Consider the following 57671-nt stretch of genomic DNA (forward strand, 5'->3'; position numbering starts at 1 on the left):
CGGCCTTCTCGACCGCCGCAAGGGTCTGGCCGAGCGCATCCGCATCGACGTCGACCAGCACCATGTCTGTGCCGTCCTGGGCCAGGCGCAGCGCCACGGCCTCACCGATCCCCTTGCCCGCGCCGGTAACAATCACACCCACAAGAACTGCCCTTTCGTTCGTACTACCATGGTAGTCATTCTATTCAGCAAAGCAAACATAGTTGGCCTCGTGAGTCAATCGGCCAGACGGCAATCAACGGATTCGTGTTCAGCGATTAGTCAGTTGTTTTTGCTGGTTATTTTCATTCACCCGGCGGCAATTGCCGCCGGGTGAACCGCAGATTTCAGTGGAGCGGGAACCGCACCAGGACCGTGCGGATTTCGAGCGGCTCGAGAGGCACGCTGAGATGATTGCCCTGCAAGGCAATCTCCTGATCGATATGCTCGATCGGGTCCGCCGCGCGTGCTGAACGCGGCGCTTCCTGGAACCGGACGCCTCCCCGGACAGCTTCGCGAGAGAGGTTCTGGAACCGCATGGCGATCCAGCGATCGTCCTCGCCCGGCTTGGTGGTCACCATCACCGGCTGCTCGTCATCGACCACGAAGAAGCTGTCGCTGCGGGCGCCCGTTGCCTTGATGTCGCGCATGGCGATCGGAGACGTCACCGCTTCTGCCGCGAAGCGAGCGGCACTGGTCGGATCCACAGCACCCTCATGGGTGGTCAGGCGATAACGCAGCGGGATGACGCCCGATTGGCTGGCCCGGAAATTGACGAGCCAGTGATTGTTGAGCGCCCAGGACATGATGTTCGGCCCTTCCGGCTCGAGCGTGCGGGCCCAGCGGCCGGTGGTGATCCCACCGAGGTGAACCAGGGGTGCATCGACCGGCACCATGGTCACACCGCGCTTGCCGTCATTGACGTTGACCCAGCGGGTGACCGGATACCAGTCCTTGGCCGCGCCATCGAGCTGATCGTCATTCGGTTTGGACGGGATACCGTTGAGGTCGACCGTGAAATCGGCCCCCTCGAGATTGAAGGGGAACGCCACGAAAACCGCTTCGGCTTCGGTGTGCTCGATCTTGTCGATCGACCAGTCCACTTCAAGCGCCTTCTGGTTCGCATTGAGCGCGTAGACCACCTTGCCCGACCGGATGCCCGGCGCCTGGATATTGACCTCGATCGAAGCCCTGCCTTCGTGAACGACGGCATCGCTCAGCTTGACCTCGCTTGCCACCTCGCGGACCCAGGGGGTGTCCGTGCGGCCTTCGAAGAAGTTGGGATGGGCGAAATCGATATTGGCGATCGCCAGGCGATCCTCTTCGGAATCCACCGTCTCGTAAATGTACTGGCCAGGCCGCCAATCCTTGTAGGTGCCGGCAAAATCATGCCCCTGCGCCTTGTCGAAGAATTCGAGCAGACCACCGGTTTCGGGGTCGACCTTGACGCGGTAATGCGCGTTCTCGATCACATTGCCATCGGCCTTGAGATCCTCGGACTTGACCCCGTCACTCACCTTCAGGAAGGCATAGCCCATGGCGGGAACCTTGCCCGCCAACCGTTTGACCGGCGGAATCGGGCGGGCACCGCCCCAGGTGCTGCCGCGAATGAAGAAGGTATCGAGCACGCCCACCGGCGCAGCGCCGCCGCGCGGCTCGGGTTCTTCAACGATCACCTCGCGTTCCCAGGGCAGGGTGTTGATGACCAGGATGTCGTCAATGCCCGAAGGCTTGAAGGCGGTTTCGGGTTCGAGATCCCCGAGATTGAAGACCCCTTCCGGCCCCTTGGTCCCGAGCGGTGCGGCCAGGGTGTTGGCAGCGCGGGCCACCATGTCATGCGCCTCCATCGCGGCGCTATAGGCATAGCCGGCCTTCTTGTTCCAGATCGACCGCGTGAACAGGGAATCCGGAGCTTCGACCGAAGTGTAGGCGCCCCATGTGTGCTCGTCGTAAAGCGTTGCATCTTCATAGGCGGTGGCGGCCCGCTTCGCAGACCAGGTGCCGGTGCCTTTCACCCGCAGCCAGCTCTCGATGGACTCCGCCATGCCGAGCAGCGCATGGGTGTTCCGGTTGATCCCGGTTTCAGCAGCCGACGATGCCGGACCATCGGTCCAGTGGTCGGTCCAGTCGCCGCGCTGCGTGCCGATCTTGTCACCATGCTCGGCATGAAGCATGCGGCCGAAATCGGTGACGGTCTTGAATTCGAGTTTGTAGGGACGATCCTGGCTGTTCCATTCGCGCACGAAATCGGCCATGCGCAGATCCGGCGGACCATTGTCCACGCGGACCGGATGGGTGGATTCGCAATAAAGGAAATCGAACTGGTAGCTGTCGTCATTCTCGAGCTGTTCGACCCAGCGCGGAAGCAGCCTGTCGACCAGGTCCCAGTTTCCGAGCCCGGCCTGGCTGCGGCCGAACAGATAGTGATACCCGTTCCAGGCCAGCACCTTCTTGCCGCTCGGCCCTTCCCAGTGGAAGGGACCGGGGAACGGTTTGGGACGCGCGCCGCGGATCGGGTTGACTGCGGCGGTGTAGAAATTGACCCCCAGTTCGGCGAGCAGATCGGCAAACAGCCAAGAGACCCCGTTCACATCGTCCTGCATCGCGGCTTCGACATTGAAGCCGAATTCGTCGCGGATGATGCGCAACGGATAGAGGGAGCGGTGCATCTGCTCCACATCAAGCAGCGGCGTCATGTTGTATTGCATGGCCGCGATGTCGATCCGGCCCTGTTCGTGCCAGTGGCGGAAGCGGGAGATCTGGTCCGCGCTGGCGCCGCGCAGATAGCGCACAAACGGGCCGGTGGTTTCCACGGTCCAGCGATACTGCGCCTCGGCCGGGTAATCATCGGTCTTCTCGATCAGATCCAGGGCCTGGTCGACAAACTCGCCATGCTGGCGGAAGCAGTTCTCCTGGAAGTCCGTATAGCCGATATCCGTGTGCGAGTGATTGCAGATGTAAATCGTCTTGATCTTGCCCATGGCATTCCTCCCTCGACGAAAACAGGCCGTTCATTGCGGCCGGGTTGGCACACGGGACCAACCTAGGGCCGCAGATGCCTTGCTGTTGGTAGTGCACCTACCATACTAGTCGGACTTGTGGCAACTCGGTTTCGCGCACAATCGAAATTGGCGCCTTGATCTGTTGAAGCCAGGGAGATGAATCAGGCCCGCCGCGGCGCACAGACACCTGCGGCGACCACCATCGCGAGAATACACGCCAACGAGCGCGAGGCCGCGAGGCAGAGCCTGTGGCCGGCGCCTCTGCCGCTCACATCAGGCCATCGATCGAAAGGAGAGCGTCACGCCGGTCCGTGCCGGTCATTATTCGAAAATGCGACAGGACAAGAGTTTGGCGCCGTTCAGCGATTCCAGGAACCGCTTGAGAGGCTTAGTGCTCGGACTGCTCGAAATATTCGGGGAACTTCCCGGCCGCCTTGTCCGAGAAAGCCAGAATGCGGCGGAGGTGAACCTTCATCGCCTCTTCGCATCCGGCCGCGTCGCCGGCCTCGATCTTGTCGACGATCAGCACGTGCTGCCGCAGGACCTCATCGAGGGATTCAATACCGGAAATCATCAGGTGCCGGAAACGGTCCATATGAACCTTGAGCCGGTTGACTTCGCTGGTCACCGCCGGAATGCCGGCATGCGCCGCGATCAGGGCATGAAAGGCTTCATCGGAATCATAAAAGCGTTCCATGTCGCCGATCTTGGCAAATGTCGACTGGATGGTGATCTCGGCCCTGAGCCTTGCCACCAGCTCTTCGGGCTTGGGCTGCTCGAGGGCGCGCTTGACGATGGCGATCTCGATCGCCTCGCGCAGGAATTGCGATTTCACCAGATCGGCGTCGCGCAGCGGTGTAACCACGGTGCCGCGCTGGGGGTAGATATCGACCAGCCCGAGTTCGGACAGGCGCACGAGCGCCTCGCGGATCGGCGTGCGGCTGACCCCGAGCTCCTCGGAGATCTTTAGTTCGGACAGTTGATCATAAGGCTTCAGTTCGAAGGTGATGATCCGATCGATCAAAACCTGGTAGATCTGCCGCGAAAGCGCCGCTCCACCGGACCGTGACTTGCCGCCGGCATCGAATGCCTTGTGTGGTTTCATGGCCCTACCCCCGATTTATTGCCTGCGGCCATCGGGCCTTCCCGCCGCATGCCCCTTTTTCGAGCAAATAGGACATTTCGGGTCCAATGTACACAAGACCATCGGCGGTACCCACCATTGATTGGGCGCCGGCGGAGCTCTCATCTGCCCCACCGGCGATTGCTTATCCAAGCCTGACGGCAACGGTTGCGATTTCGAGCGGCTTGAGCGCGATCTCGAACCGGCCATCGCTGAGCGGCAGGTCGGCCTCCGGGGCGGTTTCGATCGCGGAGACGCGCTGAGCGGATCGAGGCGAGCCGGCCAGAATCTTCACCCCGGCATTCTGCCCCTCATTCTGAAGGTTCTGAATGCGCAAGACGATCGTATCCTCGCTCTCTCCGGGCTTGGCATTGACCAGCACAGCCGCCGCCTCGTCGACCGCGATATACTGCCCCGACGCTTCGCCCGTACGCACCCGGTCCCGCAGCACGATGGGCACCACCACCTGCTCCGCCGCAAAGCGGGACGCCATGACATCGTCGGTCGGCCCGGCATGGGTGGTCAGCCTATATCGGATGGGGATTTCCCCTTCCTGGCTGGCCTTGAAGTTGACCTCCCAATGGTTGTTGAGCGGCCACGCCATGATTGCCGGCGCCTCGGGGTCGAAGTGATCCCGGTTCCATTCTGTCGAGGTGATGCCACCCAGCTGGACCAGTGGCGCTTCGATGGAAGCAAGGACAACACCGCGCTCCCCGTCCGAGACCGACGCCCAGCGCTGGATCGGGAAATAATCCCTCACCGCCCCGGGGATCTGGTCTGCATGCGGTGCGCTGGGCACCCCGCCCATATCGAAGCGAAACTCGGGTGATCCCATGTTGAAAGGAAAGGCGATGACCACGGATTCCGGATCGAGCACGTCCTCCTTGTCGAGCAGCCAGTCGATCTCGACCACCTTGCGGCGCGGCTCGAGCGCATAGGTGCAGGACGCCGTAACGATCCCCCGTGCCTTGATATCGACCTTGATCGAGGCCCGTCCCTCATAAATTTCGGGCTCGTGAACCGTGACTTCTGTCGGCGTTTCATAGCGGTACGGCGCGTCGGTGAAGCGCAGCCCGGCATCCTCGCGAGAGAAATCGAGCTTGAACTGGGATTCGCGTCCCTTGTCGCTGTCGATCCATTCATAGACATATTCGCCGACGCCCCAGCCCCGGTATTCACCGGCGAAATCATGCTGCAGATCCTTGTCGAAAAGTTCGGCAAGAGCGCCGGTTTTTTCGTCGATTCTCAGCCGGTAATGGGCGTTCTCGATCACACCCGGCGCAGTCGCGATGTCGTCATGCGCCGGTTTGTCGGCAAGCTTGAGGAATGCATAACCGAAACCGGGCACTTCCCCTTCGACCCGCTTGATCGGGGTGATCGGGCGCTCCCCGCCCCAGGGCACGCCCTTGGGGAAGAACATGTCGAGCATGCCGTCCGGCGCTGTATTGCCGCGGATTTCAGGCTCCTCGACAATGACATTGCGGGACCAAGGCAGGGGGTTGATGACCATCACCTCATCGCTCCCGGATTCGGGATAGGCTTCCCTGGGGTCCAGATCGGAGAGATTGAACACGCCTTCCGGACCGCGGTCGGAAACGGTGTCCGCCAGTCCATTGGCCGCCCGCGCCAGCATGTCATGGGTCTCCATGGCGCCGGTATAAATGGTGTTGGCCTTCTTGTTCCATTGCGAGCGACTGAACAGCGAACCCGGCGCCGCCTGCGCCGAATAGGCACCCCAGGCCAGTTCATCACCGAGGATGATCTGGCCATGCGCATAATCGGCCCGCTCTGGCGTCCAGGTGCTCTTTCCCTTTAGCCGCAGCCAGGATTCCATGGTTTCTGTGCTCGACATCAGTTCGTGAGAGGCCCGGTTGATGCCATATTCGAAGGCGCTGGAGGCGTAGCCATTGACCCACCAGTCGGTCCAGTCGCCGCGCAGCACCGGCAGATCGTCGGGCAGGTTGTCACGCAGGATCCGCTTCCAGTCGCGCGCCGTCACCATCTCGATCCGGGGTGTTCGGCCTTCCTCGTTCCACTTCTTGACGAATTCCGGCATCCGGCGGTCGGGAGGACCATTATCGACACGCGTGGGATGGGTCGATTCCGCAAAAAGGAAGTCGAACGGATATGCCGGATTGGCCTCGAGATCGGCAATCGCCTTGGGCAGGAACCGGTCCACGAAGCGCCAATCGCCAATCCGCACGACACTGCGCGCGAACAGGTAGTGATAGCCGTTCCAAACCAGGACCCGGCCGCCGCTCGGCCCTTCCCACCAGAAGGCGCCGGGGCGGGGCTGGGGCGCCAGGGCTCGGTGTTCGTTGATCGACATGGTCAGGAAATCGACACCGATTTCGGACAGCAGATCGGCGAACATCCAGCTCACCCCGGTCACATCGGACTGGTCTGCCGTGTCGACCTTGAAACCATAGCGGTCACGCAATTCGCGAACCGGATAAAGACTGCGGGCGAGCTGCTCGATGGTGAAGGCCTGGGTGAAGTGCGGATACATCATCGCCGTCACTTCCATGTCGCCTTTGTCATGCCAGTGGCGGAACCGGTCGATCTGCTTGTCGCTCGCCTTCTCGAGATAGCGCATCAGCGGTCCGGTCGCCTCACAGACCCAGCGGAACCGCGCCCCATCGGGATAGTCATGGGTCTCTTCCATCAGGTCCATTGCCTGATCGATGAATTCGCCGTGCTGGCGGAAGCAGATGTCCTGATAGTCGGTGAAACCGATATCCGTGTGCGACTTGTTGATCAGGTAGATCGTCTTGATGGGCTTCATGCAAATATCCTCCCGGTCTCCGGTCCGGCCCGGACGCTAGTGCGTTCGCCCGGCCCGATTTTTGTTCCTTCCGGCCCTGTTGGCCGCTCCTAGTGCGCGGCGCGGTGCAAGGCCGGATCCGCATAGTGTTTTTCGGGCATGATCGAGTACCAGTCCGGACGACCGGGATCCCGGTCATAGGGATAGCCGCCGGTGCGACGGTAAAGTTCGGCGTACTCGGCGATCTTGGCGCGATCGACCTCGACCCCGAGGCCCGGACCCTTGGGCACATCGATACAGCCATCGCGATAGGCCAACTTGCCGCCCTTGATGATATCGTCGGTCAGATGGTGGTAATGGGCGTCGGCCGCGAAACTGAGATTGGGAAGTGCGGCGCCGAGATGCAGCATCGACGCCAGCTGTATGCCCAGTTCTCCCGACGAATGAACCGAAGCCGAATACTGGAATGTCTCGAGAACTGTGCCCGCCTTGTGGGCCTGGCGCAGCCCGCCCCAGATCGTGGTGTCGAGCAGGATCACATCGACAAGGCCCTGGCGGATCGACTGGACAAGGTGCTCGAAATTGATGACCACCATATTGGTCGCCGTCGGTATCGACACCGCTTCACGCACGCGGCGCATGCCGTCGAGCCCCCAGGTGGGGTCCTCGAAATAGTCGTTGTTGAGCCCGGCAATGGCACGGCCGACCCGGATCGATTCCTCCACCGACCAGACTGAATTGGGATCCAGCCGCAAGGAGTCTTCGGGGAAGGCATCGGCCAGTGCGTGCATGACCTCGACATCGTGGTCAGGATGGAAATGACCGCCCTTGAGCTTGTGAACGTGGAAGCCGTGATCCTGTTTCAGCCGACGCGCCATGGCGACCATCTGGTCGGGCGTCGTCTCGCCGCCGACCCCATCCTGCTCGTAGCGATAGAACAGGTAGCTGGCGAAGGGCACGGTCTCCCGGATCGCACCACCCAGCAGGTCGCAGGCCCGCACGCCGAGCTTCCTGCCGGCCAGATCAAGACACGCCATTTCAATGGCAGCATGGATCTGCATGCGGCTGTTATAGATGCTGACCGTGGGCGCCATGATCTTCCAGCGCAATTGCTCGAGCTGGAGCGGGTCGTGACCCTTGAGATAAGGCAGCATCGCTTCGACCGCAGCTTCCGCCGATTCCCCGCCACCGCCCAGCTCGCCGAAACCGGAAAGCCCTTCGTCGTCGATCACCTCGACAATCGTGCGGACGAAGCGCCCCCAATGCGCCCCGGCACTGTGCCGGATCGGCGCTTCAAGCGGCACCGCCACCGTCGTTGCCTTGATATCTGCAATAGCCATGACCCTGCCTGCCCCGCTCTTATTCTGTATTGCATACTAGGATACTAGATGGACCAACAAGTCAAGACGCCGCACATCCGGGAGGCACGTGGAGAGGCTTTCGAGTGAAATTATTCAGCGCCGAGCGGGCGTCAGCCGCGCAGCCAGCCAAATCGACGGGATCCGGCCATTTGACCACCCCCGAGCTGGTCGGCGATGCGCAGGCCCTCATTCCATTTCGCCATGCGCTCTGAGCGCGCGAAACTGCCGACCTTGAGCTGACCGGCACCCCACCCGACGGCCAGATGCACGATACTCACATCCTCGGTTTCCCCTGAACGTGCCGACACGACGGCATCCCAGCCGCCATCATGGGCCGCCTGCAGCGCGGCCCGCGTCTCGCTCACCGTGCCGGCCTGATTGGGTTTCACGAGCACGGCATTGCAGGCACCCCGCTGCTGGGCCCTGCGCACACGCTCGGCATTGGTCACCAGATAGTCGTCGCCGATCACCTGGACTTTGCCGCCAAACCGTTCGGTGAAGGCGATGAGACCGGCCTCGTCGGTTTCCGACAGCGGGTCCTCGACCGATATGATCGGATAACGTTCGATCCAGCGTCCGAGGAGCTCGATCATCTCGCCGGTATTGAGCGCGCGTTCATCGACCGCCAGGCGATAGATGCCATCTGCACAGAATTCTGAGGCCGCCACATCGACCGAGATCGAAACATCTTCTCCCGGCCTCAGCCCCGCGGACTCGATCGCTCTTACCAACATGTCGAGCGCAGCTTCATTGCTTTCAAAATTCGGCCAAAACCCGCCTTCATCAGCGACGCCGGAAAGCGCACCCCGCTCGTCCATCAGGCGCCCCGCAGCGGCATAGACCTCTGCGGTCATCGCCAGCGCTTCGTCGAACTGCGAGGCACCGTTCGCGATGACCATGAAATCCTGAATGTCGATCCGCGCGGCCGCGTGCGCGCCGCCGCCGAAGATCTGGATTTCCGGCAGCGGCAAGGCCACATCCCGGCCGTGCGCCAGATATCGCCATAGCGGTTCGCCGGCATCGGCCGCGGCCGCCCACAGGCAGGCCAGCGAGGTGGCGATCATCGCATTGCCGCCAAGACGCGACTTGTCTGTTGTCCCGTCGCACTCGATCAGTGCCGCATCGATGGCTGATTGATCTTCGATAGACATGCCATTGAGAAGAGGGGCAATCTCGGCACGAATGCCTTCAAGGGCCCGATCCACCCCATAGCCGCCGAACCGGGTACCGCCGTCGCGCAGATCCGTCGCCTCGTTGATGCCCCGGGACGCACCGGCAGGCGCCATAGCCCTGCCCGTATGACCTGTCGTCAAGCCGATCTCGACTTCAACGGTCGGCCGCCCGCGGCTGTCCCAGACCTGTCGCGCATTCACGGAAGCGATCTTCGATGTCACGCCAGTCCTCCATACCAATCCGCCGCGATCCGGAGCGGGTCGTGTTCAACCGTCGCAATGCGGGGTTTGCAAAACGTCCGCACATATTCGGCATCGCTCGATGGATCGAGGTATTCCACGGGTGATTTTCCATCGACACGGGCCAGAACGATCGCCGGCAGCAGCGCCGCTGCGCGTCCGGCGATGGAGGCAGCATCTTCCCAGTCGACCTGCGCGAGATAGCCGCCCCAGAACGCCTCGAAGCAATTTCGGTAGTCCTGCGCCTGTTGGCGACGCCACAAGCCCTTGAGCATCAGATGCGTAAGGCAGAATGCCGGGTCGAAGGCCGGGTCCCCGTACCATGCGCATTCCGCATCGAGAATGACCGGCCCATCCGGTCCGATGAGGATGTTCTTGGGACTCAGATCGCCGTGAACCAGCGCCATATGCGTGGCCGCCGTACCGTCGGCCAGGGTGCTGAGCGGCGCAGCGAGATCCGGGTGCTGCTCGGTCATGAACCGAAGGTAGGGAGACAGCCGCAGCGCCTCAAACAGGGCATCGGTATCGAAACGGCTGGCGATCCATGACGAGTTGGCGGTGCCGGCATGAAGCCTGCCGATGATCCGTCCTACCGCGGCTGCGCTCGTTGGGTCGATGCGGCCCGACATGAGCTCGGCCTTCCACACCGGATGGTCGTCCGTTGCGAAATATGACATCGCGAAAGCGCCGATCTTGTCGTCCTCGGCCAGGACCTGCGGGGCGCAGCCGGGCACGATGGCGTTGGCAACTGAATACCACCGCGCTTCATATCGGTTGCGCTCGACCGGCGCTTCCCAGACTTCCGCCACCTTGAGCCGCGGCAGGGCACGTTTCACGCATAGGGTTCCGACATCGGTGGTCACTTTCCATATTTCGGAAGAGACGCCCCCGGTCAGGCGCTTTGCAGAGACAGAACCGGGTCGGTGCCCCGCACCCTCGATGCCGCCGACAAAGGCATCAAGCTCCGGCGGAAACGGATCGGCGTCACCCGATCGCTCACCGGGCATCCGTGTATTCCTGGCTGGTCTGGCGCTGTTCGCCCAGCCCGGCGATCCCGAGACGCATTTTCTGGCCAGGTCGGAGATAGACGGGTGGTTTCTGCCCCATGCCGACACCGGGAGGTGTGCCGGTAGAGATGATGTCGCCCGGCTGCAGCGACATGAACTGGGAGATATAGCTGACCAGCGTCGGCACATCGAAGATCATCGTGCGTGTGCTGCCATCCTGGTAGCGATGTCCGTCGACCTCAAGAAACATGTCGAGATCCTGAGGATCAGGCACCTCGTCGCGGGTCACCAGCCACGGGCCGATGGGGCCGAAGGTGTCCGCCGACTTGCCCTTCACCCATTGCCCGGACCGTTCGATCTGGAATTCCCGCTCGGATAGATCGTTAACGACGCAATAGCCGAAAACGTGCTCGAGCGCCTTGTCGCGATTGACATAGCGGGCTTCCTTGCCGATCACGATCCCGAGCTCGACTTCCCAGTCGGTCTTGGTCGATCCACGCGGAATCGTCACCGGATCGAAGGGCCCCGAGATCGCCGAAGTGGCCTTCATGAACAAAATGGGCTCTTCGGGCACCGGTTGACCGGTTTCCGCGGCGTGATCGGAATAGTTGAGGCCGACACAAATGAACTTGCCCACACTGCCCACACAGGGGCCGATCCGCGTTTCGGCGGAGCAAAGCGGCAGCGCAGCAATGTCGAGGCCTTCGAGCCAGCCGGCATCGGCCAGGGCCGAACCGGCAAGGTCCGGCACCACTCCCGACAGGTCCCTGTATTGCCCGGTCTCATCAAGAAGGGCCGGGCGTTCTGCGCCGGGCGCACCGAGGCGAAGCAGTTTCATGTCGAACTCCTGTTTGAGGTCAGGCGAGAATGCCGCCATCGATGATCAGGGCCTGGCCAGTGGTGAACGATGCCTCTGGCGACGCCAGGTAGACAGCCATCGCGGCGATCTCTTCGGGTGTTCCCAACCGCCCCATGGGCTGGCGGGCCACGAACGCCTTGCGGGCCTCGTCTTCTCCGCCCATCTGCCTGCCCAATTCTTTCATACGCGCCGCGAGAGACGGGCTCTCGACGGTTCCCGGACAAATGGCGTTGCAGCGCACGCCCTGGGAAATGTGGTCAACCGCGACCGCCTTGGTCAGCCCGATGACAGCAGCCTTGGTCGCGCCATAGGCGGCGCGGTTCGGAAAGCCCTTCAGCGAGGACGCGGCGGACGCGATATTGATGACCGATCCCCCGCCTCGCTCGATCATCCCCGGCAGGACAGCACGCAAAGTGTTGTACATCGTGTCCACATTGAGAGCGAAGGAGCGCCGCCATTCGTCGGGACCGCAATCGAGCACCGTTCCGTGATGAACATAGCCGACCCCGTTCACCAGCACATCGAACGGCCCGTGTGCACGAACGGCGGCATCAACCGCCTCGGGATCGGTCGCATCGAGGACCAGAGGCGCGATGCCCGGCTGACCGAGGCCGTCCAGCGCGCCGCCATCGATATCGACAGCAACAACCTTGGCCCCTTCCCGGGCAAAGCGCAGGGCGACGGCCTTGCCGATGCCATTGCCTGCTGCTGTGACGAGGGCATTCAGACCGGACAGTCTCTCGGAGCTCATGCTCAAACTCTTTCCTTCTTGCTGGCAGTGCGCGACCTACGTCCTGTCGCCTGCCCGACCGTTCAACCGGCGTCATGATTGGCCCGGTTCCGATGGTTCGGGGCCGCGTATACTAGGATACCAGTCGAACGCGCAAGTCAATATTCCTGCGTCCAGCCGGCATATGGCCGAGGCAGGCAATGGCAATGGCTGCGCTGGAATGCCCGGTTGCTAAAGCGGCTCAACGGCGACGCGATAGCGGATATCGACCGGTTTTCCCGCCCTGAAAGCAACGCTGGTCGGTGTTCCCGCCTCCGAAATGGGATTGGGCCTTGCTGCCGTGCCCGGGGCAATACCGAATGGTGCCGCGCAGGGCTCGATCCCGATGCACACATGCCGCCCGTTCCAGGGCGCAAACTGACGCCCCCGGTTGGAATACCACAGCAAGGTGCTGGGCAGTTTCCCGGCATCCCAGGTGAACACCATCCGGTACCCGGCATGCCTGTTCTCAAGGGCGAAGCGGCCGTCAATGTCGTTGAGCTGCAGCAGTTCCTCAACCGCACGGTCGAACGGCAACCGGCTGGCGTCGACATCGCCCCCCTCCCTTGCGGGAACCTGCTCAAGTGATTGGAACCGGGCGTCCGGCTTGAACAACGCCGCATTGGGTTCGATGGTGCCGGGGAAACTGAGCCCCCAGCCGAACTCACCCGGGACCAGACGCGCCGCACCAGGATCCGTCGGCAGGGCAAAACAGCCATGCAGCGCCACCGGCAGGTTGCAATCCCGGCGAGGATGGATGGTCAGGGTGAAATCAATCGCCGGACCTTCCCGGTCGGGAGCGATCCGCCTTTCAAGCCGCGCGATATCGTGATCTTGCGGATAGGCGATGGTCATGTCGATCGCATCGTCCTGAGATGTTGCAAACGTCCAATCATGACCCGAACTGTAGCCATGGACGTCCGGCGCTTCTTCGTCGGGATCGATAGCGGACTGCCAGCGATCAGTGAAACTCTCCGCCGGCATCGGATAGCCGAACGGCACGCAGGGCCACTCCCCCCGCAAACCGCGGGTCAACCCGTCGAGCCCGGCACTCTCGGCCTCGTTCCACCACGGCGCGATGTGAAACGGGCTGACCTGCCGGCCGTCGGGCAAAATGAACACCGCCGGACCGATCATGCCGCCCAGCGCCTGCACACTCACATTCCCGTGGCGCCAGCCAAGTGTCCTGACTTGATCGTTCATTCCCGTGATCTCCCTTTGGCGCGCAACTTCGCATGATGCCGGACGTGTCGAGAGCTTCCCGGGCGCTCATGCCTGCGCGGATGCATCGTTCTGATCGGCATCAGCCCACCCCGACGCGCCCGAGGCGGAGACACCGCCGGCGATTTAGACCTCACCGCACTTCAAATCGTCAAGCACCCGAACCGTCGCCTGGCAGGATTGTCCGCCAGGGGGTCTGCGCTCTCGCTCCTTTCGGATGGCTCATCTGCCTGGACCATCGGCACGACATGGCTGCAGATCAGCGTGACCCGAAAACACAAGTAATCACAACGACCTACAAGAATTCATGGAGAATGGCAGTGCTGTCAGACCCGTGCAAACCGGTCTCAGTCTGCCTGGATCTGCGAAGGTTCAGGCTTCGCCCGGATCGGGTTGCCCAACTGGTTCAATACCGCGATAGGCCCCGAAGACGCTTACGCTTGAGGGGTGTCATTTCCCGGCACCCAAGATCGCGCAACTCGCATCCACCAAGCGGGTGACGCGATCCGCTCGAACCACATTGACGGCTTTGCTCAAAATCTTTAGAGGTTGGGTCATCAGGCCACTAGGCCAATTAAGGGGGAGGTGTGCGATTCATGGCGATCTGCGGAATGATTCCGGGTGCATGCGGAGCGACCTGTTGCGCCCATGAACAGGGCAGCGCGGGTGCCGGGCGGAGGCGCCGGTGACACAATCCGAGACCATTTTCGATACCATCCGGCAGCGGCTCACCACGGCTCAGATCGGGGATGCCCTGGATGTGGCCGGCTTCACGCGGCAGTTCCTGCCACCCTATCTGCGCGCGGTCGGCACGCCGGATATCCTGGTCGGGCGCGCCCTGACCGTGCTCGAAACCGATATCGCGCCCGGCGACGAGAACGGCGAACCCTTCGGGCTTATGTTTCGCGCGCTGGACGATCTTCGGCCCGGAGAGATCTATCTTTGCACGGGCAGCAGCCCCAGCTACGCGCTCTGGGGCGAGTTGATGAGTTCGCGCGCTCAGGAACTGGGCGCAGCGGGAGCCGTGGTTGACGGGTTCCATCGTGACACGGCGGGCATATTGCGCCGACAGTTCCCGGTGTTTTCGGCGGGCGCCTATGCCCAGGACCAGCGGCCGCGGGGCAGGGTCGAGGATTTCCGCTGCGATCTCACCTTTGCCAATGGGGTCAAGGTCGCCGACGGGGACATTGTCGTCGCCGATGTCGACGGCGTGCTTGTTGTCCCGGCGGACGCCCTGGAAGCGACTGTCGCTGCGGCACTCGAGAAGGCCGGCGTCGAACGCGACGTCCAGGAGATGATCGAGAGCGGGCAATCGACGAGCGATATCTTCAACAAAACCGGCGTGATGTGAGGCCTGCCCATGAAAATCGGCTTGGGACTGTATCGCGAATCGTTGACCGAACAGAATTTCAGGTTCGCCGCACAGGCCGGCGCAACCCATATCGTCGCCCATTTGGCCAGCTATATGAGCGGCAAGGATCCCACCTTGTCACGCGGTCCCGATGATGCCGGCTGGGGCGACTGCTCCGGGGATGCGCTCTGGACGTTCGAGGAAATGGACGACCTCGTCAAAACCGTCCGCAGCCACGGCCTCGAGCTGGCGGCCATCGAGAATTTTCCGCCGGTCTTCTGGTCGGATATCCTGCTGGACGGACCGCGCAAAGCCCAGCAGATGGAAGACCTGAAACAGGTCGTGCGCAATGCCGGACGCGCGGGCGTTCCCTGTATCGGATACAATTTCTCGATTGCCGGTGTTTGGGGCTGGACCCGCGGACCGATGTCCCGCGCAGGCGCAGTCTCTGTCGGTTTTGACGCATCCAAGATCGACATGGCCACACCCTTGCCCGACGGTGTTCTGTGGAACATGCGCTACCGCCCCGGCGTACCCGGCGCCGAACCCGTGAGTGTTTCCGCCACGGAGATCTGGGAGCGCCTGACCTGGTTCCTCGAGCAACTGGTTCCGGTTGCCGAGGAAGCCAATGTCCGGCTCGCGGCGCACCCCGACGACCCGCCTGTCGAAAGCCTGCGTGGTGGCGCCCGGCTTGTGAACCAGCCGCGAAAATACGACCGCCTGCTGTCCATCGTCGACAGCACTGCCAACAGCGCGGAGTTGTGTCTGGGTTCCCTGCAGGAAATGTCGGAGGGCGATATCTACGAGACCGTGCGCCAGATCGCACGGCGCGATCGCATCGGATACATTCATTTCCGCAACGTCCGGGGCAAAGTCCCAAACTATGTCGAGACCTTCATCGACGATGGCGACATCGACATGGTCGAGATCGTTCGCATTCTGCGCGACGAAGGCTTCGACGGTGTGATGATCCCCGACCACACGCCTGAGCTCGACTGCGGTGCCCCATGGCATGCCGGCATGGCCTACGCGCTCGGCTATATGCGGGCCCTGGTCAACACCGCCGATTCCCTCGGTCCGTCCGCGGCCTGAGCCAGTCCTCCAGTTCCGGTGAGAAAATGATCAAGGAAATTTATCTGGTTCCGCACAGCCACACCGATGTGGGCTACACCCACCCGCAGCCCGTTGTGCTCGAGCTGCATCGCCGGTTCCTCGACGAGGCGCTCGACCTCGTTGAGGCGACGGCGGACCGCGACGACGGTTCGGCATTCCGCTGGATGGTGGAGGTCAGCGGCACCGCCATCGACTGGTGGCGGCATGCGACGAGCACCGAAAAGGACCGGTTGGTCGCCGCCGCGAAATCGGGCGCCGTCGAGATTGCCGGCATGCAGTGGAACCAGGCGCACCTTTCCGACCACCACATGCTTATCGAAGCCATGCGGCCGGTTCGCGAACTGCGCGAGGCTGGCATTCCGATCCGCTCGGCCATGAATGTTGATGTCAACGGCGCCAATTGGGGACTGGTCGAGGTGCTCGGCGGGTTCGGCATCGAGCATTTCTCGATGGCGATCAACGAGCATTTCGGCCACGCCGTGCAGCCCCGCCCTCAGGCGTTCAGATGGCAGTCTCCCACTGGTCGGGAACTCCTTGTCTATAACGGACTGATGTACGGGGTCACGGTCAGCGGCTGGCTGGGTATTCCCGGCGATATGGACAGGACGCAAATGGCCGTTCCCCGTCTGGCCGAGTTGCTGGAAGAGCGCGGCTACCCGCATTCCGTCCTGATCATGCAGGCAACGAATATCCTGTTTCACGACAATGCTCGCCCGAACCCCGATTTGCCCGACCACGTGCGCCGGTTCAATGAAACGGGCGGTTCTGTTCGGCTTCGCATTGCCTCCATGGGCGAGGCATTCGACCGGTTGCGAGAGGATGGACTGGACGGAATCCCAATCCAGCGCGGCGACTGGCCGGACTGGTGGACGTTCGGGTCGGGCAGCACGGCACGCGAGACAGCCGTCACATTGGCGGGTCAGCGGGCCCTCCGTGACGGACAGCAACTTTCGGCCTGGGCCGGTGAACGCCCGAAGCGCAGCGAAACGACGGAACGCCAGGCCGCAGAGGCTCTGGCGCTCTATGTCGAGCACACCTACACGGCCGACCGCGCGGCCCGGAAGCCGGATTCGCAGGAGGCCGATATCCAGATTCACTGGAAGAAGGCACAGGCCTACAACGGATACAGCCTGGCACGCATGCTGCGCCGTGATGGTCTCGCCGCCCGGGCCTCACAGCACAAGGGAACCGAGCGCAGCCTGCTTATCTACAATCCCTTGCCGGTCGCGGTGCGCGGTCCGGTGCTCGTGCCCAAGCACAATATCGACGTTCACAAGCTCGATCGCGTGGCGGCGCTATTCGAGGATGCCTGCCACATTCTGCACCGCCAGGACGTCGAACTCGGTGATGTGAGCGACGATGATCTGATGATGGCCAAGCTCGACTTGCCGGCGATGGGATATGCGGTGCTGCCTTATGCCGACCTTGCGCCGGCGCAAGGTGAGCTCCACGCCTCCGAAGGGCGATTGAACAATGAACGGGTGAAGGTCCAGCTCAATACGGATAAGGGGGGCGTCTTCTCCCTTCGCGTCGATGGCCGCGAGCGGATCGATGCGCAGTGGGATTTCGGTTTCGGCGTGCCGGTTCTCGAAATCCCTGAACCGCGGGAAAGGATCAGTCTTTATGGCCCGGTGATCTTCAACGAGATGGAGCATTCCATCGACCTGCACCAGGACTGGCACCCGAACTGGACTGCACACCGGGAAGCCGGTCGTCTCGAACACACCGCCGTCAGCCGACGATCGGGTTTCGTCGATGTGACGCAGAGTTTCCGGTTTTCGACCGGTGAAACAGCAAGGGTGCGCTACCGTCTCGCAGCAGGCGGTGACACCGTTTCAATCGAGACCACCCTCGACAAACACCGCTTGTCGTTCCCGCATTCCTACTATCTGCCCTTGCCACTCGCCATGGGCGAGAACTGGGCAGGACACTATGAAACCGCCGGCGCAGTCGTTGAACTCGACGCCGAGCAGCTTCCCGGATCCAGCCAGCATTTCATTCCGACGCAACGCTTCATCCGTCTTCAGGATGAGGAAACCGGCATGACTGTCGGTTCACCCGATACCGCGTTGTTCCAGGTCGGCGGCTTCACCTTCGGCCGACACCATCGTGGCAAGGTCAAGCGCGATGGTCCGGTCCTCCTCGCCTGGCTCAACAACAATTACTGGGACACAAATTTCGAGGTCACTCAATCCGGACCGATTCGTACCCGGCTGCACCTTGCCGCCCATGACGCCGAGCCGGTTTCACGCTCGATCGAACGGATCCTTCCGCTGGTCAACGAGCCTTCGGTCCATTTCCTGAAATCCGCTGGGGCCGCGAAGGGCAGCTTGCTGGGGGTTGATTCCGGCGGACTGATGCTGACCGGCACCGAACGCCAAGCGCAGGTTTTGAGGTTGTTTTTCCTCAACCCGGACAACGAAAACCGGACACTCCGGCTTTCAAGCGGCGAACTGAAGATCGGATCCGCCCATCTGGCCGGACTCGACGGCAGCCGCGGCGAAGCAATTTCCGTAATGGACGGGGCGCTTTCCATTCCCGTGGCCCCACGGGCCTGGGTGGCCATCGCACTCGATCTTGTTTGAGGTACCGACGGAGAACGGACCATGCAACTTCCCGCAGGACGTTTCCGGACCCCGGACTTCCTCGTCGGACAAATCAGATCGATCATCGATTTCTACTACCCGGTCTCCATCGATCATCACTATGGCGGGTTTATCAACCAGTTGCGCGACGACGGAACCGTGTTCGACAGCCGGACCAAGCACCTCGTCGGCACCACCCGATTCATATACAACTATGCCACGGCCGGCGCACTGCTTGGGGATCAGGACCTGATCAGGGCCGCCCGCCACGGCATCGAGTTTCTCGATCGTGGGCATCGCCAGCCAGATGGCTCCTTCGCCTGGATCCTTGACCGGAACACCGTGCGTGACGCGACGCTTCACGCCTATGGCCATGCCTTTGTGGTTCTTGCCGCGGCAGCAGCGCTCAGGGCGGACATTCAGGAAGCCCGCCCTCTGCTGGAGCAGGCATGGTGCGTGCTCGAGGAGCGCCTGTTCGAGCCCGAACACGGACTGTATGCAGACGAAATACCGGCAGGAAGCGGTTCGGTTCCCGAACCGTATCGCGGGCAAAATGCCAATATGCATCTTTGCGAGGCGTTTCTGCTCGCGTTCGAGACCACTGGCGATCAGATTTATCTCGATCGCGCGGCGCTTCTTGCCGAGCGCATCTGCCTCGATCTCGCTGCGCACACCAAGGGCCTGATCTGGGAACACTACCGGTCCGACTGGACACCTGATTTCATCTACAACCAGGACAATCCAAAAGATCTGTTCCGTCCCTTCGGCTACCTCCCCGGACATTTCATCGAATGGGCCAAGCTGCTCGTTCTGCTTGATAATCACCGGCCCGCCGAATGGCGCCTCGAAAGAGCCGAAGCGCTGTTCGATACCGCAATGGCATCCTGTTGGGATGCGGATAAAGGCGGCATCGCCTATAGCTACACGCCCGAGCGCGGTATCCTCGATACCGATCGCTACTACTGGGTGATTGCCGAAGCCATCGCGGCTTCGGCTTTGCTCGCCGGGCGGACCGGCCGGACGCACTACTGGGACTGGTACGACCGGCTGTGGAGCTATGCCGAGGAGTTTTTCATCGATGCCGAGTACGGCGGCTGGTACCGGGTGCTTGACCGCGCCGGCAATCGCTATTCTGACGAGAAGAGCCCGGCTGCAAAAACCGACTATCACCCGCTGTCCGCGTGCATGACGGCCCTTGATGTGATCGGGCGACAGCGCGGTTAGACGCTCAGCCGCTGTCCCGTCTTGCTGTCAAATATATGAATTGCCGAGGGTTCAGGCCGGATACGCAGGAGATCGCCCGGCGCCGCGGCAACGCGCTCGCGAAAGGCGCCCGTGATTTCCGCACCCCCGAAACTGGCAACGACCTGGGTCTCCGAGCCCGTGGGTTCCACAGTCCTGACCTTCGCACCGACGCCTTCGGGATCGAGAAGGAAATGCTCGGGCCTGACGCCGAGGATCACGTCACGCCCGTCCGAATCCTGCGGAGCCGCAGATAGCGGGATCACCACCTCGTCCGCCCCGATGAATTCGTTGCCCTTGATCCGTCCCTCGAGCATGTTCATGGAAGGCGACCCGATGAACCCGGCAACGAAGCGATTGGCCGGTCGATCATAGAGCTCGAGGGGACTGCCCTCCTGTTCGATCACGCCCTTGTTCATGACAACGATCCGGTCCGCCATGGTCATCGCCTCGATCTGGTCATGGGTGACATAGACCGTCGTCGTACCGAGGCGTTGATGATTGAGCTTGATTTCCGAGCGCATCTGGACACGCAGCTTGGCATCGAGGTTCGACAAGGGCTCGTCAAAGAGAAACACCTCCGGATTGCGAACGATGGCCCGGCCCATGGCCACGCGCTGCCGCTGGCCGCCCGAAAGCTGCTTGGGGTATCTGTGCAGGTATTCGTCCAGTCCGAGCGTTGCGGCGACTTCGGCCACCCTGGCTTTCATCACGGACTTTTCGACATTCATCATCTTGAGCGAGAAGCCCATATTCTGCTCAACCGTCATGTGCGGATAGAGCGCGTAGGACTGAAACACCATGGCGATATCGCGATCCTTGGGCGGCAGGTCGTTGACGACCCGGCCACTGATCTCGATCTCACCGCCCGTGATGTCTTCAAGTCCGGCAATCATACGCAGCATGGTCGATTTCCCGCATCCGGAAGGACCCACCAGGACAACGAATTCTCCATCCCGGATATCGACCGAAATGCCGTGAAGCACCGGAACAGCGCCATAGCTCTTGAAAAGGTCCCTGATGTGGACGGCACCCATGTGAATTCACTCCGTTTCTGAAACTATTCGGCAGCCGGCAAGGCTTGGCGGATTCGGGTTTCGACCTCCCCGAACACCAGATTATGAGGACCGATCTCATCGACCGATACCACGCCGCAAAGGCCCATTGTCTTGTGTAGCCCGTCGTGGATGATCTCGAGCACGCGGGTCACTCCCTGCTCACCCATCGCACCCAGGCCATACAGCATGCTGCGCCCGACATAGGTACTCTGTGCCCCCAGAGCGATGGCCTTGAAAACGTCCTGTCCCGACTGGATGCCGCCATCCACATGCACTTCAACCGATGTGCCGACGGCCGACACCACAGCCGGGAGAGCCGATATTGAAGACACCGCACCGTCGAGCTGGCGGCCGCCATGATTGGAAACCACGATGGCATCCGCCCCGCATTCGACGGCACGCAAGGCATCTTCCGGGTCAAGAATACCCTTGATGATGAGCTTGCCTTTCCAGCGGTCACGGATCCTTTTCACATCCGACCAGTTCAATGACGGATCGAACTGGCCGTCGGTCCATTTCGCCAGTGCGCTCACATCGTCGAGGTTGCCGATATGCCCGGCCAGCGTTCCGAAGCTGCGCCGCCGCGTGCCCAGCATGGCCCGGCACCAATAGGGTTTGGTCACCAGCTCGGCAAGGTTTCGCAATGTTGGTCTCGGCGGCGACGATAATCCGTTTCGAACATCCCTGTGGCGATTGCCCGACAGAGGCAGGTCAAGAGTGACCACCAGGACCGGGCATCCGACACTCGCCGCGCGGTCCATCAGCCCGTCGACAAACTCGCGGTCCCGCATCACATAGAGCTGGAACCAGAACGGTTCCTCGACATTGTCGGCGAGGTCCTCGAGCCCGCAGATTGCAACGGTCGACAGGGTATAAGGTATGCCGAACTTCTGAGCCGCCCGTGCCGCCAGGATCTCGCCATCGGCATGCACCATGCCAGTCAGGCCGGCCGGCGCGATCGCCACCGGCATACGAATGTCGTTCCCCAGCATCCGGGCGGCCGTGCTGCGTTCGGAGACATCGATCGCAACCCGCTGGCGCAGATGCAATTGTCCGAAATCGGCGCTGTTTTCCCAGCGCGTCTTCTCGGACCACGAGCCGCCATCCACGTAGTCGAAAAACATACGGGGCACACGCCGTCTGGCCATTCGCCTCAGTTCTTCGACGCTTGTTACAGCTCGCATTTTGGATCGCTTTCCGATAGGCGCATGATCGCTGATCCGGCCCGTTGCAGACATTCAATCGGGAAATACATCGATGGTGTATCCGGTGGTCCACTCCTCGCCCGCCTCAAATCTGTGCGTGGTGGAGATGCCCTGCCTGCGCAGAGGATTGTCGGGGTTCTGTGAGACATCCGTCCCCAGATCGAAAGCGGAGACCACGGGTTCTATTCCGATGGCCCTGAATCGGCCGTTCCATGGATAGGCCGTCCGGCCGTGGTTCGAGATCCACAACATGCATGCCGGAAAGGCGGTAGCATCCCATTGCAGGCGGATCGCATAGCCTTCCTGCGGGAACCGCAGCGTTGCCACGCCCTCATGACCGGTAACCAGAACCAGTTCCTCGGTATCGAATGCCAGGGGAAGGCGCGTCAGATCGGCGGTGGTGCCATCCTTCATCGGCACGCCATCGAGGGGCACAGACTTCTGATCGATCGCAAAGCGGGAGATCCCGGGCTCCGCATCGACAGGATATGTCCGCACCCGGGGAGATCCTGCGAATTCGAGCGAGGCCGCGCCGGGCGTTTCCGGGAGATGAAAGACCGGATGAATGCCGAGTGGCAGCTCCACAGCCCGGCGCGTCTCGACACCAAATTCGAAGGCGAGGCGGCTTCGGCCCTCAACGCCTCGGATGGTTCGGGTCACACGGCGAACGGGATGATCTTCAGGGTAATCGAGCACCATCTCGGCCGCACCCTCTTCAGCAGAAGTGAGTGTCCAGTCAGCATTTGAGGAATAGCCGTGGAAATGATCGCCGTATCCGCGGGTTACTGCCGGCCCGTCCAGCCAGTCTGCAGGCAGGCTCGCCAAGGGCTCGGGCATTCCGAACGGAACGCCGATCCATTCGCCACGAAGCTTCTGCAATAGCCGGGGCAAGGCGTCATAGTCCGGGCCCTCGTCATCCGACCAGGGGGCGATGGCGAAGGGCTGAACGCTGCGGCCGCCCTCTAGCTCGAACTCGACCGGACCGATCATCCCGCCGGCGGGCACGATCTGCGCCCTGCCGCGATCCCATGAGAAATGCCAACTCATGTCCGACATCAGCTGGCATCCGTCTTGACGCCGAACAGGTTCGGTCTCTGTCCGCTGCATCCGGCCGGCGCCAGGAACAGGCCGCCTGCCCTCGGGCTCTTGATGTAATCCTGGCTGGTGAACCCGACCGTCGCGGAGGTGATCGCCAATTGATCAAGCGATTCACCACAAAAGGTGGCGCTCGACGGACGCCGCACCGGCATGGGATAGCGATCGAGTTCTTCGCCTTCGGGCGACAGGCGGATCAGCGACCAGCCATCCCACATGGCGCACCAGATATTGCCTTCGGCGTCGACCGACATCCCGTCCGGCATTCCCTTGCCCGGCGGAGAGGTGTAGATCGTGCGCTGGTTGGTCGGAATTCCCTGGGACAGGTCGAAGTCGAACGCTTGAGTAGTGCCGGCCGCGGAATCGTTGACATACATTGTCTTCTTATCCAGCGACCAGCCGATGCCGTTCGGCAATTGGAACTTGCCGAATTCGGTCACTGTTCCGTCCGGATCGATACGATGCAGCAACCCTCCGGTGAATTCTGAAGGGGCAAAATAGTCATCGTGCATGGTGCCCATCCACAGGCGCCCCATGGCATCAACCTCACCATCGTTAAAGCGATGTTTCGGTATGTGCCTGACGACACACAAGACCGAGGTGTCGCCGCTCTCAAGGTCCAGCCGGTAGACGGTGAGACCCGCAGCCACGAGAATCCGTCCCGGATCCGCCGTCAATGCAACCGCACCGACGCGCTCGTCGAAAACCCATTGTCCGGTCTGCTCGCCACTGGCCAGATGATGCCTGAAAACATAGCCGCGGCGGATATCGACCCAGAACAGATTGCCGGTCCGCCAGTCCCATACAGGGCCCTCCCCAAGCGTGGCATTCGCCTGCTGAATGCATTCGAGGTGCGCAGCCGAAAGCCCCATTCGTCTCTCCGAACCATTGGTCAACTTGTCAGGTCACCTAACCTATGTTAGCAAAGTTTGGGTGTCAACAAACGTGAATCCCGGAATTCGGGCTTCCTTTAAGGAGCTCAATGGCCTAGTCGACTGACAACTGGCCGCGGAGATGCGCAGATGATCGAGGAAAAGGCATGAGTGAAGATTTCGAAGGGAAGACCGCCGTCGTAACGGGCAGCAGCGGCATCGGCCTCGGATGCGCTCTCAGACTGGCCGACCTGGGCGCCAAGGTCTATCTTTGCGGTATCAGCGCCGAATACAACGAGGCTGCCCGCCAAAGTGCCGCGGGCATGTCTCTGGAAGTCGTGGAGGCAGATGTCTCGGACGAAGCGCAGGTCAAGGCACTCGCCGACAGGGTTGCGCGTGAGCGCGGCGACCTGAATACCCTGGTCAACGCGGCGGCGATCCAGCCCTACGGCACGATCGAGACCACGGCGCCTGCGGATTGGGACCAAGTGATCAAGACAAATCTGCGATCCTGCTACCTCACAGCCCACCTGCTTTACCCGCTGATGAAGGGGCGCCGGGACGCCAGCATCATTCACCTTGCATCCGTTCAGGGCCATGCCAACCAGCGAAACGTCCTGGCCTATGCAACCACCAAGGGGGCCATTCACGCCCTGACAAGGGCCATGGCCGTTGACTGCGCTGCGGACGGGGTGCGGGTGAACTCGGTGTCGCCCGGTTCGATCCGGACGCCGCTTCTGGAGTTCGCGGCTCAGGAGTTGACGCCTCCGGGTGGATCGATAGAAGAAACCCTCAAGGGGTTTGGTGCCGCCCATCCGGTTGGCCGCGTGGGCACGGTCGAGGAAGTGGCTGACCTTGTCGCATATCTGGCCGGCGGCAGTGCCGGCTTCTGCACGGGAAGCGACTTCGCCATCGATGGCGGGCTTCGCGCGCAGTTGGGGGTCTGAGGATCGTGGGCAATCGTGAGGGGCTTTGTCCCCGGGGGAAGGCGTGACATGGCAACTGTCGGCACATCCAAGTTCAACCGCCAGGGCTTGCCCTCGCAAATAGCCGGCTTCGTCCGGAGCCAGATCGTCAAGGGCGAGCTCAAGCCCGGCGACAGACTTCCAACAGAACGTGAGATGGCTGGCGACCATGGGGTGAGCCGGGCTGTGATCCGTGAGGCCGTGGCAAAACTGATCCATGAGGGCCTGGTAATCTCGCGCCAGGGCGTGGGGGCCTTCGTCGCTTCGCCGGACAATGCCACTGCCCTGGTGCTCGATCCGCAGAGCTTTGCCCAGCCGGAGGACTTCCAACAGCTTTACGAATTGCGCCTGGTACTCGAGTCGGGCGCGGCCGGCCTCGCCGCCCGCAATTGCGACGCCAACGATCTGGCCGCGATCGATGCGACCATCGAGGAGATGTCCCGGGTCGAAGGTTCGCATGAGACCTATGTGAAGCACGATATCGCGTTCCATCGCGCGATCGCTGCGGCGACGAAAAACCCGTTCGTGTCCCTGTTCATCTCCTTCGTGGACATGAAGCTTCAGGAGAGCATCTTCGTGGCTCTGCGCAAGCTCGACTTCGAAACCACGACGGAAATCTCCATTCGCGAACACAAGGCGATTGCCAAGGCGATTGGCGCCCGCGACCCCGAGGCCGCCGCTTTCGCCATGACATCCCATCTCCAGAATTCCTCCCGGCGTCTCGGGCTCTAGGCTCTCAGTGCGGTTTCAGCTCTTGATGGCGCCAGCCGTCATCCCGGAAATGAACTGGCGTTGCAGCAGCAGGAACAGGGCGACCGGCACCAGGCTGACCAGAACCGAGCCTGCCGCAAGCCCGGTGAAATCGAAGAAGTGTTCTGTCTGGAGCTGACGCAGCCCCTGATTGACCACGCCGATGCCATCGATCCGCATCATGGTTTGCGCAACGATGAATTCGTGGAAGACCGCGACGATTGTCAGCACGGTCACCGCGCCCACGCCCGGCAGGGCAATCGGCAAAACGATCCGCCACAGGATTCCGAAACGCGAGCAGCCATCGATTAACGCGGCCTCCTCGATTTCGGCGGGCAACGCCATGATGTAGGCGCGCATCAACCACACGGCGAGCGGCAGCGAGGATGCCGAGTAGACAATCACCAGGGTCACCGGATTGTTGATCATCCTCAGCGCGCTGAAGAGTTGATAGATCGCGACCAGGTTCACAAGCCCGGGTATCGTGAGCGAGAACATGAACAGGAACAGAAAACTGCCCCGCCCGGGAAACCGGAAGCGGGCGAGCGCATAGCCCGTCACATAGCCGAGAGGCACCACGATCGCACATGTCGCCAGCGCGATGATCGTGTTGCTGATCGTGTAGGACAGCAGCGAACCCTGCGTGATCGCCCGCTCGAAATTCTCGAGCGTGAACTGCGACACCTCGATGGTGCCGGAGAAAACCAGCTGTTCCGGCTGCAGTGCCTTCAGCACGATCCAGACCATGGGCAGGAGAAACACAACGATCACCGCCACCCAGGTGAACACAGTCGCCCAGTCGATGCGCATGGCGCGTTTGCGAACGGTCATGGCGGTCACTGGCTTGCTCCCCGGCTACGCTGCAGCAGAATGAAGAACCCCATCGCGATCACATTGACGACAGACATCAGGATTGCGATCGATGAGCCGTAGCCGATGTGAAAATACTGGAAGGAATGCTTGTACATATAAAGGGCGGTCGTGGTCGTGGCATCGATCGGCCCGCCCTCGGTGAAGGCGATGATGATGGTGACCAGGTTGAAGTTGCCGATCATGAGCAGGATCGCGACCACCAGAAGGGTCGGGCTGACCAGCGGAAAGGTGATCAGCCAGGTCTGGCGCCAGCCGCTTGCGCCGTCCACCCTGGCGGCTTCGTACAGCGATTCATCGATCGACTGCAGGCTGGCCAAGACCATGACCATGGCGAAGCCGACGCTGCGCCAGGTCTCGACACAGATGAGCGAGATCATGGCCCCCGTCGCCGACCGCAGCGGCCCGCCCAGAACGGCCCCGAGCGGCGCGTCCGGCATCAGCAGGATCATCCAGAAGACCCCGGTTGCAAGTTCACTGATCACCCAGGGCACGATGACGAGAGCCCGGACGAATCCTTGCCCGCGGAACTTGCGGTTCAATCCGACTGCGATCAGGAAGCCGGAGAACGTGGACAGCGCGACGACGCTGGTTACAAAGATGCCCGACCGGATGAACGCTCCGATGAGATCGGAATCCTGGAAGGCACGGACATAATTGCCCAGCCCGATAAAGGAGGTGACACGGCGCCCGATATCCCAGTCGGTGAGACTGGCAACACCGGTGAAAACGAGACTGAGAACTGTGAACGCGCCGACCAGCAGAACCGCCGGCGCGATCAGCAGAAACGGGAACAGGTCCGTGCGCCGCTTTCTCGGTTTGATGGCCGGTGTGACCGTGCCGACTGCGATAGCCATTATTCCCAGCTCACCTCGAACACATGGGCCGAAAGGGCGGGCATGCTGGCCTTCAGGGTCAGTTCTGTTTCAGCCACGCTCACTCCTTCGCCTTCGAAACGGGCGCCCGCCGGCAGGCCGGACCCCTCAAGGGAAAAGGTACGCGCAAACTCGACCGGGCGTGAGCTCATGTTGAAGGCGACAAAGGCCGCGGACCGTTGTTCATCAAGCACATGCCCGTGGACCATCGGGTCGAAGCCGAGGAAGCGGCCCTGAGCAAAATGCGGCTTTAACCGGCGATAGGTCTGCATCGCGTCGACATGGCTGTCCCATATTGCATCGCCCGGCTTCAAACCGCCAATGCCAAGATGCCGGCACGTGGAGGCGTACCACCAGAATGCCAGCGCGTTGTCATTGTCGAACCGCAGATTGATATGAAGATAAAGAGGGATGTCGAAGGCGAGATTGTATTCGTAGAGCGACAGCGACTTGCCCGACAAAAGGTCCAGATAGGGGTTCCACATATATTCGAACCCCCAATGCTCATCGAATGCAGGGCGTTCTGCGCCATGTCCGAAATACAGCGGGAGATAGTCCTGCCAACCGGCAGTGACCGCGTCATGGGCTTCGATCAGCATGTCCGGATAGGCGTCCTTGACCCGCTTCATGACCTCGTAAAGTCCAGCCGCGTGCTCCTCCAGCGTTGCCGGGACGCTGTGCCCGTGATCCGGCGAATAGCACGGCTCGCACCCGCCGAGGCGCACCACGCCGGGATTCACGCTCGGGATCGAATATTCGTTGAAATCGAACATGAAGAACGTCACGCCCGCCTCGGCCAGGGCGAGCAGCTTCGCCGATTTCTGGTCCTGCCAGGCCGGCGAGGCGCAGCACACATAGCCTCCATTATATTTGCCGTCGTTCCACTCGAGAATCTCTCCATCAGGGCCGCGGCGATAGATTGCGGGATCTTCTTCGGCGGACTTGGTGTGCATCATCAGATGCAGTGACAGGCTGAGACCGTAGTCCTGCTTCAGCTTGGAAACGAAATCGGGTAGTGGACCGAGACGGGCTTCGTCCCACACCGAACTGCCCTCGAACAGATCCCAGACCGGATCGAAGTAGAAGGCCTCGGCACCCATGGCCTTGGCACGTTCGGCTTCTTCCCAGAGTTCGGGCAGTTCCTGAAGCGGCGTGTTCATGCCGCGCCAGCCCAGATTATAGAGCTCGTTCCAGTGCACGGGCGGATTGAAACCCTTCGGCACCACATGCCCGCGTTCACGCAGAAATGCGCCATAGACTCTGTGGCCCTCTTCCCAGCTGCCGCGGAAGGGAATGATCGTTGACACGCCGAACTCGAACTCACGGGTCTGGGCATTCACGATGACCGGCGTGCCCGGTGCGCCATGGGTGCGTCCCGCACCGAGAAATCGCAACACAACGTCCCCGACCGCGGCCAGTGACGTCATCCCGTCCATTTCCTGCGCCGCCCTGGGCGTGTGGAATTCTCCGTCCACCAACGCGAATTCGATGAGATCCTGATTGTATTTGGAAAAGCAGAATCCGGTGTCGCCGTTTTGCCAGCTCCATGCTTCGGACTGCCGGTTAGGCAGGTTGTTTCCGATCCAGTTGGCCGGCATCAGGTCGGCTGCCGAATAGTCCTGCTTGAGATAGTCCTTTGCGTGCCCCCTGCGGCGGCGGAAAGGAATCGCGCTGAGCTTGTATTCGTCCAGGTGGTCGATCCATGCCGCCTTGCGGGCATCGAACATGCGTTTGCGAAACCCGAAACGGTAGTCCGCGATCTCATGTTCATCGTGACCGTATCTGTGCTGCAGTGCGATCCGTTCTTCAAACCGATCCTTGTCCGCAAGGATCGTGAAGGAATGTTCGACCACGAGATCGGTCGGTCCGTCCCGCCCGAAGTCAACGCGGCCGGTCAGCGTCAGCGTCGAGGCGCCGCGTTCTTTGTCCTCGTCAACACGCCAATCGATCAGGTGAAGGCCGCGCGCGCACTCTTCGCCTCCATGGTATCCGGTCTTGCGGTGCCGGGCGGAAGCGAGCTCGATGTGATAGCAATAATCCTCATCGGCCAGAACCTGGCCTGTCTCCAGATGCTTGAGATAGCGCGGATTGATCGAGGGTTCGAGATCCACCTCGAGCGCCCAGAACGCATTCTGGAAGATCAGGACCTCTGAACCACTTTCCGATCGCGCCGTCGATACCGACGCGATCGGACCCGTGTTTGTCACAGTCATATGTGCCTCTAGCCAGCAACCTGCGAGTTATAGTTGTTCTCGGCCGCTGTCAGAGCATCTTGTGCAGATTGTTGACCGGAGAGATAGCGCTGGAAGGCCGTTGTCATCTGGTCGAACAACAGGCCCGAATCCGCTGCCGGCGGCATGCCGCGACCGGCATCAGCGGCGTAGGAAGCCTGGAACCGCCACGCGTCGTCCTTGGCAAGGGCGGCCGACATGGAGTTCACGCTGGGGCGGGTCGGCAATTGTCCGCCGATATGCGCCACAACCAGGTTCTGGCTTTCGGCGCTGGTCACATGCAACGCGAACTCTGCCGCAAGTTCCTGCTGCGCGTCGTCAACGCCAGTGCGGGCCGGCAGCTCAAACGCCCAGAAACCCGACAGCGTCGCATCTGGCGCGTCCTCGGATGGCCGGGGTGTGCGGAAGAATCCGATATCGTCACCGTGACCATCGGCTTCGAGCGCCGACCAGACCCAGGCACCGTTCTTCTGAGCAGCGACCTTGCTGCTCGCCAACAGGTCATTGAAGGCCCCGCTATTGGGCAGGGAGATCAGGTCGGGACTGGCGATTCCCTCCTCGTTCATCAGCCTGTTGTAGAAGGCGAAAACCTCGGCCATTTCGTCGGAATTCAGCACCGCCCTGCCTTCCGCATCGATCACATTGCCGCCGAGCATCCACAAGGGCGCCAGGAGCGACATGGTCGGGGTATGCACGGAGTTGCTGGCAAAGAAGGAATAAGGCGTCTCGACGCCGCTTTCCTTGATGGTCTTCATCTGCTCCACAAAGCCATCCCAGGTCGAGGCGGGATCGCTGATGCCGGCAGCCGAATAAAGCGACTTGCGATAATACTCGTGGCGGCAATCGGTCATCCACGGCAGGGCATAGATGTTGCCATCATACGATGCGATGCCGCGCAAGAGATTCTGGTTGTAATCGTCCCAGTCGCTGGAGAACTGGTCGATGGGCATCAGAAAGCCACCGCGCGACAATTTGGGAATGTTGAGGTCATTGACCATGACCACGTCGTTCTCGGTGCCGGCCTGCGCCGCGAGGATGACATTCTGGGTGACCTGATCCCAAGGCACCTCATCGAATTCGAGTGTCACCTCCGGGTGTTTTTCCTTCCAGTTCTGCAGAATGTGCCAGGCAGCCCTGAGATAGGTGCCGTCCATTTCCGGCTCTTCGGTTGCCGCCAGGGCGTCCGCGAACTTGAAGTCCGGCGTCGACATGACTTTGAGCGTATTGGCCTGCGCTGATGCCATCCTGATCCCGAAACCGGAAGCAAGTGCGGCACCGGCGCCCGTAGCCGCCATACCCTTGAGAACCGAGCGTCTCGTAGGCCCGGATGTGCTTTCATTCGTTGACATCAGTTTCCTCCCCTTGATCATTTTTGGCCTGCTGTCATGGTGACCAGACCAATTACCTGACATCTGTTTTCCTTCCTGTCAACTCGAATGCGCGGTGGGGCGGTCATGACGGACCCCCGTCGGACACGAAATGAGTGCTGTCAGACGAATTCGAAACCGTCTCTTTTTGCCCCGGTTGGCGCAGGTGAACACGGCCCAGTTCGCGCCCTCTATCGAGGGCATGGGCATGGTCGATAGCAAAGACGTTGCGGATGCAGTGACCTCGTGGGCGGGCCCCCGAGTGAAGACACATGCGTCCGAACGGCCGATTTCTGATGACCTCGCCTTCGCGGAACCGCGGCAGCGCCCGCTCCCGCCATTAATGGGCAGATGCGATGCCAATGCACCGTCGTCGTTCCAACGGTGCTTCACGGCCGTGGGTAGTTGATCCTGGTTGCCGGCCCCTGATCCGGCCTCAACACAGGCCTCTGCAAACACACAGACCGGCAAAGCCCCCGAGAACGGGTGCGCAAATCCGGATGACCGGACAAAACAGGGAATGGGCAGGTGTGGATGGCGGAGACTCCGGGAGAAACTTCGAACCCGGGGATTTTTGCATTCCTGCCATTCGAGCACAGCTCTCATGGCCTTCCTGCGCTCGCAAACCTCCACCGGAGGTTTGCGTTGGCAAGTGCCAACCGCTTGGAAGTGGCGGTGCCGTCAGACGGACGCAAACCGGTCTCACGCGGATTGGGTTTGCGAAATCGGGGCTTTTGACAGCTCACACAACCCGTTGCGAGAGTTTCACTCTGCCCTCGGGTTCAGCCGAGTTCGGCCTTGAGGAAAGACCTCAATTCTGGTGTCTGCGGGTTGGTGAACAGCGCCTCAGAAGGCCCCTGTTCGTGTATGATCCCGTCGCGCATGTAGATGGTCCGATGGGCCACCCTACGCGCAAAACGCATCTCATGGGTGACCAGCATCATGGTCATGCCCTGTGCGGCAAGATCCTCGATGGCGGCCAGCACTTCCTCGGTCAACTCCGGATCGAGAGCAGAAGTCACTTCGTCGAACAGCATCACCACGGGTTGCATGGCCAGCGACCGGGCGATTGCCACCCGCTGCTGCTGGCCACCCGAGAGCATGTCGGGATAGGAATCGAAGCGATCGCCAAGGCCTACGAGTTCGAGACATCGCTGAGCCTCCGCACGTGCTTCGGCCTTGCGCAGTCCTTTCACCTGGACTGGTGCCAGCATGATGTTTTCGCCCGCCGTCAGATGCGGGAACAGGTTATATCCCTGAAAGACGATGCCGACGTCGCGGCGCAACGCGCGCAATTCGGCCGTGTTGTGCGACATCTTGTGCCCGGCAATTGTGATGACGCCCTCATCGATCTTCTCAAGCCCGTTGAGGCAGCGCAGGAGCGTACTCTTCCCAGATCCGCTGCGTCCGATCAGGGCAACCACTTCACCGGCTTCGACGGTCATGGAAACGTCCTTGAGCACTTCAAGGGCACCAAACCGTTTGCGAATGTTCTCGACGTGTATGACGCTCATTTCACTTCTCATCCATTCAGGGGCACGGGCACCGCATGGATGCCCGTGCATGCAAGCTTCGGCCTCAGAATGAGGGAAGCTGCGGGAGGTCCGTCTTCATCCACTTGCGATAAATCTCGCCAAGCTCGCCGCTCTGATTGTGAACGAACAGGACGGTGTTCAGCCAGTGGACAAGTTCCATCTCGCCCTGGCGAACACCGACACCATAGAAGCTCTCAAGATAGGTGACCTTCTCGGAAAAATTCCGGTCGGGATAGCGTTCCTGGAGTTCGGCGGCGATGAAGTTCACTGTACCGATGGCGTCGACCTGTCCGGCAACAAGTGCATTGAGAGTAGTACTGTCGTCTTCGAAACGGACAAGTTCCATTCCCTCGATACCGGCTTCGGAAAGGATCCGCTCATGGGCCGTTCCGCGCGGTACGCCGACCGTCAGACCCGAAAGGTCCTCAAGGCTTTCGATCTGGACGTCTTGAGGGGCGATGATAATCGACTTGTGTCCGCCATAGGGATTGGAAAAGGCGACCGACAGCGCGCGCTCCGGGTAGATGCCGAAACTCGCGACGACGAAGTCCACCTTGCCGGTTTGCAGCGAAGGTATACGGCTCTGACCGGTGACCGGAACAAGATCGAGCTCGACCCCTAGGTCGCTCGCGAGCAGCTTGGCGATATCGACGTCGAGACCGTCGGGTTCCATGCTGGCATTCGTAATGCCGAAGGGAGGGACGGAAAGATCGACGCCGATGCGCACACTTCCGCGTTGCAGGAGGTCGTCAATCGTTGTTGCAGATGCTTGCGCGGTGCCGAGGGCAAGTACGGCACCCACCAGAGGCATGAGGAGTGACTTCAGTCTCATGGATATACCTTTCAAGTTGTTTTGGGGCTCTTGGACCTGATGGACCGCTTGCCGCGCGAGGTCCCTTTCGCACGGCCGGGGCTGCGCGCCTCCAGCCATTGGCTGAACCGCGACAGAGGGAAACAGATGACGAAGTAAAGAATGGCCACGCACACAAAGGCCTTCATCGGCTCGAAAGTCGCGTTGCTTACCAACTGACCGGCGCGGGTGATTTCGACAAACCCGATGATCGATGCCAGGGAGGTTTCTTTGACGATCTGCACCAGATAGCCGACCGTCGAGGGCAATGCGATGCGCACTGCCTGGGGCGCAATCACGAAACGAAGAACCTTTGATTGCGGCAGCGCCAGGGCTTCGGCGCTTTCCCACTGCGCCTTGGGTATGGCGCGAAGGGCACTTTCCCAGATCGCGCCAAGGAATGCGCTCGCATTGAGGGTAAGGGCGATGCCCGCCGCGAACAGAGCATCGAGCTCGATACCGAACAGCGACGGTGCATAGTAACATAGGAACATCAGCACCAGCAGCGGCATTCCCTGGACGATCTGGATGTAGCCGGAGACCAGCCAACGAATGATGCGCGACCGGGAGATGCGTAACAGTGCAACTCCGAGACCGGCAATACCGCCGCCGACAAAGGCAAGCGCAGTCAGCGTCAATGTCCATTGCAGAGCAAAAATGATGAAGAGAACTTCTGCCTGGCCGAACTCACGCATGTTACGCCCTCCCCAACAACCGCTGGCGCGAACGCTTGAACATCAGCAGCCCAACAGCATTGAGCAGCGCGCGGAAGACGAAGTTCAACCCGACATAGATGAACGCGATAACGACGTAGATTTCCATGGTTCGGAAGGTTTCTGAACTCGCGATCATGGCCACGCCCGTCAGGTCCTCGACACCGATGGCTGACACCAGACTAGTGGCGAGCATGAGCAAGACGGACTGTGAGATGATCGGTGTCATCACCCGCTCAAGCGCAGGGGGCAGGATGACGAAACGCATGGTCTGCCCCCCGGTCAGCCCCAGACTCTCTGCGGCCTCAACCTGGCTGGGATGAATAGACTGGATGCCGGCCCGGACGATTTCCGCAATATAGCCGCCGTTGTTGAGGACGATCGCCAGCAGCACCGACACGAAGGGCGACAGGCGTATCCCGAGACTGGGCAAACCGAAAAAGATGACGAAGATCTGCACCAACATCGGGGTGTTGCGCATGATCTCGACATAGACGCGGACCATGACTCTGGGGATGAGCGGTCCGCGGACCGAAACAATGGCACAGGCAATACCAAGGGCAAGCCCGCCGAAAATGCCGACAAGGGACAACAAGAGTGTCAGTCCGAGGCCGCCGACGAACTCGGGTAGATAGTTGACCAGAACGCCAAACTGAAAATTGTACCCCATGACCTCCTCCCCGGTCCTGATGTCCGCCTCAGCTTTCGCCGATCGGTCTCACCCGCAGTGTCGGTCCTGCAAAACTGATGGTGTCGGGCTCGCACAGTCCAAGCGCGGCTGCCACATGCCACCAGGCGTGATCGGCCTGACGGATTATGAAACACTCTGTGCTGTGCCCGATATGTGCCCCTTCGAGGGAATGCCCCATGCAGATATGAGCGATCTCCTCGGGCAGTCCGACTGAAAGACAAACATGGACACCATACGCCGAATGGCGAAACGAGGGCTCGCCGAAACGATGAGGGCGGGCCTTCCACTGTTTCAGGCGTTCTGGATCGAACTCCCAGGTCTTGCCGATGTCATGACACAGCCCGCCGGCCAGAATGATGTCACGATCGACCTTGGCTTCGGGATAGGTCGCTCGGAACTCCTCATAGATCCCAAGGGCCAGCCGGGTAACCCCGCGCAAATGCGCATCCTGCGTGCCTCGGGTCAGGAGAAATACGCCTTTACTTCCCTCCCCTGGAATATCCGTCACCCGCGAGAAGGACGAATGACCCAGAGCGAATTCCCAGGCATCAACAACCTTCTGTCTCAGTTCTGCAGACTCGATGTCATCGATTTCCGGGAGGTCCTGAACGATCTGTTCTCTCGATATCAACTTCGTCATGGGCTCGCGCTGACCTGTTCCTGAACTCTTTGGACAAACGGTACATGGCGGAATAAAATCAATCCAATCGAAGCAATTGACGACTTCGATAGAAAAATTCTATCCAGTGGTATGAACATCAATTTTCCGGCCCTCGAGGCCTTCTACTGGGCGGCTCAATTACGCAGCTTCAACAAGGCTGCGGAACGGCTGAACATCACGCAACCCACTGTCTCCTACCGCATTCGTGAGCTGGAGGAACAGCTGGGGGTACCCCTCTTCCTGAGGAAACGGCAGTTGGCGCTGACCGGCGAGGGCGACGCGCTCGTTCGCTATGCCGAACAGATGATCGGGATAGCCCGCAACATCGACACCAATATTCGTACGCGCAATCCCAGTCTGCCCACGCTGCGGGTCGGAGTTGTCGACAGTTTCGCAGTGATCGGCCTGCCGCGACTGCTCGACACGCTAGACTCGCGTTTCCCCGAAACGCGTATTGCGATGACAGTCAACACAAGCCACGATCTGGCCGAACAACTCTCGGAGGGTTTGCTCGATATCGCCGTCCTCTCGACGCCGCCAGTGTATGAAAACATTGAACTGGAACTGCTCGGACTTCAGGAAGTCGCATGGCTTGCGAGCCCCAGACTTGGGCTTGATGTCGGCCCCGTGTCGGATACCGACCTTCTGCGCCAGCGCATCCTGGCAACTCCGGCACCTTCAAACCTGCATCAGTTGACCACCAACAGCCTGAAAGGGACGGTTCATCTTGCCCTGCGGCTGAATTATTGTAACAACCTCAACGTCATTGTCAGGCTGGTGGAAGCCGGATCGGGCATCGGAATACTGCCCGTCAGGCTACTTCAGGATCAACTGCAACGTGGCGAGGTTCACGTGGTCGAGACCGGACTGGAACTGCCCATGCAGGAAGTTTATGTCGGTAGCAACAGGGGTTCGAAACTCGGCGCCTTGAAGAAGGTGAACGCCATGATCCGCTCGATCAGTACCGAACTGGCATATTGCCGATAACGTAATTTCCCTCGAACACGCCACTCAGGGCGTCGAACCACCTGGCGAAATTTCTGTAGTGATCTCGAGGATGGTGCGAGTGTTTTCCCCGCCGTTATCGGTGTATGATCCGTCGAGCAAAGATACAATGAGTTCCCCCGCACGTCGACCGATATCCTGTGGATGCGGATTCACAGTGGTGAGCGTGGGGACACTCACCGACGCGATCTCGTAGGCTCCGAAGCCGGCAATCGCCATCTCGTCAGGTACCGCAACGCCGCGCCGAATACATTCAGTCAGGGCACCAAAAGCCGTCAGGTCCGAGACGCAGATTACGGCATCAGTGTCCGGCAGATCATCGAGCAGCTGGCCCATGGCCACCGCTCCTTCCCGCATCGAGATCGGTGGCGTGCCCGTATCAATCAGGCGATGTCCCGACAGGCTGCGCTTCTGCATTGCGGCGACAAAACCCTGCCGGCGGTGCGCACCTCTCGCATCCTGTGGCGCATCTCCGCCGATGAACCCGATGCGTTGGCGACCGCGATCAGTGAGATGGCGTACCAAGATGTCCATTGCGGCCGCATTGTCAAACCCGACGACATGGCCGATTGGCCGCTCCGGCAAGTCCCACATTTCGATGATAGGCATGCCCACATCGGCCAACCGGTGGCGAACCCGGTCCGTGTGACGTCCCCCGGTCAAGACGAGGGCCTCGGGCCGCCTCTGAAGCAGCTGCTCCACAAGTCGCTCTTCCCGATCGATATCATAGTTGGAATTGCCCAAGAGGATTTGCCGGCCGCTAGCCTCGATGGGTCCGCTAAGGCCGCTGATCGTATCAGCAAAGTTGGCGTTGTTGATCGAGGGAATGATGACGGCGACGAAATTCGATCTCTGCGTGCGCAAATTTGCGGCCGTGCTGTCGAAAACATATCCCATATCCGCGGCAACCTGACGGATCTGTTCCCGGGTTCCGGGTTTGACCGAGGCATGATCCTTGAAGGCACGGCTCACGGTCATGACCGAGACGCCGGCGGCCTTCGCCACATCCTTCATGGTGACAACTCGGCGGATATGAGGGGGTTTCATCCTCGGTTAATGCACCCCGCAGGGTCTCCACGCTGGAACATTGAATTGGTGCCGCGCTTGTATCCGCCCGCCGCGGGTCGTTTCAACTGCCTGACTGTGCCCGAAACGGCTATCCCGCATCGTTGGCGCACCACAGTCCCTAGAACAGGTGCGCCTCGGTCACGTGATGATGGATGCGGCCATCAAAGTGTTGTCCGACAATTTCTCCGGTCACGATGCGTGACTGTTCGCGATACGTGCTGTTCAACGCAGCCTCCATGCCGGCAAGGTCCCGATAGGAGATAGCAAGGATCAGTGCAAACTCGGGTGCACCTTCGTCGCGTTCTTCCCCGAACATCACCCGCACATCGGTCTGGCCCGGAAAATTGGCCCAGAGCGGCACAAGCTGCGTGAGAACCGCCTCACGAAACGCCGCCTCGTGCCCGTCATGAATCTGGCCTTCGAAAAGCGCGAAACGCGTGATCATGATATGTGCTCCTTGTCCAGTCCCTTGAAGTATTCCATCAGCACGGCCTGGTCCTCGCCCCCCAGCCCCGCGGCGGTCAGCATCCGATGGATCTCCGCACAAAGGGTTGTCAGCGGCATGGAGGTCTGCGTCCGTCGCGCCAGGTCCTTGGCGCCATCAAGGTCCTTGACCATGTTGTCGATACGGCCGGTACGGCGGTAGTCGCGTGTCGCAAAGCGCGACATATACTCTTGAAGGATAGCACTGTCGGCGCGCCCGCCCTTGAGAGCCATCGGGATCTTTTCGACCGCGACGCCAGCGTCAAGGGCGAGTTGTGTGGCTTCTGCCACAGCGAGAAATCCAAGACCGCACAGCACTTGATTGATGAGTTTGGTCGTCTGTCCGGTCCCCGCCGGTCCCATATGCGTGATATTGCTGGCGAGGCATTCAAGCACGGCCCTCGCTTTGTCCACGTCCTCCGCCTCACCCCCCACCATTAGGGTCAAATCGCCGGTTGAGGCCTTTGGCGCCCCCCCGGAAAGCGGACTGTCGACCCACCTCAGATCACACGATAGCGCGCGCTCTGCCAGTGCCTTAGTGGCCTCAGGATCGATCGAGGACATGTCGATCACGACAGTACCGGGTGTTGCACCCGCCGCAACCCCTTCGGGTCCGAATACCGCGCTCTCCACGATGCCTGGCGAGTTGAGGCTCGTGATCACGAGGTCGCTGGCAGCGGCTGCCTCAGCGGCGCTCTTGCATCCCGTTGCGCCTTTCGCCACCAACATGGCTACCTTGGCCGAATCGAGATCAAACACGTGAACCGTATGCCCGGTTGCAACCAACCGAGCGCCAATGGCACCGCCCATGGCGCCGGCACCTATCAATGCGATGGACTCGGTCATTGGCGAATTCCCTTCACGGCTTTGGTCAATATGGAGATCACCGTTTCGGCCGACTGTCCGACATCCACTGCAAATGCCTTCTCGTCCACCTCCGGCGGTTCCAGTGTGCGAAGCTGGCTGTCGAGTAGTTCCGAGGGCATGAAGTGCCCCTCTCGCTCCGCGATCCGCCCCGCTAATACGTCACGCGACCCGTCGAGAAAGAGGAACACAGTTCCTCCCGCAATCTCCCGAATTTTGTCGCGATAGCTTCTCTTGAGGGCCGAACATGCCACAACGATTGGCCCGTCGGCCCCGGCAAGCGTTTCGCCCACCGATTTGATCCAGGGTGCGCGGTCTTCATCGTCAAGGGGCTCCCCCCGACTCATTTTGGCAATGTTCGTCGCCGGGTGAAGCGCGTCACCATCGACGAACGACGCACCGATGTCATCTGCGAGTGCAGCACCGATACGGCTCTTGCCAGCTCCCGTAACACCCATGACGACGTAACGATCCGTCACAGACATGCCGTTATTCCGCCATCGACATAGATCGTCGTTCCATTCACGAAGGACGACGCCTCCGAAGACAGGAAGACACACGCGCCAACCAGTTCCTCCACACGACCCCAGCGGCCGGCCGGTGTTCGTTTTTCGAGCCAGGCCGAAAACTCGGGGTCCGCGACCAGAGCGGCATTGAGCGGCGTGTCGAAATAGCCTGGAGCGAGTCCGTTGCATTGCAGCCCGTGCCGGCCCCAGTCCGTCGCCATCCCCTTGGTCAGATTGACGACCGCTCCCTTGCTCGCGGTATAGGGTGCGATCCCGGGGCGAGCCAGAGCGCTCTGAACCGAACAGATATTGACGATCTTGCCGCGGCCACGGGTGATCATATGCCTTGCCACCGCCTGCCCGGCATTGAACACCGAGGCGACATTCGTCGTCATCAGTCGCTCGAAAGCCTCAGAGGGGAAGTCTTCAAGCGGCGCCCTGTGCTGAATACCGGCGTTGTTCACAAGGATATCGATCGGACCAGACTGCGCCTCGAATTCATCGATGCAGGACCTGGTCTGCTCATGATCTGTCACATCGAAGGCCAGTGTCCGAGCACGATGCCCGTCATTGCCGAAACTGGCCGCCGCCGCCCTGAGTTTGTCGGTGTTACGCCCATTCAGAACGATTTCAGCTCCAGCCGCCGACAGACCTTTCGCCAGCGCCAGCCCGATGCCCTGCGAGGAACCCGTGATCAGGGCGCGTCGTCCCTTCAGGTCGAACAATTCATAATTCATGAGGCCAGTTTCCTCTCGACAGCACACGGTGTCACTCGTTATGGTATCGATAACATTTACATGTCAACACAGAAATCTCCGCGACCATGAACAAGCCCGACATACTGCAGATCGGCCCCTATCCCGATTGGGATCAGGCGCCACTCGAAAACGCCTTCACTGTACACAAGCTGTTTGCATCCGACGATCCTGCCGCGCTGTTGAGCACGGCAGGCCCCCGCATCCGCGCCATCGCAACGCGAGGCGAGTTGGGCGCCGACCGCCGCACCATCGACGCCTGCCCTGCCCTTGAAATCATCTCGGTGTATGGCGTGGGTTACGACGCGGTTGACCTCGAGGTATGCCGCGAGCGTGGTGTCCGTGTCACAAACACCCCTGACGTGCTGACGAGCGATGTTGCGGATTTCGGAATGGCCATGCTGCTCGGCCTCTCACGTGGCCTTATCGAAGGCGATGCGTGGGTTCGAAAAGGGCATTGGCTTCGAGACGGTAACTTACCACTCAAGACGCGAGTATGGGGCAAACGTGTCGGAATACTGGGCCTCGGCCGAATTGGATTTGAACTAGGTAAGCGCCTGGCGGCCTTTGATATGGATGTCGCCTATTCCGATTTGGCTGAGAAGGAGTACGCGCCGGACTGGACGTTTGTCGCAGAACCTGTCGCGCTTGCTGCACGATCCGATATACTTTTCGTCGCTCTCTCCGCCACGGCGGCGACCAGACACATTGTAGGCCAAGAGGTGATCGAAGCGCTCGGGCCACAGGGAATGATCATCAACGTCAGCCGTGCATCGAACATCGATGAAGACGCCTTGATTGACGCGCTGGCAACGGGCCGGCTCGGCGCCGCCGCCCTAGACGTTTTCGAAGGCGAACCGGAAATCGACCCTCGGTTTCTCGATCTGCCGAATGTCCTGCTTCAGCCCCATCAGGCCTCGGGAACGACCGAGACCCGCAAGGCGATGGGGCAACTCCTGCGCGATAATCTGACGGCGCATTTCGCCGGCCGCGATCTCATCACACCTGTTGAGTGAGGAACCATGAGGGCGATAGTTATCCACGGCGCCGGCGACCTGCGTATCGAGGACCGCGATGATGGCCTGGTCGGAGCCGGACAGGTGAGCATCAAGATGGCCTCCGGTGGCATTTGCGGCTCGGATCTCCACTACTACAATCATGGTGGATTTGGCGATGTGCGGCTCCGGGAACCGATGATTCTTGGGCACGAAGTTGCCGGATACATCACCGAATTGGGCGTTGGGGTCAGCGGCCTCTCGATCGGACAACTCGTGGCCGTCTCGCCGTCCCGACCCTGCGGCAGTTGCCAATACTGCGAGGAGGGTCTGAGCAACCAGTGTCTCAATATGCGCTTCTACGGCTCGGCAATGCCCTTCCCTCACATTCAAGGCGCATTTCGCGACACGCTTGTCGCGGATGCAGATCAGTGTGCGCCGGCGGACGGCTTGAGTCCCTCGGAAGCGGCGGCGGCTGAACCTCTTGCGGTTTGCCTGCACGCCGTACGTCGGGCCGGATCATTGTTGGGCAAACATGTGCTTGTCACCGGATGTGGGCCCATTGGCATCTTCTGCATTCTGAGCGCACGTCGTGCGGGAGCCGAGCACATCGTTGCAACCGACCTCGGAGATTTTCCGCTTGAGATGGCAACGCGCGCCGGCGCAGATGAGGTCATCAACATGGCCGAAAATCCGACGGGACTCGACCCCTATATGGCAAAGAAGGGGATATTCGACGTCCTGTTCGAATGTTCAGGGGCTGCGATAGCGCTTGCAGCGGGTATCGATGCCGTGCGGCCCAGAGGCAAGGTTCTACAACTCGGCCTGGGTGGAGACATGGTCGTTCCGATGCAGAAGCTTACGGCCAAGGAGCTCGCTGTGATGGGTTCCTTCAGGTTTCACGAGGAGTTCTTTTCCGGAGTCGACATGATGAGAAAGGGCCTGCTCGACGTGAAGCCCTTCATCACCCAGACCTTTGGCATCGAAGAGGCCGTCGAGGCCTTCCGTGTAGCAGGAGACCGAACCCGCTCGATCAAGACCCAGATCAGTTTTGCCTGAGCGAGAGCCAGTGGAAATAGGCTGAGTGGTCCATGTCGGCGCCACCGTGATGGTCTACCAAATCGCGAAAGGCCGCTCGTACCGTCTCGGCCATTGGTAACTCGACGTTCGACCGTTCCGCTTGGGCGGCAGCATTGTCGAGATCCTTAAGTTGTGCTGCTGACCGTCCACCTGGCCGGTAGTTGCCTTGGATCATGCGTTCACCGTGCAGGTCGAGAACACGACTGTCTGCAAACCCGCCCCTGAGCGCTGCCCGGAAGGCGTCAAGGTCGCACCCTCCTGCCTGCGCGAGATGAAACGCCTCGGCGACGGCACCGATGGTGGCAGCCACGATCACCTGATTGCCCAGTTTCGCAATTTGCCCGGCACCGACCGGACCCATAAGATGCGGACGGCCAAGATGCCGAAGTACGGGGACAGCACGGTGAAAGTCCGACTCTTTGCCTCCGGCGAAGATGGAGAGCGTACCCGCATGCGCGCCGACCACGCCACCGGACACTGGTGCATCGAGAAATCCGCAATCCCGTTCTTTCGCAAACCCGGCCAACATCCGGTCGCTATCCGGGTCCACCGATCCCATATCGACGAACAATGTGCCTGACCTTGCGCCTCCGATCACGCCTTGATCCAGTAGCACCGCCTTCGTTGCCGGCCCATCCAGCAACATGGAGATGACGCAATCCGCGTTCTCCGACGCCTCCGCAGGTGACGTGCAGACCCTAACGGTGCCCTGTAGCGGTCCTGCACGGTCAGGTGAACGGTTCCAGGCCGATACCAAATAACCGGCATCGGCAAGGCGCCGAGCCATGGGCAGTCCCATAAGGCCAGTGCCTAGAAACGCGATATTGCTGATCTTGGACATGTCTATCAGCCCCCTTTCCAGTAAGCAGAAAATGCAAAAAATACAGCGTTGCGCGGCTATTTCCTAATTCCGCGAGCGCCCAGATGAATGACTCCTACAGAAGATGAGGTTACGATTCCGGAGACCAATCGGATTGAACCTGGGACTCTAACAGGTAGGGGCTTTGGCTAAGGCGGATGGAAAGTCCACGGCGAGGTCACCAGCCATGGTGCTGCCTATTTCCTCATTAGATCACTAAGGATATTCACGACCTGTGTGCGCAGACCGCCGAGGAATATGGCCTGCCTGACAACTATGTGGCCGGCGCCAATATCGGCGGTTCTGTCCGGGTCGCCGACGCCATGATCGCCCTTGGGCTGAATCGAAGGGCCGGTCGAAGCCTATCTCGCCCTGCCCGACATCAGGGTCGAGTTCCAGGTTCAGGCAGCGTACCAGCTTGAATCATGTATCTCAGGACGCAATGCAAGCGTGCCCAACGCCGTACAGGGGGGCAGCAGGCCGGCGATCAGCGGCTGATGGCGTAGTGGCTGCGGCGCGGATCCGCCCCCGAACCCAGCACCCGCCGGCTCCCCCGGCCTGGCGCGCGCATGTCCATGGACAAGGCGACCCCGCTCGAATCGAATTCATAATCGGGCCACAGATGAATCCTGTGGCCGAGACCGGCCAGCTCGTCGCGCACGGTCTCGGGAACCCGTTCTTCTACACTCAGGCGTCCGACATCATGGAAATGCGGATGAAACGAATCCGGAAAACTGAGGCAGGTCAGTCGCGGCGCTTCCACGGCCTGTTGAGGCGACATGCCGCGATCAACGACATTGAGGAAAGCCTGCAGTATGCCCTGGGGGATGACGTCGCCACCGCTTGAGGAAACCGCCATCACGCGGGGGTCGGTCTCCCCCGCACCAAGGGCCATCATCGGAGACGGGGTCAGTCTTGGCCGCCGGCCAGGCCCGAGCACGGCCGGATGACCGGCATCAAGTCGCGACTGGACCCCGCGCGGGGAGACCATGATGCCGAGGTCGGAAACCATGGGATTGCCATCGATCGTGTCGCTGGCCGCGCAACTGAACGCATTCCCGTCACCATCGACGATGGTGAAGTTGGTCGTGTCGCGCCGCTTGCTCTTGGTCGATCCCACCACACCGTTCCGCTCGAGCGTTGGCAGATCGGGCAGCACCGCGCCGGGATCGATCATCGCCCGGAGGCCGGCAATGTGATCCGCAGACAGGAGGTCGCCGAGGTCGAGATCGGTGAAACCCGGGTCGCAGTAATGCTTCTCCCGGTCGGAAAAGGCGAGCTTCATGGCCTCGGTGAGAAAGTGGAGATATCGGGTCGGATTCGCCGCTTCGGCCTTGAGATCAAAGCCCGCCAATACCGCCAGCGTCTGCAGGATAACCGGCGCCTGGCAATACATGTCGCCTGTGAAGACCCGCCAGCCGCCATAATCGGCATACCGTGCCGGTTTGACCTCGTTCCTAAAGCCCGAGAGGTCCTCAAGGGTCATCCAGCCGCCATCATCATTCACCCAGCGGACGATCTTCTCAGCGGTCTCTCCCTCATAGAAGACACGGCGGACCGCCTCCAGCGCCTGTGCGCGATCCTTGCCCTTCTCGGCCGCTACCATGCGCTCCAGCAGCCGCCCCAGATCGGTCTGGACGAGCCGGTCGCCTTCCTCCGGCGGCCTGTCATTGGGCCAGTAGACGGTGCGCGAACTCTCCCATTCGCAAAAGGTCTCGCCCATCAGGCGGTAGGCCGTGGCGGTGCGCCGGTCGAGCGTGAAACCCTCGCGCGCATAACGAATGGCAGGCGCCGCCACCGCCCCGAACGACCATGTACCGAAACCCGAAAGCGCTGAAATCCAGGCGTCGGCGGCGGCCGGCACGACCGAACACGCCGCCCCAGGTGGCATTTCTCCACCATAGCGCTCGAGATAGGCATCAAGGCTTAGCGAACGGCTCCAATGCCCCACACCGCTGATCGACCAGACCGTATCCGAGCCAGCGGGCCGCACCAGAATGGGAGCAACCCCACCGAGATTGCACATATCCGCCTGGATGACATTGCTGGCAAGGCCGGCAGCCACCCCGGCATCGATGGCGGTGCCGCCGCGCTCCAGCACGTCGGCGGCGACCATGGCGACAAGCGGATGCCCCGCGACAACGCTGTAGTTCTCGCCAATCAGGGTCGGGCGCATCGATTCCGGCGGCGGAAAGATGCCGGGGACTGGCGAGGTGTTGTTGCGCATCCCGCCAGCGGGTTCACCGCCCTGAGCCTTGGAACGTCTGGTTTCGGTCATCGGGATACTCCGGCTAGAGGCTCAGCATGGCGCCGGCATCGACGCGCAATGCAATGCCGGTGATCGCGGCGCTTGTCGGCCCCGCGAGATAAAGGGCGGATGCGGCAATCTCTTCGGGGGTGATCAGCCGGCTCGCCGCGCCGGCATGGGTCATTTCCTGCCAGATCGCGGACGCATCCTCCCCGGTCCGCGTGGCAATGTTAGCGGCGACCTCACGCAGCATTGGACTGTCGACATTGCCCGGGCAGACTGCGTTCACCCGGACCCCATGCGCGCCAAGCTCTGCGGCAAGACTTTCGGTGAGCCCGATAAGGCCGAACTTGCCGGCGCAGTAGATTGCCCCGCCCGCTTCGCCGCGCAGCCCAGCTGTCGAGGACAAAAGTACGATCGAACCACCCGTCGCCCGTGCGCACAGCACCGGCGAGAAAGCCGCACAAACGTGGAAGGCGCCATCGAGATTGACGGCCATGACCTGCCTGTAGACGGCCCAGTCGATATCGGCGACGTAACCATCGGCGTTGAGCCCTGCCGCATAGATCACGCTGTCGACTGCCCCGATCCGGCGCGCCAGCGCCACAACGGCCTCGGGCCTCGTAACGTCGCAGGCCAGCGCCGTGTGGCTTCCATCGAGCCCTTCGATGGCACGGGCCGCTGCATCCTCGCCGATATCGACCGATACCACCCGTGCACCCGCTTCCGCGAAAGCGCGAACACAGGCCGAGCCGATGGCCCCGCCTCCGCCGAAAACCACAGCCACATGACCCTTGTTCAATTCCGCCGCCACCGACATTCCTTCCCTTGTTCCTCGCCTGACACCCTTGCCGGATACCCTTGCCGGATACCCTTGGCTCGATCTTTGGCCCGACCCCTTTCCTCCTCGCCCGCCGGGCACTGCACTTGCTTCCCCGCTCTAGGATGCGGCGGCCATTTCCCTCAACGTCCTTTCGATGGAGGCCGGGCCGGGCACGATGGCCTGCTCGAGCGAGAGCGCGGCAGGGATCGGCACGTCCGGCACGGCATGACGCTGAATCTGCCGCAAGGCGCCGGGGCCAAGCCGTTCGAGAACCCGCACGACGATTTCGGCGGAGAGCCCGAAACTAAGATAGTCCTCGTCGACAACGAGAAGCCGTCCGGTCCGCGCGACGGAATTCGCCACCGTTTCCACATCGAGCGGGACGATGGAACGCAGATCGATGATTTCGACATCGATGCCATCCCTTGCGACCTCGGCGGCTGCCTCGAGCGAATATTCAACACCGGCGCTGAGAGTCACAAGGGTCAGATCGCTTCCGCCGCGAACGATATTGGCCTTGCCGATAGGGGTCACGAAAGCCCCCTCGGGCACTTCGGCACCACTCAGGAAATCCTTGGACTTCTTGAGCAGAAGCTCCTTGTGCTCAATGAAGATCACCGGATTTTCCGAGCGGATGGCGGCGGCCATGAGACCCTTGTGGTCGCGCACGGTTGCGGGCGCAACAACATGCATGCCGGGCAGATGGGCGAAGGTGGCCCAAAGACACTGCGAATGTTGCGCAGCCGAGCCGATATTGCCACCCGCCGTCTTGATGACCATGGGCATGGGGACGCGGCCGCCCGACATGTAGGGAATCTTGGCCATGGCATTATAGATCTGCTCTAGACAGACCCCGAGAAAATCGACGAACATGATCTCGACGACCGGACGCAGTCCCGCCATCGCCATGCCGACTCCCATGCCGGTGAACGACATCTCGGCAATCGGCGTATCCCTCACCCGCATCGGCCCGAAGCGGTCGAACAGGTCGCGCGTTGTCCCGAACACGCCCCCCGAACGCCCTACATCCTCACCCAGCAGGACGACCCTTTCGTCCCGCTCCATTTCCTGCATCAGGGATTCGGCTATCGCCTGGGATCCGTTGATCCGGCGCATGCTCTGATTGACGTCGGCCATCACCGCGCCTCCTCAAGGAAGATATGGTCAAGGGCTCCGGATGGATCGGGCTGCGGATCGCTGCGAACCTCGGCCAGCATGGCCTGCATCTCCGCCCTTGCTTCGGCATCGATCGCCGCCAGCCCCTCGGCATCCCCTTCGCCCCGGGCGATCAGGATGTCGCGGTATCGGCTGATCGGATCCATCTCGGCCCGTTTGCGCTTCTTTTCGGAACGGTCGCGATAGCCATCGTGATCGCCTTCATAATGACCCCGGAACCGGTAACAGGTCGCCTCGATCACCGACGGGCCGCCGCCCTTTCGGGTTTTCCTGACAGTTGCGGCGAAAGCTTCGGTCAGCCCCTCCACATCCGTGCCAACGACGGTCTCTCCCGCGAGGCCATAGGCCGCAGCGCGCTCGGATATGGTGGAGGTCGCCGTGACCTCGCCGATCGGGACCGAAATCGCATATTGATTGTTCTCGATCAGGCAAACCAGCGGCAGATCCCACACGGCGGCCATGTTGAGGCATTCGTGAAAGGTACCGTGATTGGTGGCGCCATCCCCGCAAATGCCCACCGCCACATGCGGAAGACCCCTGAGTTTGAACGCATAGGCATAGCCGAGCGCCACCGGCAGCGATGCACCGACAATGCCCGTCGCCGAGAAATGGCGATCCGGATCGAATGGATGCATGTGCCCGCCGCGTCCACGGCACAGGCCGGTTTCGCGTTCGAATATCTCGGCCAGCAGCGCGCGCGGCGGCACACCCTTGGCAAGAGCGTGATAGTGATTGCGATGGGTGCTGACGACCGCGTCCTCGGGCGTCAGCGCATGGGCAAGGGCGACCCCGATCGCTTCCTGTCCGATTGACGTATGCAGTTCGCCGTGAATCTCGAAGGTCGGCACACCTTCGAGGCAGGCTTCCTCGAAGGCGCGCATCCTGGTCATCATGCGATAGAGATTGAGCGGATTCAGTTTCATGACAATTGGGCCGGGCTGACTCGGGCTATGGGTTCGTGGATCGGAACATCACCATGTTGAATGACGATCAGAGATCGGGAGGCCTGAGTTCGAGCAACTCGAAATATGACCCCCCGGGCTCGCGGCAATACCGGGATCGCCCCTCGGGAAATCCTGTGGTCTCCCCGATCGGTTGCGCGCCGGCGTTGCAAACCGCTTCGAGAGCGGCGTCGAGATCATCGACCTCGATGCCGATATGCCCGCAGCCAGCAGGCAGGGGCAGGTCCGGCGCTGCCAATTCATGGCCGGCAAAGGCGATCAGTTCGAGTGTGGCCCCGCCTCCCGGAGGCGCGAGTTGCGCCAGATCGCACGAGACTTCGGACAACCCGGTCATGCTGCGGATATCCCGCGTCATACCGCGTTCCTCAAACACCGGGACAAACCCGAAAACCTCGCGATAGAAGCTGACGGATCGATCGAAATCCTGCACGGCCAGAGAAAAATGCTCGATGGCCTTGATCTTCATGCGGCACCTCTTTTCCGCATTCCCGCCGGTAGGATTGCCCGTTTCACCAGATCGTCCAGCGCCTCGCGGAATGCCGCGTCCGCTTTGGCCGAGAAGATGGCGACAATTCCGAACGCGTCCGCGTCGCCGGCCCCGTTCGTTCCAGGGCAGGTCATGAACCTTGGCCGGTCCACCAGGTGCTGGACGGCGTGGATGACAGCTGCCTCGTCGGTATCATCGAACCGGACCACGCCCTTGAGGCGCAAAAGCGCCTGCCCCCGGTCATGGCAAAGCACCCTGATGCCCGCCATGAGAACATCGAGGTCGAGCTGGCGAGCACCGGTCCTGATGCCGTGGCTCGCAAAACCGCCGGCGTGATCATGGGAGTGAATGCCGGGTTTTGAGGGGTTCAACTGCACCCTCGGGTCGAATGAAAACAGCAAATCTTCATCGTCCTCTCCCCCCGGAACGAGGGGCGCCGCAATGCCCGCCCTGCGAAGTTGGCGGGCAATCTCTGTCTCGGCGTCCGGTCCCGCAAGATCGCGCTTGGTCAAAACCACCTTGTCCGCCGCCTGCAACTGCACCATCGCGATCTCATGCCGCTCAAGCTGGTCGGGGCCGAGAACCGCGTCGAACGTGGTCGCGATCCCTTCGAGACGGAAACGCGACAGCCTCAGGGGATCGGTAAGTAGAGCTTGCAGGAGGGGACGGGGATCGGCTAGCCCGCTGGTTTCGACGATTACCCGCGAGAACGCCGGAATTTCCCCCCGGACACTGCGATCCAGAAGCGTTCGCAAAGCCCGGGCGAGATCGCCCTGAGCCTGGCAGCATAAACACCCGCCGGGCATGACCAGAACCGAATCGTCGGCCGCCTCGAGCATGAGATGATCGAGCCCGACCTCCCCGAACTCGTTCACGACAACCGCCGTGCCCTTGGTGGACGCCCCGGCGAGCAGGCCCCTGACAAGTGTCGTCTTCCCGCTCCCCAGAAACCCGGTGAGTACGGTCACCGGAAGCGGGGGATCGGGAAGGAGGGACAGGCTCCGCGGATCGGGCAAGGGACTGCTCATTCCACCCAGCTCGCATCCCAGAATGCATGTGGACTGGACCGCATGGTTTCGCGCGCGCCATACTGCGGCTCACCGAGGTCGACACCTTCTGCCCTGCGGGCGCGTTCCTCCCGGGCCGCTTCCACAAGCCTTGTGTTCTTCAGCAGGCCTACACCCGCGATGGCAAGCGCCTCCGAAACCATCAGGGCGCCGCGATGGCTGGCGGCATGCCCCGACAAGGCGGTCAACGCCCAGTTGTGCAGGGGCACCTGCTCGGGAAAGGCCCAGTTGAGGCGCCCGAGCGGTATGCGCCAGCTGACCTCGCCATCATCCTGCCCGTAAGGGTCAACCCCTTCATCGAAATAGCCGACCTCCTCATGCAGCGTCATGGCCTCTCCCGGCTTGCAGGCCCTCGCAAGACTGGTCATGAACTCCCGTTCGGCTTGCGGCCATGCCGGCGGCCCCACCACCTGAAGGGCGCCAAACAGATGCTGCGCCAGCGTGTCATTGGGCAGATAGCCGCGCGTGGCCGAGATGAACTGATGCCGGAACGAGACCCCGGCCATCTCCGCAGCGCGACCGGCGATGTCCATAGTGAAGTCGAAAACCTCGCGCGCCCGTTCGAAATCCGCCTGACGGGCCGTCAGCCACAGCCGCGCCTCGTCAGGTGTCACATTGGGAATAAGCCCGCCAACGCGGAGAACATGCTCAACCGACACATCGGGGAAATGATGGGCACGCAACCGCTCGATCGACTGCACGGCCAGTTCCGCGGCATCGAGCGCATTGCGCCGCCGCACGCTGCCGCCGTGCCCCGATTCTCCCTCGAACACCAATTCCCCGTTGACGACGGACTGGCACGGACGCGAAAGCGCGCCGTTCTGATAGTCCCCATGCGAGGTCAGGATGACATCGATGCCCTCGAAGGCGCCCAGTCCCAGCAAGGCCACCTTGCCCCACACGATCTCCTCGGCGGGCGTCCCGATGACCACAATCTCGCCGTCAAGGCCCGCCTCGCGCGCCGCCTTCGAGGCGGCAATCGCCGCAGCGCAATTGGCTGGACCGATCAGATTGTGACCGCAGGCGTGACCGGCCGATTTTCCGGTCCGCTGGCGGTGAGGCACCGCCGCATTGTCCGTGCCCGGCAGGGCATCGAACTCGGCCAGAAAGGCAATCCTCGGCCCTGCTCCGCCACGCCGTGCGATGAAGGCGGTCGGCAGTCCGCAAGCGCCGCGCTCCACCTCAAAACCTTCGCTTTCGAGCCAGTCACATAGTGCGGCACTCGCGTGGAACTCCATGTTCCCAAGCTCGGGATTCGACCACAACTCATTGAAATAATGAATTGTTTTATCCCTGAGAGTCGACCAGTGTTGGCGTGTGGCTGCGACCGTGTCCATGAATTGTTTTTTGTTAATTGTTGACAATTTGCAATTCATAGTCTCTCGTTTCGGGGATGCTGTCAAACCCCAAAGCTTGACAGTCCGAGGAGAACGAACTTGAGCGAAAAGTTCCACGCCGTCTCATCGCCGAGCCTTGTCGGGCAGGTAAAGGAACAGATCCAGCGCGCCATCACCGATGGCGAATTGCTGCCCAACCGGCGGTTGGGCGAGAGCGAGATCGCCGAGAAACTCGGTGTCAGCCGGGGTCCGGTGCGCGAGGCTGCCCGGCTTCTCGAACAAAGGGGGCTGCTGGTCTACCTGCCCCGCCGCGGTTTTTTCGTCCGCCAGTTCGAAGCCTCCGAAATCGAGGACCTCTACGAGGTGCGCGAGTGGATCGAGGCAGCTGCGATCGCAGCGGCGGTCAAACGCGCCTCGCCCCAAGAGCTCGACACACTCGTCAAAACCCATGAGCAGCTCCGCCTGCGCGCGCAGAGCGGCGACCAGTCCGACCTGATCGAGGCAATCATCGAATTTCACCGCTCCATCTGTCACCTGTCGCACAATGCCCGCCTGCTGCGCCTGTTCGACGAGTTCAGCAGCGAGATGCGGCAGATCCTGTCGGTACTGGGCGTCAAGCTCGATGAATCGGGAAACCCGGCCGAAGGCCAGCAGGCCCTGCTCGAGCACATCATTGCCCGCAACAGCGCCGCCGCCGCCCGGGAAATGCGCCGCCTCATCAGGCAGGCGAAAGACGAAGTGCTTCACAGCTTCCACCGCCGTCATGGCGGCAAGGAAAATGCCGGAACCGGGACCAAGACCCCGTAAGACCGGCATGGGAGGAACGCCGCGTTCAACCAACGACGAAGGGAGGATCAGATGCGGTATCAATCAAAGGGGCGGATCGCGCCGGTGCTCGTGACCAGTCTGGGACTGGTCATGGCCATTGGCGGCGCCGCCAGCGCCGAGGTCGCACCCCCGGCAGGAATAGACGAGGCCGGAAAGATCGTGTTCTGCACGGAACTGGCCTACCCGCCCTGGGAGATGCTCAACCCCCAAACCCAGGAACCCGAGGGTTTCGATATCGACATCGCCGCGGCCTTGGCCAATGCGATGGACGTTGAAGCCGAACACAAGAACATCTCGTTCGACGGGTTGATCCCGGCCCTGCAGGCCGGTCAGTGTGACGCCATCATTTCCGGCCTCGCCAACAAGCCGGAGCGCCGGGAAGTCGTCGACTTCGTAGACTATGCCGTTGCCGGCAATGCCCTGATCGTGCGGGCAGATGACGATGCGAGCTTTGAAACCCTTGAGGATCTCTCGGGCTACAAGGTTTCCGTCGCAGTCGGCTCCGCTCTCGAGGCGGAACTCAACACCGCCAACGAGGCCATCGTAGCCGCGGGCAATGAGCCGATGGAGATCATCGCGCTGCAGAGCGGCACCGATGCCTTCCAGCAGCTCACCGCAGGCCTGGCGGACGTCTATTTCGGCTCCACCGATCAGGCGGGCTATTTCAACGCCCAACGGCCGGGCCTGCTTAAACTCGCAAGTCCACAGCTCTTCTCGCTGACCATCGGCGTCGCGACGCTCAAATCGGCCGGCGATCTTCATGACGCTATCGCCGCAGCATTCGCCGATATCCGCGACAATGGAGGCTATGGCGATATCCTGGCGACCTGGGGCTTCGAGGCCCTGGCGATAGAGTGACCTGCAACTGCCCGGTGGCGATCATGCGACCGGGCAGTTTTTTCCGTAAGGAGCGAGACTGAATGGTCGATGGCATCAATATCGATGGCGCATTCTTTCTGCGATATCTGTTCAACCCGCCCGCCATCCTCTGGCAGGGCCTCTGGCTGACAATCTGGATCTCCATCGTTGCCCAGATCATGGGCATGATCGTCGGTCTTCTGATCGCCTTGTGCATGCGGTCGAGGCATTGGTGGCTGCGCGCCTTCGGGCGTTTTTATGTCTGGATCTGGCGGGGCACCCCGGTGCTGGTCCAACTCGTGCTGATCTATACCGGCGTCGCGGCTGCCGGGTTTTACAAATATCCGGACATCACCATCGGTTTCTTCGTCCTCACGGGCCCGCTTCAGGCCGCGCTTATCGCCCTCTCTCTCAATGAGGGGGCTTATATGGCAGAGATATTCCGCGCCGCCCTTGGCTCGATCGACAAAGGCCAGTTCGACGCGGTCAAGGCGCTTGGCATGCGTCCGGTGACGGCCATGCGCTACATCATTCTTCCGCAGGCCGCCCGTATCGTCATTCCGCCACTCGGCAATGAATTCACCCTTCTTATCAAGGGAACCTCACTACTCGCCGTAATTGGCATCCGCGAATTGTTCGGCACGATCCAGCAGCTCAATGCCGCAACCTTCAGAACCTTCGAGCTCTTCGTGATCGCCGCCATCTGGTATCTCGTGCTGACCTCGATCATGGGCTTTGTCCAGCGGCATATCGAGGCCTATTACAGCCGCTACGATCCGCCTTTGAGCAGCCAGACAAAAGCCAGGGTGAAGATGCGGGGGCTGATTTCAGCGCAACGATAGATCATGTCCAACACAACTCCTTCCCCTCTCGTTTCCGTCGAGGCAGTCCACAAATCCTATGGCGCGCTCGAAATCCTCAAAGGCATCTCCTTTGACGTGTCGCGCGGCGAGGTGGTGTGTCTGATCGGTCCGTCTGGATCGGGCAAGACCACCATGGTGCGCTGCATCAATCACCTCGAGACGATCCAGGCCGGCCGCATCACGGTGGGCGGCGAGATGATCGGCTACCGCGAACACAATGGCCATCTCCTCGAATTGCCAGAAAGCCGGATCTCCCTGCAGCGCCAGAAGATCGGCATGGTGTTCCAGCGCTTCAACCTGTTTCCCAACCTCACCGCTTTGGGCAACATTACCGTCGGACCCGTTCGCGTTCAGCGACGCAGGGAAGCCGAAGTGCGGGCAGAGGCGCTTGAACTCCTGCGCCGGGTCAGGCTGGCCGACAAGGCGGACAATTTTCCGTCCCAGCTATCGGGCGGTCAGCAGCAGCGCGTGGCCATTGCCCGCGCACTGGCCATGAAACCCGAAGTGATGCTGTTCGACGAACCGACAAGCGCCCTCGATCCGGAAACGGTCGGCGAGGTGCTCGACGTGATCAAGGAACTTGCCGCCGAAGGCATGACCATGATCATCGTCACCCACGAACTCGGTTTCGCCAGAGATGTCGCCGACCGCGTCATCATGATGGACCAGGGCGAGATCGTCGAAATCGGAGCAGCCACCGAGATGTTCAGCGCTCCGCGATCGGACCGCACCCGCGCATTCCTGCAGTCCCTCAAATAACGGCCCCGGCACATCTCATCTCGCCACTGCCGTCGGCAATAGCGGCGAACACCCAGGGAGAGACACAGTGATCGATATCCAGATGGTCCCGATCCTGATCGGGATCGCCATTGTGACCGGCGCCTTTGCCGGAACCCTCGCGGGGCTTCTCGGGGTCGGCGGCGGCATCGTCATCGTCCCGGCGCTCTATTTCGCACTACAGTTCACCGGCGGCGATCCCGCACTTAGCATGCAGGTGGCCGTCGGGACCTCGCTGGCCACCATCATCGTGACCGCAATCTCCTCGAGCTGGGGTCATTTCCGCCGCGGCGCGCTCGATTTCGCCCTGCTCCGGCGCTGGGCGCCCTTTGTGCTGTTTGGCGTGGTGGGCGGGGCGTTTCTGGGCGGAGCAGTCAACGGCAAGGTGCTGGTGGCGGTCTTTGCCTGCGTGGCGGCCATTGTGGCCATCGACATGGTCTTCAGAAACCCAAAATCGAGCCCCGAACCGCGCAGCGCATCGGGACCGCTCTGGGCCCTGCTTGGCATCCTCGCCGGCGGCATCTCGGCTATGATGGGCATTGGCGGCGGCACTGTCGGCGTACCGCTTCTGAGCATTCTGGGCTATGACATCCGCCGCGCCGTGGGCACATCGGCGGCGCTGGGCTTTATCATCGCCTTGCCCGCCTGCATCATCTATATCGCCACGGGTTTGGGGCGCGAGGGCCTGCCCCCCTTTTCCCTCGGCTATGTCAACATCGTTGCGGCGCTCGTGATCATCCCGCTGACAACCGTCTTTGCCCAGCTTGGGGTGCGCATAGCCCATTCCATATCCTACCGGGCGCTGCGCCTGTGTTTCGGCTTCTTTCTGGCCATCACCGCGGTCCGGATGTTCCTCGATCTGGTACCGTGATCGCCGCGCTCGCGTCGGCAGTTGTTCGATTGTCGCCCAGTCCGCATCACGCCTGGTTCGAGGAAGTCAGAACTATCGACATCGCCGAGGAGTTCGCCTCCCTTGAAGGCGCGGTGCTGGCCATCACGAGGACCCAACGACACTGTCGTCGATCCGTCCGTCACGGACGCAAACATCGGACCAAACATGTTCCACCAGAACCTCACGGTCTCGGGGCTGATATCGACCCCGCGTTCGTGCAGCAATCTTCGACGTTCCGCCACGAGAGTGGAAACCGGACGTACGACATCTCCGCGAGACGGATGATCTCAGGCGAGGTTCTGACGTAGCGGAACAGGTTCTTGGTACGCATTCAATCGCCCTACCCCGCACCGGTAGCAGAGAAAGGCAGTTTCTTCTGACAGTGCCCTCTTAGGCGCGAGGCCCGTGGTGGTTTCAACCTCGAAAATCTGGTCGATAGGTGTTAGCCGGCAAGGGTTGGAAGCAGCATTTCTGAAGTCACTTCCAGCGAACGGTCAGCCCGTGCATCCACACCGCCGACGGGCTTGTGGCTCGCCAGTCTTGCGTCGCGCTCGCGCACCAGCGCCGCCATTTCGGCGGTATAGGCGGTGAAGTGTGCAGTCAGCCACCGGTTCACCAGGAAGGAAGGCCGCGCCAGGCTGACATCGAATCGATCAAGGAGCGCGATCGTGCCCGCAGCATCCAGCCAGTCGTCATCGACAACCCATTGGTTGACAGTGAAGAGCCGCAAGGGGCGCCCGCGATCGTCGACACCAATCGCGATCAGATGATGGATGGGACCGTCCTGTCCCTTTGGCCGCAGGAAACAATGGAAATGTCCGTGCTCCGCACCTTCCTCGCCCGTTTCATGCGAATGATAGTACCACTGGGCGCCGGTCTCGGGATCGAACACATCACCTGCCGGATAATGCTCCCAGACTGTCACTGCATCGGCGTCCCGTAGAGTCTCACCAACCACGTTGAGGCCGCTCTTGGCGAGTATTGCCTCGCAATAGGCGATCTCTGCCTTGGCCCGTTCGATGTCACTCATCCTGATCGTCACGCTTGAGCGGTGGCGGCGGCGGCGCTGCCTTCTCTGCCGCCTCGGACGGCTTGGCCACTGGCGGGGGTGGTGGCGCGGAATTTGCAGACGGGGTTGCGGACGCAGCAGCCGAGCAGGGCGCGGTGGCCCGAGGCGCACCGGCAGAACAGGGTGCACTGCCGCCACCTGTGCTGCTGGTCATAGCTGGCTGGGCCCTGGGTACCGGGTGTATGGCATGGTCCGCAGCGACCGCGGCTGTTGTGACGGCCAGCGCTGCGCCAAAGAGCAATGTATTGCGTGTGTTGCTCATGACCGTTTCAGCCCATCAAGTCCGAAAAGGGGCCGCGCCCAGACACCGATATATGAGCCCGCGAAGGCGGCAGCAAACCAAAGCCAGCCATGCACGCTTCCCGAAGCGATCCCGGAGAACAGCGCGCCAATATTGCAGCCAAAGGACAATCTGGCTCCATATCCCATCAGGATCCCACCGATGGCCGCGGCCGCAAAGGACATCAGGGGCACGACTACCTTGGGTGCAAACTTGCCTGCGAGGCAGGCAGCGGCAGCAGCCCCCAGAATGACCCCGAAATTGAGAACCGAAACCGTGTCGGCCAGAACTGAATGGGTGAGCGCCTGTTGGGGACCGGGCCAGGTCCAGAATTCCCAGCTCGACACAGGAACGCCCGCCGCCTGGGCAAGTTTGGCGCCCCACAGCCCGAATCCGAAGGTTACCGACCAGGGATGCCCGGCAATCAACAGCGTGGCCACGTTGAGCAAGGCCAGCAGCAAGCCTGCCCCAGCCAGCGGCCAGGGGCCCCGCAGCAACCAGGTCCACCCTTCACGGCGTGGCGCCGGCTCTTGCTCGAGCGCCCCGTGAGATCGCCTTTCGATCAGGACGGTGACTGCAGCCACGGCGGCAAGCCCGGCCAATGTAACGGCGATTGCCACGCCTGTGCCGAAGACATCGCCAAGGGCAATCGCGGGCAGTGAAGGCTGGCCCAACCACCAGGGCAAATGGGCAGTGCCGATGAGCGCGCCAAGAATGAAAAAGATCAGTGTAACGAGCATGCGGGATGATCCACCACCGACCGTGAACAAGGTGCCGGAACCGCAGCCGCCACCCAGTTGCATGCCAAGCCCGAAAATCGCCGCACCGACCAGCACCGACACGCCGACCGGGGCGGTCGCGCC

At 61.4% G+C, this 57671-nt stretch carries 52 protein-coding genes and 1 pseudogene (2 of these 53 running past the window's edge); 15 read left to right on the forward strand and 38 right to left on the reverse strand.

Annotated elements, in window-relative coordinates:
• The 10 genes from G489_RS0113040 to G489_RS0113085 all read right to left on the reverse strand — a co-directional run.
• Nucleotides 1-142 carry the 5' end (the start) of an SDR family NAD(P)-dependent oxidoreductase gene (locus G489_RS0113040; protein ID WP_029041910.1) on the reverse strand. 626 nt of this gene lie to the left of the window's left edge, so only the first 142 of its 768 coding nucleotides appear in the window; its start codon is at nucleotides 140-142; its stop codon lies beyond the left edge, outside the window.
• A 184-nt stretch (nucleotides 143-326) separates the two neighbouring features.
• Entirely contained in the window at nucleotides 327-2960 is a 2634-nt protein-coding gene (locus G489_RS0113045; RefSeq protein ID WP_029041911.1) for a glycoside hydrolase family 38 N-terminal domain-containing protein, read from the reverse strand.
• A 409-nt stretch (nucleotides 2961-3369) separates the two neighbouring features.
• Nucleotides 3370-4086 (reverse strand): GntR family transcriptional regulator, encoded by a 717-nt coding sequence (locus G489_RS0113050; protein ID WP_029041912.1) that lies wholly within the window; start codon nucleotides 4084-4086, stop codon nucleotides 3370-3372.
• Between the two features lie 163 nt (nucleotides 4087-4249).
• Nucleotides 4250-6889, reverse strand: a complete 2640-nt coding sequence (locus G489_RS0113055; RefSeq protein ID WP_029041913.1) for a glycoside hydrolase family 38 N-terminal domain-containing protein — start codon at nucleotides 6887-6889, stop codon at nucleotides 4250-4252.
• An 89-nt stretch (nucleotides 6890-6978) separates the two neighbouring features.
• Nucleotides 6979-8208: an enolase C-terminal domain-like protein gene (locus G489_RS0113060; RefSeq protein ID WP_029041914.1), complete on the reverse strand. Its 1230-nt coding sequence runs from the start codon at nucleotides 8206-8208 to the stop codon at nucleotides 6979-6981.
• A 131-nt stretch (nucleotides 8209-8339) separates the two neighbouring features.
• The gene (gene eno, locus G489_RS0113065) at nucleotides 8340-9623 is read right to left on the reverse strand and encodes a phosphopyruvate hydratase (RefSeq protein ID WP_051332609.1); all 1284 of its coding nucleotides are present in this window, start codon (nucleotides 9621-9623) and stop codon (nucleotides 8340-8342) included.
• Nucleotides 9620-10648: a phosphotransferase gene (locus tag G489_RS20505; protein ID WP_051332610.1), complete on the reverse strand. Its 1029-nt coding sequence runs from the start codon at nucleotides 10646-10648 to the stop codon at nucleotides 9620-9622. The genes eno and G489_RS20505 overlap by 4 nt, the downstream gene beginning before the upstream one ends.
• The gene (locus G489_RS0113075) at nucleotides 10638-11486 is read right to left on the reverse strand and encodes a fumarylacetoacetate hydrolase family protein (protein WP_029041916.1); all 849 of its coding nucleotides are present in this window, start codon (nucleotides 11484-11486) and stop codon (nucleotides 10638-10640) included. Before G489_RS0113075 ends, G489_RS20505 begins: the two co-directional genes overlap by 11 nt.
• Before the next feature lie 19 nt (nucleotides 11487-11505).
• Nucleotides 11506-12258 (reverse strand): SDR family oxidoreductase, encoded by a 753-nt coding sequence (locus G489_RS0113080; protein WP_155889394.1) that lies wholly within the window; start codon nucleotides 12256-12258, stop codon nucleotides 11506-11508.
• Between the two features lie 210 nt (nucleotides 12259-12468).
• A complete protein-coding gene (locus G489_RS0113085; protein WP_035872587.1) occupies nucleotides 12469-13479 on the reverse strand; it encodes a hypothetical protein in 1011 nt (336 codons plus the stop codon).
• 703 nt (nucleotides 13480-14182) lie between these two features.
• On the opposite strand from G489_RS0113085, the gene G489_RS0113090 reads away from it, so the two are divergent.
• The 4 genes from G489_RS0113090 to G489_RS0113105 are packed head-to-tail and all read left to right on the forward strand — an operon-like array spanning nucleotide 14183 to nucleotide 19770.
• On the forward strand, nucleotides 14183-14848 hold the full coding sequence (locus G489_RS0113090) for an RraA family protein (RefSeq protein ID WP_029041919.1): 666 nt from the start codon (nucleotides 14183-14185) through the stop codon (nucleotides 14846-14848).
• Nucleotides 14849-14857: 9 nt separating this feature from the next.
• Nucleotides 14858-15940 (forward strand): mannonate dehydratase, encoded by a 1083-nt coding sequence (locus tag G489_RS0113095; RefSeq protein WP_029041920.1) that lies wholly within the window; start codon nucleotides 14858-14860, stop codon nucleotides 15938-15940.
• 26 nt (nucleotides 15941-15966) lie between these two features.
• A complete protein-coding gene (locus G489_RS0113100) occupies nucleotides 15967-18546 on the forward strand; it encodes a glycoside hydrolase family 38 N-terminal domain-containing protein (RefSeq protein WP_029041921.1) in 2580 nt (859 codons plus the stop codon).
• 21 nt (nucleotides 18547-18567) lie between these two features.
• Nucleotides 18568-19770 carry an AGE family epimerase/isomerase gene (locus tag G489_RS0113105; protein ID WP_029041922.1) on the forward strand — a complete coding sequence of 401 codons (1203 nt, stop codon included), beginning with the start codon at nucleotides 18568-18570 and terminating at the stop codon, nucleotides 19768-19770.
• On the opposite strand, the gene G489_RS0113110 is transcribed toward G489_RS0113105, so the two are convergent.
• The 4 genes from G489_RS0113110 to G489_RS20515 are packed head-to-tail and all read right to left on the reverse strand — an operon-like array spanning nucleotide 19767 to nucleotide 24018.
• Nucleotides 19767-20825 carry an ABC transporter ATP-binding protein gene (locus G489_RS0113110; protein ID WP_029041923.1) on the reverse strand — a complete coding sequence of 353 codons (1059 nt, stop codon included), beginning with the start codon at nucleotides 20823-20825 and terminating at the stop codon, nucleotides 19767-19769. The genes G489_RS0113105 and G489_RS0113110 overlap by 4 nt on opposite strands.
• Nucleotides 20826-20848: 23 nt before the next feature.
• Nucleotides 20849-22030, reverse strand: coding sequence for an alpha-hydroxy acid oxidase (locus G489_RS0113115; RefSeq protein ID WP_029041924.1), 1182 nt, complete (start codon nucleotides 22028-22030; stop codon nucleotides 20849-20851).
• Between the two features lie 54 nt (nucleotides 22031-22084).
• Nucleotides 22085-23107, reverse strand: coding sequence for an aldose epimerase family protein (locus G489_RS20510; RefSeq protein ID WP_051332611.1), 1023 nt, complete (start codon nucleotides 23105-23107; stop codon nucleotides 22085-22087).
• Nucleotides 23107-24018, reverse strand: coding sequence for an SMP-30/gluconolactonase/LRE family protein (locus G489_RS20515; protein WP_051332612.1), 912 nt, complete (start codon nucleotides 24016-24018; stop codon nucleotides 23107-23109). Before G489_RS20515 ends, G489_RS20510 begins: the two co-directional genes overlap by 1 nt.
• 167 nt (nucleotides 24019-24185) lie before the next feature.
• Between G489_RS20515 and G489_RS0113130 the strand changes: the two genes are divergently transcribed.
• Nucleotides 24186-24965 (forward strand): SDR family NAD(P)-dependent oxidoreductase, encoded by a 780-nt coding sequence (locus G489_RS0113130; protein ID WP_029041925.1) that lies wholly within the window; start codon nucleotides 24186-24188, stop codon nucleotides 24963-24965.
• A 48-nt stretch (nucleotides 24966-25013) separates the two neighbouring features.
• Complete coding sequence (locus G489_RS0113135) at nucleotides 25014-25715, forward strand: FadR/GntR family transcriptional regulator (protein WP_029041926.1); 702 nt, start codon at nucleotides 25014-25016, stop codon at nucleotides 25713-25715.
• Between the two features lie 15 nt (nucleotides 25716-25730).
• Here G489_RS0113135 and G489_RS0113140 read toward each other — a convergent pair whose 3' ends face one another.
• The 9 genes from G489_RS0113140 to G489_RS0113180 all read right to left on the reverse strand — a co-directional run bounded on the left by G489_RS0113140 (nucleotide 25731) and on the right by G489_RS0113180 (nucleotide 35505).
• Nucleotides 25731-26564 (reverse strand): carbohydrate ABC transporter permease, encoded by an 834-nt coding sequence (locus tag G489_RS0113140; protein ID WP_245578915.1) that lies wholly within the window; start codon nucleotides 26562-26564, stop codon nucleotides 25731-25733.
• 5 nt (nucleotides 26565-26569) lie between these two features.
• A complete protein-coding gene (locus tag G489_RS0113145; protein WP_029041928.1) occupies nucleotides 26570-27460 on the reverse strand; it encodes a carbohydrate ABC transporter permease in 891 nt (296 codons plus the stop codon).
• Complete coding sequence (locus G489_RS0113150; RefSeq protein WP_029041929.1) at nucleotides 27460-29691, reverse strand: alpha-amylase family protein; 2232 nt, start codon at nucleotides 29689-29691, stop codon at nucleotides 27460-27462. Before G489_RS0113150 ends, G489_RS0113145 begins: the two co-directional genes overlap by 1 nt.
• A gap of 8 nt (nucleotides 29692-29699) precedes the next feature.
• A complete protein-coding gene (locus G489_RS0113155) occupies nucleotides 29700-31058 on the reverse strand; it encodes an ABC transporter substrate-binding protein (protein WP_162142431.1) in 1359 nt (452 codons plus the stop codon).
• A gap of 800 nt (nucleotides 31059-31858) precedes the next feature.
• Complete coding sequence (locus G489_RS0113160) at nucleotides 31859-32590, reverse strand: amino acid ABC transporter ATP-binding protein (protein WP_029041931.1); 732 nt, start codon at nucleotides 32588-32590, stop codon at nucleotides 31859-31861.
• Nucleotides 32591-32654: 64 nt separating this feature from the next.
• Complete coding sequence (locus G489_RS0113165; protein WP_035872591.1) at nucleotides 32655-33443, reverse strand: transporter substrate-binding domain-containing protein; 789 nt, start codon at nucleotides 33441-33443, stop codon at nucleotides 32655-32657.
• An 11-nt stretch (nucleotides 33444-33454) separates the two neighbouring features.
• Nucleotides 33455-34156 (reverse strand): amino acid ABC transporter permease, encoded by a 702-nt coding sequence (locus G489_RS20520; protein WP_051332613.1) that lies wholly within the window; start codon nucleotides 34154-34156, stop codon nucleotides 33455-33457.
• 1 nt (nucleotide 34157) lies between these two features.
• The gene (locus G489_RS0113175; RefSeq protein WP_029041933.1) at nucleotides 34158-34844 is read right to left on the reverse strand and encodes an amino acid ABC transporter permease; all 687 of its coding nucleotides are present in this window, start codon (nucleotides 34842-34844) and stop codon (nucleotides 34158-34160) included.
• Between the two features lie 28 nt (nucleotides 34845-34872).
• Entirely contained in the window at nucleotides 34873-35505 is a 633-nt protein-coding gene (locus G489_RS0113180) for an HD domain-containing protein (RefSeq protein ID WP_029041934.1), read from the reverse strand.
• 111 nt (nucleotides 35506-35616) lie between these two features.
• On the opposite strand from G489_RS0113180, the gene G489_RS0113185 reads away from it, so the two are divergent.
• On the forward strand, nucleotides 35617-36513 hold the full coding sequence (locus tag G489_RS0113185) for a LysR family transcriptional regulator (RefSeq protein ID WP_029041935.1): 897 nt from the start codon (nucleotides 35617-35619) through the stop codon (nucleotides 36511-36513).
• A gap of 24 nt (nucleotides 36514-36537) precedes the next feature.
• Here the strand turns inward: G489_RS0113185 and G489_RS0113190 are convergent, their stop codons facing one another.
• The 5 genes from G489_RS0113190 to G489_RS0113210 all read right to left on the reverse strand — a co-directional run bounded on the left by G489_RS0113190 (nucleotide 36538) and on the right by G489_RS0113210 (nucleotide 40189).
• Entirely contained in the window at nucleotides 36538-37545 is a 1008-nt protein-coding gene (locus G489_RS0113190) for a LacI family DNA-binding transcriptional regulator (protein WP_051332614.1), read from the reverse strand.
• A 172-nt stretch (nucleotides 37546-37717) separates the two neighbouring features.
• Nucleotides 37718-38044 (reverse strand): hypothetical protein, encoded by a 327-nt coding sequence (locus G489_RS0113195; RefSeq protein WP_029041937.1) that lies wholly within the window; start codon nucleotides 38042-38044, stop codon nucleotides 37718-37720.
• The gene (locus G489_RS0113200; RefSeq protein ID WP_029041938.1) at nucleotides 38041-38928 is read right to left on the reverse strand and encodes an NAD(P)-dependent oxidoreductase; all 888 of its coding nucleotides are present in this window, start codon (nucleotides 38926-38928) and stop codon (nucleotides 38041-38043) included. Before G489_RS0113200 ends, G489_RS0113195 begins: the two co-directional genes overlap by 4 nt.
• Nucleotides 38925-39431 carry a gluconokinase gene (locus tag G489_RS0113205; protein ID WP_029041939.1) on the reverse strand — a complete coding sequence of 169 codons (507 nt, stop codon included), beginning with the start codon at nucleotides 39429-39431 and terminating at the stop codon, nucleotides 38925-38927. Before G489_RS0113205 ends, G489_RS0113200 begins: the two co-directional genes overlap by 4 nt.
• The gene (locus tag G489_RS0113210) at nucleotides 39422-40189 is read right to left on the reverse strand and encodes an SDR family oxidoreductase (RefSeq protein WP_029041940.1); all 768 of its coding nucleotides are present in this window, start codon (nucleotides 40187-40189) and stop codon (nucleotides 39422-39424) included. Before G489_RS0113210 ends, G489_RS0113205 begins: the two co-directional genes overlap by 10 nt.
• 86 nt (nucleotides 40190-40275) lie before the next feature.
• On the opposite strand from G489_RS0113210, the gene G489_RS0113215 reads away from it, so the two are divergent.
• The gene (locus G489_RS0113215) at nucleotides 40276-41223 is read left to right on the forward strand and encodes a 2-hydroxyacid dehydrogenase (RefSeq protein WP_029041941.1); all 948 of its coding nucleotides are present in this window, start codon (nucleotides 40276-40278) and stop codon (nucleotides 41221-41223) included.
• A 6-nt stretch (nucleotides 41224-41229) separates the two neighbouring features.
• Nucleotides 41230-42261, forward strand: a complete 1032-nt coding sequence (locus tag G489_RS0113220; RefSeq protein WP_029041942.1) for an L-idonate 5-dehydrogenase — start codon at nucleotides 41230-41232, stop codon at nucleotides 42259-42261.
• Here the strand turns inward: G489_RS0113220 and G489_RS0113225 are convergent.
• On the reverse strand, nucleotides 42248-43123 hold the full coding sequence (locus G489_RS0113225; protein ID WP_029041943.1) for an NAD(P)-dependent oxidoreductase: 876 nt from the start codon (nucleotides 43121-43123) through the stop codon (nucleotides 42248-42250). The genes G489_RS0113220 and G489_RS0113225 overlap by 14 nt on opposite strands.
• Before the next feature lie 230 nt (nucleotides 43124-43353).
• Here G489_RS0113225 and G489_RS22795 point away from each other — a divergent pair.
• Nucleotides 43354-43482 (forward strand): annotated as a pseudogene (locus G489_RS22795) (NADP-specific glutamate dehydrogenase); the annotation flags it as partial.
• Nucleotides 43483-43628: 146 nt separating this feature from the next.
• Here G489_RS22795 and G489_RS20525 read toward each other — a convergent pair.
• The 7 genes from G489_RS20525 to G489_RS0113260 form a co-directional block, all read right to left on the reverse strand.
• Nucleotides 43629-45419 carry a gamma-glutamyltransferase family protein gene (locus tag G489_RS20525; protein WP_051332615.1) on the reverse strand — a complete coding sequence of 597 codons (1791 nt, stop codon included), beginning with the start codon at nucleotides 45417-45419 and terminating at the stop codon, nucleotides 43629-43631.
• Between the two features lie 13 nt (nucleotides 45420-45432).
• The gene (locus G489_RS21950; RefSeq protein ID WP_162142432.1) at nucleotides 45433-46203 is read right to left on the reverse strand and encodes an SDR family NAD(P)-dependent oxidoreductase; all 771 of its coding nucleotides are present in this window, start codon (nucleotides 46201-46203) and stop codon (nucleotides 45433-45435) included.
• A gap of 126 nt (nucleotides 46204-46329) precedes the next feature.
• Nucleotides 46330-47349 carry an alpha-ketoacid dehydrogenase subunit beta gene (locus G489_RS0113240; protein WP_029041944.1) on the reverse strand — a complete coding sequence of 340 codons (1020 nt, stop codon included), beginning with the start codon at nucleotides 47347-47349 and terminating at the stop codon, nucleotides 46330-46332.
• Nucleotides 47349-48311: a thiamine pyrophosphate-dependent dehydrogenase E1 component subunit alpha gene (locus G489_RS20535; RefSeq protein WP_035872594.1), complete on the reverse strand. Its 963-nt coding sequence runs from the start codon at nucleotides 48309-48311 to the stop codon at nucleotides 47349-47351. Before G489_RS20535 ends, G489_RS0113240 begins: the two co-directional genes overlap by 1 nt.
• Before the next feature lie 67 nt (nucleotides 48312-48378).
• Nucleotides 48379-48816 carry a VOC family protein gene (locus tag G489_RS0113250; RefSeq protein ID WP_029041945.1) on the reverse strand — a complete coding sequence of 146 codons (438 nt, stop codon included), beginning with the start codon at nucleotides 48814-48816 and terminating at the stop codon, nucleotides 48379-48381.
• The gene (locus G489_RS20540; protein ID WP_162142433.1) at nucleotides 48813-49853 is read right to left on the reverse strand and encodes a CobW family GTP-binding protein; all 1041 of its coding nucleotides are present in this window, start codon (nucleotides 49851-49853) and stop codon (nucleotides 48813-48815) included. Before G489_RS20540 ends, G489_RS0113250 begins: the two co-directional genes overlap by 4 nt.
• Nucleotides 49854-49861: 8 nt before the next feature.
• Nucleotides 49862-51280, reverse strand: coding sequence for an amidohydrolase (locus G489_RS0113260; protein ID WP_081691567.1), 1419 nt, complete (start codon nucleotides 51278-51280; stop codon nucleotides 49862-49864).
• A gap of 60 nt (nucleotides 51281-51340) precedes the next feature.
• Between G489_RS0113260 and G489_RS20545 the strand changes: the two genes are divergently transcribed.
• From G489_RS20545 to G489_RS0113285, 5 genes are all read left to right on the forward strand, one after another.
• Nucleotides 51341-52048, forward strand: a complete 708-nt coding sequence (locus G489_RS20545) for a GntR family transcriptional regulator (RefSeq protein ID WP_051332619.1) — start codon at nucleotides 51341-51343, stop codon at nucleotides 52046-52048.
• A 51-nt stretch (nucleotides 52049-52099) separates the two neighbouring features.
• Nucleotides 52100-52927: an ABC transporter substrate-binding protein gene (locus G489_RS0113270; RefSeq protein WP_029041947.1), complete on the forward strand. Its 828-nt coding sequence runs from the start codon at nucleotides 52100-52102 to the stop codon at nucleotides 52925-52927.
• A gap of 62 nt (nucleotides 52928-52989) precedes the next feature.
• Nucleotides 52990-53769 (forward strand): amino acid ABC transporter permease, encoded by a 780-nt coding sequence (locus tag G489_RS0113275; protein ID WP_051332620.1) that lies wholly within the window; start codon nucleotides 52990-52992, stop codon nucleotides 53767-53769.
• A gap of 3 nt (nucleotides 53770-53772) precedes the next feature.
• Nucleotides 53773-54549, forward strand: a complete 777-nt coding sequence (locus G489_RS0113280) for an amino acid ABC transporter ATP-binding protein (RefSeq protein ID WP_029041949.1) — start codon at nucleotides 53773-53775, stop codon at nucleotides 54547-54549.
• Between the two features lie 67 nt (nucleotides 54550-54616).
• Nucleotides 54617-55438, forward strand: a complete 822-nt coding sequence (locus tag G489_RS0113285; RefSeq protein WP_029041950.1) for a sulfite exporter TauE/SafE family protein — start codon at nucleotides 54617-54619, stop codon at nucleotides 55436-55438.
• 463 nt (nucleotides 55439-55901) lie between these two features.
• Here the strand turns inward: G489_RS0113285 and G489_RS0113290 are convergent, their stop codons facing one another.
• Complete coding sequence (locus G489_RS0113290) at nucleotides 55902-56489, reverse strand: DUF6969 family protein (RefSeq protein WP_029041951.1); 588 nt, start codon at nucleotides 56487-56489, stop codon at nucleotides 55902-55904.
• Nucleotides 56490-56786: 297 nt separating this feature from the next.
• A protein-coding gene (locus G489_RS0113295) for a YeeE/YedE family protein (RefSeq protein ID WP_029041952.1) crosses the window boundary here: on the reverse strand, nucleotides 56787-57671 show its 3' portion. It continues 345 nt past the right edge of the window; 885 of the gene's 1230 nt are visible here — the last part of the coding sequence; the start codon falls outside the window, past its right edge; the stop codon is at nucleotides 56787-56789.

Source organism: Cucumibacter marinus DSM 18995, from assembly GCF_000429865.1.
Taxonomy (GTDB): Bacteria; Pseudomonadota; Alphaproteobacteria; order Rhizobiales; family Devosiaceae; genus Cucumibacter; species Cucumibacter marinus.

What these genes read in the sequence shown, in the direction of transcription:
- G489_RS20520 (WP_051332613.1), bottom strand. Translation starts at nt 34,156, where the DNA reads ATGCGTGAGTTCGGCCAGGCAGAAGTTCTCTTCATCATTTTTGCTCTG.
- G489_RS0113085 (WP_035872587.1), bottom strand. Translation starts at nt 13,479, where the DNA reads ATGAACGATCAAGTCAGGACACTTGGCTGGCGCCACGGGAATGTGAGT.
- G489_RS0113095 (WP_029041920.1), top strand. Translation starts at nt 14,858, where the DNA reads ATGAAAATCGGCTTGGGACTGTATCGCGAATCGTTGACCGAACAGAAT.
- G489_RS0113165 (WP_035872591.1), bottom strand. Translation starts at nt 33,443, where the DNA reads ATGAGACTGAAGTCACTCCTCATGCCTCTGGTGGGTGCCGTACTTGCC.
- G489_RS0113145 (WP_029041928.1), bottom strand. Translation starts at nt 27,460, where the DNA reads ATGGCTATCGCAGTCGGCACGGTCACACCGGCCATCAAACCGAGAAAG.
- G489_RS0113210 (WP_029041940.1), bottom strand. Translation starts at nt 40,189, where the DNA reads ATGAATTATGAATTGTTCGACCTGAAGGGACGACGCGCCCTGATCACG.
- G489_RS20535 (WP_035872594.1), bottom strand. Translation starts at nt 48,311, where the DNA reads ATGAAACTGAATCCGCTCAATCTCTATCGCATGATGACCAGGATGCGC.
- G489_RS0113195 (WP_029041937.1), bottom strand. Translation starts at nt 38,044, where the DNA reads ATGATCACGCGTTTCGCGCTTTTCGAAGGCCAGATTCATGACGGGCAC.
- G489_RS0113280 (WP_029041949.1), top strand. Translation starts at nt 53,773, where the DNA reads ATGTCCAACACAACTCCTTCCCCTCTCGTTTCCGTCGAGGCAGTCCAC.
- G489_RS0113190 (WP_051332614.1), bottom strand. Translation starts at nt 37,545, where the DNA reads ATGAAGGATGTGGCGAAGGCCGCCGGCGTCTCGGTCATGACCGTGAGC.
- G489_RS0113200 (WP_029041938.1), bottom strand. Translation starts at nt 38,928, where the DNA reads ATGACCGAGTCCATCGCATTGATAGGTGCCGGCGCCATGGGCGGTGCC.
- G489_RS0113240 (WP_029041944.1), bottom strand. Translation starts at nt 47,349, where the DNA reads ATGGCCGACGTCAATCAGAGCATGCGCCGGATCAACGGATCCCAGGCG.
- G489_RS0113055 (WP_029041913.1), bottom strand. Translation starts at nt 6,889, where the DNA reads ATGAAGCCCATCAAGACGATCTACCTGATCAACAAGTCGCACACGGAT.
- G489_RS0113205 (WP_029041939.1), bottom strand. Translation starts at nt 39,431, where the DNA reads ATGTCTGTGACGGATCGTTACGTCGTCATGGGTGTTACGGGAGCTGGC.
- G489_RS0113290 (WP_029041951.1), bottom strand. Translation starts at nt 56,489, where the DNA reads ATGAGTGACATCGAACGGGCCAAGGCAGAGATCGCCTATTGCGAGGCA.
- G489_RS0113185 (WP_029041935.1), top strand. Translation starts at nt 35,617, where the DNA reads ATGAACATCAATTTTCCGGCCCTCGAGGCCTTCTACTGGGCGGCTCAA.
- G489_RS0113215 (WP_029041941.1), top strand. Translation starts at nt 40,276, where the DNA reads ATGAACAAGCCCGACATACTGCAGATCGGCCCCTATCCCGATTGGGAT.
- G489_RS0113135 (WP_029041926.1), top strand. Translation starts at nt 25,014, where the DNA reads ATGGCAACTGTCGGCACATCCAAGTTCAACCGCCAGGGCTTGCCCTCG.
- G489_RS0113045 (WP_029041911.1), bottom strand. Translation starts at nt 2,960, where the DNA reads ATGGGCAAGATCAAGACGATTTACATCTGCAATCACTCGCACACGGAT.
- G489_RS0113275 (WP_051332620.1), top strand. Translation starts at nt 52,990, where the DNA reads ATGGTCGATGGCATCAATATCGATGGCGCATTCTTTCTGCGATATCTG.
- G489_RS0113080 (WP_155889394.1), bottom strand. Translation starts at nt 12,258, where the DNA reads ATGAGCTCCGAGAGACTGTCCGGTCTGAATGCCCTCGTCACAGCAGCA.
- G489_RS0113150 (WP_029041929.1), bottom strand. Translation starts at nt 29,691, where the DNA reads ATGACTGTGACAAACACGGGTCCGATCGCGTCGGTATCGACGGCGCGA.
- G489_RS0113160 (WP_029041931.1), bottom strand. Translation starts at nt 32,590, where the DNA reads ATGAGCGTCATACACGTCGAGAACATTCGCAAACGGTTTGGTGCCCTT.
- G489_RS20505 (WP_051332610.1), bottom strand. Translation starts at nt 10,648, where the DNA reads ATGCCCGGTGAGCGATCGGGTGACGCCGATCCGTTTCCGCCGGAGCTT.
- G489_RS0113270 (WP_029041947.1), top strand. Translation starts at nt 52,100, where the DNA reads ATGCGGTATCAATCAAAGGGGCGGATCGCGCCGGTGCTCGTGACCAGT.
- G489_RS0113260 (WP_081691567.1), bottom strand. Translation starts at nt 51,280, where the DNA reads ATGAATTGCAAATTGTCAACAATTAACAAAAAACAATTCATGGACACG.
- G489_RS0113100 (WP_029041921.1), top strand. Translation starts at nt 15,967, where the DNA reads ATGATCAAGGAAATTTATCTGGTTCCGCACAGCCACACCGATGTGGGC.
- G489_RS0113175 (WP_029041933.1), bottom strand. Translation starts at nt 34,844, where the DNA reads ATGGGGTACAATTTTCAGTTTGGCGTTCTGGTCAACTATCTACCCGAG.
- G489_RS0113180 (WP_029041934.1), bottom strand. Translation starts at nt 35,505, where the DNA reads ATGACGAAGTTGATATCGAGAGAACAGATCGTTCAGGACCTCCCGGAA.
- G489_RS0113130 (WP_029041925.1), top strand. Translation starts at nt 24,186, where the DNA reads ATGAGTGAAGATTTCGAAGGGAAGACCGCCGTCGTAACGGGCAGCAGC.
- G489_RS0113105 (WP_029041922.1), top strand. Translation starts at nt 18,568, where the DNA reads ATGCAACTTCCCGCAGGACGTTTCCGGACCCCGGACTTCCTCGTCGGA.
- G489_RS0113060 (WP_029041914.1), bottom strand. Translation starts at nt 8,208, where the DNA reads ATGGCTATTGCAGATATCAAGGCAACGACGGTGGCGGTGCCGCTTGAA.
- G489_RS20515 (WP_051332612.1), bottom strand. Translation starts at nt 24,018, where the DNA reads ATGGGGCTTTCGGCTGCGCACCTCGAATGCATTCAGCAGGCGAATGCC.
- G489_RS0113140 (WP_245578915.1), bottom strand. Translation starts at nt 26,564, where the DNA reads ATGACCGTTCGCAAACGCGCCATGCGCATCGACTGGGCGACTGTGTTC.
- G489_RS0113220 (WP_029041942.1), top strand. Translation starts at nt 41,230, where the DNA reads ATGAGGGCGATAGTTATCCACGGCGCCGGCGACCTGCGTATCGAGGAC.
- G489_RS0113075 (WP_029041916.1), bottom strand. Translation starts at nt 11,486, where the DNA reads ATGAAACTGCTTCGCCTCGGTGCGCCCGGCGCAGAACGCCCGGCCCTT.
- G489_RS0113155 (WP_162142431.1), bottom strand. Translation starts at nt 31,058, where the DNA reads ATGTCAACGAATGAAAGCACATCCGGGCCTACGAGACGCTCGGTTCTC.
- G489_RS0113110 (WP_029041923.1), bottom strand. Translation starts at nt 20,825, where the DNA reads ATGGGTGCCGTCCACATCAGGGACCTTTTCAAGAGCTATGGCGCTGTT.
- G489_RS0113250 (WP_029041945.1), bottom strand. Translation starts at nt 48,816, where the DNA reads ATGAAGATCAAGGCCATCGAGCATTTTTCTCTGGCCGTGCAGGATTTC.
- G489_RS20525 (WP_051332615.1), bottom strand. Translation starts at nt 45,419, where the DNA reads ATGACCGAAACCAGACGTTCCAAGGCTCAGGGCGGTGAACCCGCTGGC.
- G489_RS0113225 (WP_029041943.1), bottom strand. Translation starts at nt 43,123, where the DNA reads ATGTCCAAGATCAGCAATATCGCGTTTCTAGGCACTGGCCTTATGGGA.
- G489_RS0113115 (WP_029041924.1), bottom strand. Translation starts at nt 22,030, where the DNA reads ATGCGAGCTGTAACAAGCGTCGAAGAACTGAGGCGAATGGCCAGACGG.
- G489_RS0113050 (WP_029041912.1), bottom strand. Translation starts at nt 4,086, where the DNA reads ATGAAACCACACAAGGCATTCGATGCCGGCGGCAAGTCACGGTCCGGT.
- G489_RS20510 (WP_051332611.1), bottom strand. Translation starts at nt 23,107, where the DNA reads ATGTCGGACATGAGTTGGCATTTCTCATGGGATCGCGGCAGGGCGCAG.